The sequence below is a fragment of the Paraburkholderia solisilvae genome (assembly GCF_902859875.1).
Taxonomy (GTDB): domain Bacteria; phylum Pseudomonadota; class Gammaproteobacteria; order Burkholderiales; family Burkholderiaceae; genus Paraburkholderia; species Paraburkholderia solisilvae.
Genome location: NZ_CADIKF010000029.1, coordinates 1 through 57497 on the forward strand (window position 1 = coordinate 1; position 57497 = coordinate 57497).

At 64.6% G+C, this 57497-nt stretch carries 51 protein-coding genes and 2 pseudogenes; 23 read left to right on the forward strand and 30 right to left on the reverse strand.

The window, feature by feature from the left end:
• Both HV675_RS18295 and HV675_RS18300 read left to right on the forward strand, forming a co-directional pair.
• Window positions 1–185 (forward strand): annotated as a pseudogene (locus HV675_RS18295) (DUF1800 domain-containing protein); the annotation flags it as partial.
• Between the two features lie 5 nt (window positions 186–190).
• Window positions 191–1357: a DUF1501 domain-containing protein gene (locus HV675_RS18300; RefSeq protein ID WP_175112425.1), complete on the forward strand. Its 1167-nt coding sequence runs from the start codon at window positions 191–193 to the stop codon at window positions 1355–1357.
• A gap of 25 nt (window positions 1358–1382) precedes the next feature.
• Here HV675_RS18300 and HV675_RS18305 read toward each other — a convergent pair whose 3' ends face one another.
• Window positions 1383–1856, reverse strand: a complete 474-nt coding sequence (locus tag HV675_RS18305; RefSeq protein WP_175112350.1) for a hypothetical protein — start codon at window positions 1854–1856, stop codon at window positions 1383–1385.
• A gap of 282 nt (window positions 1857–2138) precedes the next feature.
• On the opposite strand from HV675_RS18305, the gene asnB reads away from it, so the two are divergent.
• Window positions 2139–3977 (forward strand): asparagine synthase (glutamine-hydrolyzing), encoded by a 1839-nt coding sequence (gene asnB / locus HV675_RS18310; protein ID WP_175112351.1) that lies wholly within the window; start codon window positions 2139–2141, stop codon window positions 3975–3977.
• Window positions 3978–4143: 166 nt separating this feature from the next.
• On the opposite strand, the gene HV675_RS18315 is transcribed toward asnB, so the two are convergent.
• Together HV675_RS18315 and HV675_RS18320 are read right to left on the reverse strand one after the other, a co-directional pair.
• Window positions 4144–6324: a malate synthase G gene (locus HV675_RS18315; RefSeq protein WP_175112352.1), complete on the reverse strand. Its 2181-nt coding sequence runs from the start codon at window positions 6322–6324 to the stop codon at window positions 4144–4146.
• Between the two features lie 94 nt (window positions 6325–6418).
• Window positions 6419–6823, reverse strand: coding sequence for a heme-binding protein (locus HV675_RS18320; protein ID WP_175112353.1), 405 nt, complete (start codon window positions 6821–6823; stop codon window positions 6419–6421).
• Window positions 6824–7359: 536 nt separating this feature from the next.
• On the opposite strand from HV675_RS18320, the gene aldA reads away from it, so the two are divergent.
• Together aldA and HV675_RS18330 are read left to right on the forward strand one after the other, a co-directional pair.
• Complete coding sequence (gene aldA / locus HV675_RS18325) at window positions 7360–8805, forward strand: aldehyde dehydrogenase (protein WP_175112354.1); 1446 nt, start codon at window positions 7360–7362, stop codon at window positions 8803–8805.
• 301 nt (window positions 8806–9106) lie between these two features.
• Window positions 9107–11491, forward strand: coding sequence for a phosphoketolase family protein (locus HV675_RS18330; RefSeq protein WP_175112355.1), 2385 nt, complete (start codon window positions 9107–9109; stop codon window positions 11489–11491).
• A gap of 9 nt (window positions 11492–11500) precedes the next feature.
• Here the strand turns inward: HV675_RS18330 and HV675_RS18335 are convergent, their stop codons facing one another.
• The 3 genes from HV675_RS18335 to HV675_RS18345 all read right to left on the reverse strand — a co-directional run bounded on the left by HV675_RS18335 (window position 11501) and on the right by HV675_RS18345 (window position 12923).
• On the reverse strand, window positions 11501–12049 hold the full coding sequence (locus tag HV675_RS18335) for a hypothetical protein (protein WP_175112356.1): 549 nt from the start codon (window positions 12047–12049) through the stop codon (window positions 11501–11503).
• 184 nt (window positions 12050–12233) lie between these two features.
• Window positions 12234–12620 (reverse strand): VOC family protein, encoded by a 387-nt coding sequence (locus HV675_RS18340; protein WP_175112357.1) that lies wholly within the window; start codon window positions 12618–12620, stop codon window positions 12234–12236.
• Between the two features lie 54 nt (window positions 12621–12674).
• Window positions 12675–12923, reverse strand: a complete 249-nt coding sequence (locus HV675_RS18345; protein WP_175112358.1) for a hypothetical protein — start codon at window positions 12921–12923, stop codon at window positions 12675–12677.
• Between the two features lie 352 nt (window positions 12924–13275).
• Between HV675_RS18345 and HV675_RS18350 the strand changes: the two genes are divergently transcribed.
• A complete protein-coding gene (locus HV675_RS18350) occupies window positions 13276–15039 on the forward strand; it encodes a phospholipase C (protein ID WP_175112359.1) in 1764 nt (587 codons plus the stop codon).
• Window positions 15040–15212: 173 nt separating this feature from the next.
• Here the strand turns inward: HV675_RS18350 and HV675_RS18355 are convergent, their stop codons facing one another.
• Together HV675_RS18355 and HV675_RS18360 are read right to left on the reverse strand one after the other, a co-directional pair.
• Window positions 15213–16808 carry an EAL domain-containing protein gene (locus HV675_RS18355; protein ID WP_175112360.1) on the reverse strand — a complete coding sequence of 532 codons (1596 nt, stop codon included), beginning with the start codon at window positions 16806–16808 and terminating at the stop codon, window positions 15213–15215.
• A gap of 169 nt (window positions 16809–16977) precedes the next feature.
• Window positions 16978–17883, reverse strand: a complete 906-nt coding sequence (locus HV675_RS18360; protein ID WP_175112361.1) for a LysR family transcriptional regulator — start codon at window positions 17881–17883, stop codon at window positions 16978–16980.
• A gap of 152 nt (window positions 17884–18035) precedes the next feature.
• Here HV675_RS18360 and HV675_RS18365 point away from each other — a divergent pair, with 152 nt between their 5' ends.
• The 3 genes from HV675_RS18365 to HV675_RS18375 all read left to right on the forward strand — a co-directional run bounded on the left by HV675_RS18365 (window position 18036) and on the right by HV675_RS18375 (window position 21008).
• Window positions 18036–18788, forward strand: a complete 753-nt coding sequence (locus tag HV675_RS18365; RefSeq protein WP_175112362.1) for an SDR family oxidoreductase — start codon at window positions 18036–18038, stop codon at window positions 18786–18788.
• 76 nt (window positions 18789–18864) lie between these two features.
• Window positions 18865–19764: an SDR family oxidoreductase gene (locus HV675_RS18370; protein ID WP_175112363.1), complete on the forward strand. Its 900-nt coding sequence runs from the start codon at window positions 18865–18867 to the stop codon at window positions 19762–19764.
• Between the two features lie 209 nt (window positions 19765–19973).
• Complete coding sequence (locus HV675_RS18375; RefSeq protein ID WP_175112364.1) at window positions 19974–21008, forward strand: GlxA family transcriptional regulator; 1035 nt, start codon at window positions 19974–19976, stop codon at window positions 21006–21008.
• Between the two features lie 298 nt (window positions 21009–21306).
• Here the strand turns inward: HV675_RS18375 and HV675_RS18380 are convergent, their stop codons facing one another.
• The 9 genes from HV675_RS18380 to HV675_RS18420 form a co-directional block, all read right to left on the reverse strand.
• Window positions 21307–22404 (reverse strand): GGDEF domain-containing response regulator, encoded by a 1098-nt coding sequence (locus HV675_RS18380; protein ID WP_175112365.1) that lies wholly within the window; start codon window positions 22402–22404, stop codon window positions 21307–21309.
• Between the two features lie 81 nt (window positions 22405–22485).
• The gene (gene cheB, locus HV675_RS18385; RefSeq protein WP_175112366.1) at window positions 22486–23499 is read right to left on the reverse strand and encodes a chemotaxis response regulator protein-glutamate methylesterase; all 1014 of its coding nucleotides are present in this window, start codon (window positions 23497–23499) and stop codon (window positions 22486–22488) included.
• Complete coding sequence (locus HV675_RS18390) at window positions 23496–26042, reverse strand: hybrid sensor histidine kinase/response regulator (RefSeq protein ID WP_175112367.1); 2547 nt, start codon at window positions 26040–26042, stop codon at window positions 23496–23498. The genes cheB and HV675_RS18390 overlap by 4 nt, the downstream gene beginning before the upstream one ends.
• Window positions 26039–26866 (reverse strand): chemotaxis protein CheW, encoded by an 828-nt coding sequence (locus HV675_RS18395; protein WP_175112368.1) that lies wholly within the window; start codon window positions 26864–26866, stop codon window positions 26039–26041. Before HV675_RS18395 ends, HV675_RS18390 begins: the two co-directional genes overlap by 4 nt.
• Window positions 26859–28547, reverse strand: coding sequence for a CheR family methyltransferase (locus tag HV675_RS18400; protein ID WP_175112369.1), 1689 nt, complete (start codon window positions 28545–28547; stop codon window positions 26859–26861). The genes HV675_RS18395 and HV675_RS18400 overlap by 8 nt, the downstream gene beginning before the upstream one ends.
• Window positions 28544–29056 (reverse strand): chemotaxis protein CheW, encoded by a 513-nt coding sequence (locus HV675_RS18405; RefSeq protein ID WP_175112370.1) that lies wholly within the window; start codon window positions 29054–29056, stop codon window positions 28544–28546. The genes HV675_RS18400 and HV675_RS18405 overlap by 4 nt, the downstream gene beginning before the upstream one ends.
• 31 nt (window positions 29057–29087) lie before the next feature.
• Entirely contained in the window at window positions 29088–30764 is a 1677-nt protein-coding gene (locus HV675_RS18410) for a methyl-accepting chemotaxis protein (protein WP_175112371.1), read from the reverse strand.
• A gap of 210 nt (window positions 30765–30974) precedes the next feature.
• A complete protein-coding gene (locus HV675_RS18415) occupies window positions 30975–31205 on the reverse strand; it encodes a hypothetical protein (RefSeq protein ID WP_175112372.1) in 231 nt (76 codons plus the stop codon).
• 168 nt (window positions 31206–31373) lie between these two features.
• A complete protein-coding gene (locus HV675_RS18420) occupies window positions 31374–32480 on the reverse strand; it encodes an LLM class flavin-dependent oxidoreductase (protein WP_175112373.1) in 1107 nt (368 codons plus the stop codon).
• A gap of 174 nt (window positions 32481–32654) precedes the next feature.
• On the opposite strand from HV675_RS18420, the gene HV675_RS18425 reads away from it, so the two are divergent.
• On the forward strand, window positions 32655–33683 hold the full coding sequence (locus HV675_RS18425) for an aliphatic sulfonate ABC transporter substrate-binding protein (protein ID WP_175112374.1): 1029 nt from the start codon (window positions 32655–32657) through the stop codon (window positions 33681–33683).
• 106 nt (window positions 33684–33789) lie between these two features.
• Here HV675_RS18425 and HV675_RS18430 read toward each other — a convergent pair whose 3' ends face one another.
• Window positions 33790–34377, reverse strand: a complete 588-nt coding sequence (locus HV675_RS18430) for a superoxide dismutase (protein ID WP_425496140.1) — start codon at window positions 34375–34377, stop codon at window positions 33790–33792.
• 531 nt (window positions 34378–34908) lie between these two features.
• Between HV675_RS18430 and HV675_RS18435 the strand changes: the two genes are divergently transcribed.
• The 3 genes from HV675_RS18435 (at window position 34909) to HV675_RS18445 (ending at window position 36377) form a co-directional block, all read left to right on the forward strand.
• Window positions 34909–35475, forward strand: a complete 567-nt coding sequence (locus HV675_RS18435) for a TetR/AcrR family transcriptional regulator (RefSeq protein ID WP_175112376.1) — start codon at window positions 34909–34911, stop codon at window positions 35473–35475.
• Window positions 35476–35674: 199 nt separating this feature from the next.
• Window positions 35675–36100: an organic hydroperoxide resistance protein gene (locus HV675_RS18440; protein WP_175112377.1), complete on the forward strand. Its 426-nt coding sequence runs from the start codon at window positions 35675–35677 to the stop codon at window positions 36098–36100.
• A gap of 121 nt (window positions 36101–36221) precedes the next feature.
• Window positions 36222–36377, forward strand: coding sequence for a hypothetical protein (locus HV675_RS18445; protein ID WP_175112378.1), 156 nt, complete (start codon window positions 36222–36224; stop codon window positions 36375–36377).
• An 88-nt stretch (window positions 36378–36465) separates the two neighbouring features.
• On the opposite strand, the gene HV675_RS18450 is transcribed toward HV675_RS18445, so the two are convergent.
• The 3 genes from HV675_RS18450 to HV675_RS18460 form a co-directional block, all read right to left on the reverse strand.
• The gene (locus HV675_RS18450) at window positions 36466–36663 is read right to left on the reverse strand and encodes a hypothetical protein (protein ID WP_175112379.1); all 198 of its coding nucleotides are present in this window, start codon (window positions 36661–36663) and stop codon (window positions 36466–36468) included.
• A 392-nt stretch (window positions 36664–37055) separates the two neighbouring features.
• Window positions 37056–38006, reverse strand: a complete 951-nt coding sequence (locus HV675_RS18455; protein ID WP_175112380.1) for a DMT family transporter — start codon at window positions 38004–38006, stop codon at window positions 37056–37058.
• Window positions 38007–38182: 176 nt separating this feature from the next.
• Window positions 38183–39088: a LysR family transcriptional regulator gene (locus HV675_RS18460; RefSeq protein ID WP_175112381.1), complete on the reverse strand. Its 906-nt coding sequence runs from the start codon at window positions 39086–39088 to the stop codon at window positions 38183–38185.
• Window positions 39089–39289: 201 nt separating this feature from the next.
• Between HV675_RS18460 and HV675_RS18465 the strand changes: the two genes are divergently transcribed.
• The 3 genes from HV675_RS18465 to HV675_RS18475 all read left to right on the forward strand — a co-directional run bounded on the left by HV675_RS18465 (window position 39290) and on the right by HV675_RS18475 (window position 41879).
• The gene (locus HV675_RS18465; RefSeq protein ID WP_175112382.1) at window positions 39290–40030 is read left to right on the forward strand and encodes an SDR family oxidoreductase; all 741 of its coding nucleotides are present in this window, start codon (window positions 39290–39292) and stop codon (window positions 40028–40030) included.
• Window positions 40031–40227: 197 nt separating this feature from the next.
• Window positions 40228–41316: a catalase family peroxidase gene (locus tag HV675_RS18470; protein ID WP_175112383.1), complete on the forward strand. Its 1089-nt coding sequence runs from the start codon at window positions 40228–40230 to the stop codon at window positions 41314–41316.
• Window positions 41313–41879 carry a cytochrome b gene (locus HV675_RS18475; protein WP_175112384.1) on the forward strand — a complete coding sequence of 189 codons (567 nt, stop codon included), beginning with the start codon at window positions 41313–41315 and terminating at the stop codon, window positions 41877–41879. Before HV675_RS18470 ends, HV675_RS18475 begins: the two co-directional genes overlap by 4 nt.
• A 288-nt stretch (window positions 41880–42167) precedes the next feature.
• Here HV675_RS18475 and HV675_RS18480 read toward each other — a convergent pair.
• Window positions 42168–42818, reverse strand: a pseudogene (locus tag HV675_RS18480) (sterol desaturase family protein); the annotation flags it as partial.
• A 473-nt stretch (window positions 42819–43291) separates the two neighbouring features.
• Window positions 43292–43903 (reverse strand): histidine phosphatase family protein, encoded by a 612-nt coding sequence (locus HV675_RS18485; RefSeq protein ID WP_175112385.1) that lies wholly within the window; start codon window positions 43901–43903, stop codon window positions 43292–43294.
• Between the two features lie 230 nt (window positions 43904–44133).
• Between HV675_RS18485 and HV675_RS32770 the strand changes: the two genes are divergently transcribed.
• Together HV675_RS32770 and HV675_RS18490 are read left to right on the forward strand one after the other, a co-directional pair.
• Window positions 44134–44262, forward strand: a complete 129-nt coding sequence (locus HV675_RS32770) for a hypothetical protein (protein ID WP_281364076.1) — start codon at window positions 44134–44136, stop codon at window positions 44260–44262.
• 55 nt (window positions 44263–44317) lie between these two features.
• Complete coding sequence (locus HV675_RS18490) at window positions 44318–44695, forward strand: hypothetical protein (RefSeq protein WP_246270376.1); 378 nt, start codon at window positions 44318–44320, stop codon at window positions 44693–44695.
• A gap of 62 nt (window positions 44696–44757) precedes the next feature.
• Here HV675_RS18490 and HV675_RS18495 read toward each other — a convergent pair whose 3' ends face one another.
• Together HV675_RS18495 and HV675_RS18500 are read right to left on the reverse strand one after the other, a co-directional pair.
• Entirely contained in the window at window positions 44758–45510 is a 753-nt protein-coding gene (locus HV675_RS18495) for a DUF2182 domain-containing protein (RefSeq protein WP_246270378.1), read from the reverse strand.
• Window positions 45511–45618: 108 nt separating this feature from the next.
• Entirely contained in the window at window positions 45619–46404 is a 786-nt protein-coding gene (locus tag HV675_RS18500; protein WP_175112387.1) for a DUF899 domain-containing protein, read from the reverse strand.
• A gap of 132 nt (window positions 46405–46536) precedes the next feature.
• Between HV675_RS18500 and HV675_RS18505 the strand changes: the two genes are divergently transcribed.
• Complete coding sequence (locus tag HV675_RS18505; RefSeq protein WP_175112388.1) at window positions 46537–47757, forward strand: helix-turn-helix domain-containing protein; 1221 nt, start codon at window positions 46537–46539, stop codon at window positions 47755–47757.
• An 18-nt stretch (window positions 47758–47775) separates the two neighbouring features.
• Here HV675_RS18505 and HV675_RS18510 read toward each other — a convergent pair whose 3' ends face one another.
• Together HV675_RS18510 and HV675_RS18515 are read right to left on the reverse strand one after the other, a co-directional pair.
• Window positions 47776–48150 (reverse strand): ASCH domain-containing protein, encoded by a 375-nt coding sequence (locus tag HV675_RS18510; protein ID WP_175112389.1) that lies wholly within the window; start codon window positions 48148–48150, stop codon window positions 47776–47778.
• The gene (locus HV675_RS18515) at window positions 48128–49177 is read right to left on the reverse strand and encodes a GNAT family N-acetyltransferase (protein WP_175112390.1); all 1050 of its coding nucleotides are present in this window, start codon (window positions 49175–49177) and stop codon (window positions 48128–48130) included. The genes HV675_RS18510 and HV675_RS18515 overlap by 23 nt, the downstream gene beginning before the upstream one ends.
• 157 nt (window positions 49178–49334) lie before the next feature.
• On the opposite strand from HV675_RS18515, the gene HV675_RS18520 reads away from it, so the two are divergent.
• The 3 genes from HV675_RS18520 (at window position 49335) to HV675_RS18530 (ending at window position 51664) form a co-directional block, all read left to right on the forward strand.
• A complete protein-coding gene (locus HV675_RS18520) occupies window positions 49335–49490 on the forward strand; it encodes a hypothetical protein (protein WP_175112391.1) in 156 nt (51 codons plus the stop codon).
• A gap of 67 nt (window positions 49491–49557) precedes the next feature.
• Window positions 49558–50820, forward strand: coding sequence for an MFS transporter (locus HV675_RS18525; protein ID WP_175112392.1), 1263 nt, complete (start codon window positions 49558–49560; stop codon window positions 50818–50820).
• 208 nt (window positions 50821–51028) lie between these two features.
• Entirely contained in the window at window positions 51029–51664 is a 636-nt protein-coding gene (locus HV675_RS18530; RefSeq protein ID WP_175112393.1) for an outer membrane protein assembly factor BamB family protein, read from the forward strand.
• A gap of 259 nt (window positions 51665–51923) precedes the next feature.
• Here HV675_RS18530 and HV675_RS18535 read toward each other — a convergent pair whose 3' ends face one another.
• The gene (locus HV675_RS18535) at window positions 51924–52829 is read right to left on the reverse strand and encodes a TauD/TfdA dioxygenase family protein (protein ID WP_246270379.1); all 906 of its coding nucleotides are present in this window, start codon (window positions 52827–52829) and stop codon (window positions 51924–51926) included.
• 260 nt (window positions 52830–53089) lie between these two features.
• Entirely contained in the window at window positions 53090–54847 is a 1758-nt protein-coding gene (locus HV675_RS18540; RefSeq protein ID WP_175112395.1) for a SulP family inorganic anion transporter, read from the reverse strand.
• Between the two features lie 478 nt (window positions 54848–55325).
• On the opposite strand from HV675_RS18540, the gene HV675_RS18545 reads away from it, so the two are divergent.
• A complete protein-coding gene (locus tag HV675_RS18545; RefSeq protein ID WP_175112396.1) occupies window positions 55326–56267 on the forward strand; it encodes a histone deacetylase family protein in 942 nt (313 codons plus the stop codon).
• A 331-nt stretch (window positions 56268–56598) separates the two neighbouring features.
• Here the strand turns inward: HV675_RS18545 and HV675_RS18550 are convergent, their stop codons facing one another.
• Entirely contained in the window at window positions 56599–57489 is an 891-nt protein-coding gene (locus HV675_RS18550; RefSeq protein ID WP_175112397.1) for a LysR substrate-binding domain-containing protein, read from the reverse strand.
• Window positions 57490–57497: the final 8 nt, after the last annotated feature.

Genomic DNA, 57497 nt, shown 5'->3' on the forward strand with positions numbered 1-57497 from the left:
GCCGCGTCGAGCTCGCGCAGCGGCTCGCGTCGCGCGTCGGCGACCGGCTCGACGCGCGCGCGCTCGGCGAGCAGCTGTTCGCGGGCGCGTTGAGCGCGCCGACCGCAAGCGCGGTATCGCGTGCGGAAAGCGCGTCGACCGCACTTGCGCTGTTGTTCGTGTCACCCGATTTCCAGCGGAGGTAAGCGTGGTGATTTCCCGCCGTCGTTTTATCCATGCCGCGGCCGGCGCAAGCGCGCTGCTGATCGCGCCGCTCGCCGTACCGCGCCTCGCATTCGCACGCGCCGATACCGAACGCCGCTTCGTGTTCGTGATCCAGCGCGGCGCAGCCGATGGGCTCAACATCGTGATGCCGTACGGCGACCCCGCGTATGCCCCGCTGCGCGGCTCGCTCGCGATGGACCCAGCCGGTGCGACGAAGCTCGATGGAATGTTCGCACTGCATCCGGCGCTTGTCGAAACCGCACGGATGTATGCGGCACGCGAAGCGTTGTTCGTGCATGCGGTCGCGTCGCCGTATCGCGACCGCTCGCACTTCGATGGCCAGAACGTGCTCGAAACCGGCGGCAGCGCGCCGTATCAGGTAAAGGATGGATGGCTGAACCGGCTCGCGGGCTTGCTGCCGCCGGGGCCCGATGCGATCGCCTTCGCGCCGTCGGTGCCGATGGCGCTGCGCGGCAGGACCGCGGTGACGTCGTATGCGCCTTCGGCGTTGCCGCCCGCGCAGGACGACCTGCTGATGCGCGTCACCCAGCTGTATCAGCACGACGCGCAGTTACAGCCGCTATGGGAAGCGGCAACCGCGACGCGCGCGATGGTCGGCGGCGACGCGAACACGCGCGCGCGTCAGGATGCGGGCACGCTCGGCAAATTCGCGGCCGGGCTGCTCGCGCGCGACGACGGCCCGCGCATCGCGATGATCGAAACCGCCGGCTGGGACACGCATAGCGCGCAAACGCAACGGCTGACCACGACGCTCAAGGGCCTCGACGCGCTGCTCGCGGCGCTACGCGATGGACTCGGCCCGCACTGGGCGCACACGACCGTGCTGGTGGCGACCGAGTTCGGACGAACCGCGGCCGAAAACGGCACCGGCGGCACCGATCACGGCACGGCGTCGGCCGCGATGCTGATCGGCGGTGCGGTTGCGGGCGGGCGCGTGATCGCGGACTGGCCGGGGCTGCGCCAGGCCGATCTGTACGAAGCGCGCGACCTGAAACCGACCACCGCGCTCGACGCGCTGATTGCCGGCGCCGCGGCGGAAAGCTTGCGGCTCGATCCGCAACGCACCGCTCAGGCGTTGTTCGGGCAAACGGCCACGGCGCACCGGCCGGTCGACGGGCTGATGCGCGCCTGACAAATGGGCGAGGCGGCTGACTCGTCTATTCGCCCGCCCACGACCACGTGGAAATCAGCCACGTGCCGTTGACCTTCTCGAGCGTCGCGGTAATCACCCCGCGCTCGCGCGATGCCTTGTTGTGCTGCTTGAAGTGGTAGACGGCGGGCAGCACGATATACGCGTGCGTGTCGTTCACTTCGATTTGCCGCGGCTTGAGCAGTTGCATCGAAAAGTTTGTCACGCCGGTCTGTTCGGCATCGTCCTCGTACGCTTTCGTCCACGTGCTCAGCGCGTCTTCAGCCGCGCCCGTAAACACGAACGGTGCGAGGTCGTCGACCAGCACGACCGACTGCGTGAAGTTCACCGCGAGCTTCGGCGGATCGATACTCCGGTTGGCCTCGTCGATGGTCTGCTGCATCCGGTGCAGCACGTCCGACTGGTCGGACGCGAACGCCGCCGGACTCGCCGACAGCACCAGCAAGCAGGCTCCCGCAACGACGATTCGACGCAGCATCATGATGGCGACTCCCTTTCGGTGGACGATGCCCCATCATCGCTTGCGCGCGCACTACCCCGTGGCGAAACATGCGAAACGGTGCCGCGCTGGCACGAACCGCGCGATGGTGCGAAGCCTGTCGTCCTGCCGCGCGCAAACCATCCGTCGTCGCGGAATTTGCGGGCGCGATAGACGTTATCCCCTGCTGCGGGCGGCGTACGCCGCGTCGGCGCTCACCTCGGCGCATCGCGCGATCGCTGGCTGTACGCGCGCGCTTCACGATTCGATTGCAAGGGAGAGAGTATGTGCGGTATCGCAGGATGGGTGGATTACGAACGCGATCTGAATGACCAGCGCGCGGTCATTCAGGCGATGACGGACACCATGGCGCTGCGCGGTCCCGATGCGCAGGGAATCTGGATCGACCGGCACGCCGCGTTGGGTCATCGGCGACTGTCGGTTATCGATCTCGAAGGCGGCGTTCAACCGATGTACGCCGACGCGGACGGCAAGACCCTCGCGTGTATCACTTACAGCGGCGAGGTCTACAACTTTGTCGAACTGCGCGACGCGCTGATGCAGCGCGGTCACGCATTCAGAACGAAGAGCGACACCGAAGTCGTGTTGCGTGCGTATCTCGAATGGGGCGACGCCTGCGCGGAGCGGTTCACCGGCATGTTCGCGTGCGCGATCTGGGACTTGCGCGAGCAGCAACTGGTGCTGATCCGCGACCGGCTCGGCGTCAAGCCGCTGTTCTATCAACCGTACGGCCGCGGCGTGCTGTTCGGCTCGGAGCCGAAGGCGATTCTCGCGCACCCGGAGATGCGCGCGCGAGTCGGGCTCGACGGTTTGCGGCGCGCGCTGACGTTCGCGCGGATACCCGGCGAAGCGGTCTACGACGGCATGTTCGAAGTGAAACCCGGTCATATCGTGCGCGTGTCGCGCGACGGCCTGAGCGAACGCTGCTACTGGAAACTCGAAGCGCGCGAGCACACCGATTCGCTCGATGTCACGATCGGCACCGTACGCGCGCATCTCGAGCGGATCATGCAGCAGCAAACGGTGTCCGACGTGCCGCTGTGCAGCCTGCTGTCGGGCGGTCTCGATTCGTCCGCGATCACCGCGCTGGCCGACCGCATCGTGCGACAGCGCGACGGCGTGCCGATCCGCTCGTACTCGGTCGATTTCGCCGCTCACGGCGTGCCGTTTCACGCAGACATGGCGCGCGATGCACCCGATGCGCCGTTCGTGCGCGCGTTCGTCGACCAGTTGCACACGCAACATACCGGGATCGTGCTCGATGCCGCGACGATCGGCTCCTCCGAGGTCCGGCACGCGGTGGTGAATGCGTTCGATATGGGCTGGAAGGCCGGCAGCGACCTCTGTCCGTCTCTCTATCTGCTGCTCGAAGCGGTGCGCAAGGATTCCACCGTGGCGCTGTCCGGGGAAGCGGCGGACGAGGTGTTCGGCGGTTACCGCTGGTTTCACCTGCCGAACCTTTACGATGCGCCGACACTGCCATGGAAAGCAAGCCGCCCCGATCCGGGCCGCGTGCTGTCGCCGGACCTGTTCAACGCGCTGCGCCTGCCCGAATACTGGGCGGATATGCACGCGCAACTCTGTCGCGCGGCGCCGGCGCTGCCCGGAGAAACCGGCATCGCGAAACGCAAGCGGGAGCTTTCGTATCTGGGCCTGACGAGCTGGCTGCCGATGCTGCTCGATCGCAAGGACCGCGTCAGCATGGCGCTCGGCCTCGAAGTGCGCGTGCCGTTTTGCGACCATGAACTGGTGCAGTATGTGTTCGACACGCCGTGGAGCATGAAAACCTTCGACGGACGCGAAAAGAGCCTGCTGCGCGCCGCCTGCGCGGATGTGGTGCCCGACGCGATTCTGAAACGCTCGAAGAGCGCGTATCCGGCGACGCAGGATCCGGCGTATGAACGGTTGCTGCAGCAACGAATGGCCGCGCTGCTCGAGCATCCTTCACCGCGTGTGCGGCGCATGTTCGATCAGCACGCGTTACGCGGCCTGATCGATAAACCGCTCGCGGACGTCAGCATCAACTGGGACAGGAGCGACCTCGATCACACGCTGGCGCTGATCGACTGGCTCGAGCGCTACGACGTCGAACTGGTGGCATGATGAGGATACGAAGTGAAAATTTGCAGCGAGGATGCGAAGCGAGGATGTAGGGCGGAGATGTGAGGCGCGGATGTGAAGCACGGACGTGAAGCGCGGACTTTAAGCGCGCCGCGCGCATCCGCCGGCAACCCCGGCCGATGCGCGCTTCACGCAAGGCAATGCCCGATCAGCCCTTCGCCTTCAGTTCGAGACGGAACTTGTGCAACAGCGGCTCGGTGTAACCGCTCGGCTGTTCACGCCCTTCGAACACCAGCGCGCATGCGGCCTTGAACGCGAGCGATGCGTCGTAGTCCGGCGCCATCGGCTGGTAGTGCGGATCGCCGGCGTTCTGCTGATCGACGACCTTCGCCATCCGGCGGAACGTGTCCTCGACCTGCTCGCGCGTCACGACACCGTGATGCAGCCAGTTTGCGATGTGCTGGCTCGAGATGCGCAGCGTCGCGCGGTCTTCCATCAGGCCGACGTTGTTGATGTCGGGCACCTTCGAACAGCCCACGCCCTGGTCGATCCAGCGCACCACATAGCCGAGAATGCCCTGCGCGTTGTTGTCGAGTTCCTGGCGAATCTCGTCGGCGCTCCACTTCGCTTTTTCGACCACCGGCACCGTCAGCAGGCCAGCCAGAAGTTCATCGCGCACGCTTGCGTAAGCGGTGCGCTCGAGCTGTTGCTGGACCGCCTGCACGTCGACCTGGTGATAGTGCAGCGCATGCAGCGTCGCGGCCGTCGGCGACGGCACCCACGCGGTGTTGGCGCCCGCCTTCGGATGCGCGACCTTCTGCTCGAGCATTGCGGCCATCAGGTCCGGCATCGCCCACATGCCCTTGCCGATCTGCGCACGGCCGCGCAGACCCGCCGCGAGGCCGGCCAGCACATTGCTGCGCTCATACGCGGCAATCCACGCGGTCGACTTCATATCGCCCTTGCGCAGCATCGCGCCCGCTTCCATCGACGTATGCATCTCGTCGCCGGTGCGATCGAGGAAGCCCGTGTTGATAAACGCCACGCGCGCCGACGCTTGCGCGATACACGCAAGCAAATTCACGCTGGTGCGGCGCTCTTCATCCATGATGCCCATCTTCAGCGTGTTGCGCGAGAGGCCCAGCACGTCTTCGACGCGGCCGAACAGCTCGTTGGCGAACGCGACTTCATCCGGGCCGTGCATCTTCGGCTTCACGATATAAATCGAGCCGGTGCGCGAATTCAGCTGATGCGGGCGGTCGTGCAGCGCGCACAGCGTCGTGACCATCCCGTCGAGGATGCCTTCCGGAATCTCGTTGCCGTCGCGATCGCGTACCGCCGGGTTCGTCATCAGATGGCCGACGTTGCGGATAAAAAGCAGCGAGCGGCCATGCAGCGTCAGCTTCGAGCCATCCGCGCGGCGGTACTCGCGGTCCTCGTTCAGCCGGCGCGTAAACGTCTTGCCGCCCTTGTTCACCTGTTCGGTGAGCGTGCCGTTCATCAGGCCGAGCCAGTTGCGGTAGAGCTCGACCTTGTCGTCGGCGTCGACCGCGGCGACCGAGTCTTCGCAGTCGATGATGGTCGTGACCGCCGCTTCGACGAGCACGTCCTTCACATGCGCGGCATCCGTCTTGCCGATCGAATCGGCCGCATCGATCTGCACTTCGAAGTGCAGGCCGTGGTGCTTGAGCAGCACGGCGGACGGCGCCGCGGCGTCGCCCACGAACCCGGCGAACTGCGCCGGGTCGCGCAGCGCGCTGCTACCGCTCTTCAACTTGACGACGAGCTTGCCGCCTTCAATCGCATAGCGCGTCGCATCGGCGTGCGAACCGTTCGCGAGCGGCGCGGCCTGATCGAGGAATGCGCGGGCGCGCGCGATCACGCGGGCGCCGCGCACCGGATTGAAGCCCGCGGTCTTTTCCGCGCCGTCGGTTTCGGCAATCGCATCGGTGCCGTACAGCGCGTCATACAGGCTGCCCCAGCGTGCGTTCGCCGCGTTCAGCGCATAGCGCGCATTCGACAGCGGCACGACGAGTTGCGGGCCCGCCTGCTCGGCGATTTCGGTGTCGACCTGGTCCGTGCTCGCCTGCACGCGCGACGGCGGCGACACGATATAGCCGATGTCTTCCAGAAATGCGCGGTACGCATGCGCGTCGCGCACCGGTCCCGGATGCGCGCGGTGCCACGTGTCGAGCTCGCGTTGCAGACGCTCGCGCTCGGCGAGCAGCGCGCGGTTCTTCGGCGCGAGGTCATGCACCAGCTTGTCGAAGCCGGCCCAGAACGCGGCGCTGTCGACGCCGGTGCCCGGCAGGGCTTCGGTTTCAATGAACTGGTCGAGTGTGGCGGCCACTTGCAGGCCGCCGCGCTGAATCATCTTCATCTGAGTCATTATCGGTACATCCTTCAGCTGATTCGTTGGGGCGAATGGGTTAGGCAGTAATCCACAGCATGAAACGACGGCGCGCGGGCTGGGCGCGATCCCGTCACTTCGCGACGCTTTGTGCGCCGGCGCGGGCGATTTGCGCGTCTTCCGATGCCTTGACGCCGGACACGCCGACGGCGCCGGCCACCTGACCGTCGACGACGACCGGCACCGCGCCTTCGAGCGTGCCCGCGAACGGCACGCTGAGAAACGCGGTGCGCCCGCCGTTGATCATGTCCTCGAACTGCTTCGACTCGCGGCGCCCGAGCGCGGCGGTGCGGGCCTTTTCGGTCGCGATATAGCCGCTCATCGGCGGGCAGCCGTCGAGGCGCAGGAGTGCGAGCGGATGGCCGCCGTCGTCGACGATCGAGATCGTCACCGCCCAGTTGTTCTTTTCGGCCTCGGCGCGGGCTGCGTCCAGAATGCGCGTCGTCTCAGCGACGGAAAGCGTGGGCTTGTTCAACATATGCAAGTTTCCTTTCGAATATAGGTTTGCAAGGCGCGAACCGAACGGACGGCCGCGAGCGTCCGCCCTGCCCGCACGCGCCGCGGAAGCCGGTCATCCGCGACAGGCAATGAGCGTTCCCGGCAGATCGAAGCGATGCCTGAACCTTTCATTTACGGCACACGAACGGCCCGGTATGGCCGACGGCGCCGCGCGTGGGCGGGCGCGGTCACGCCCAAAACGCGGGTTCGGGGGCGAGAGTACCATTTTGAAATAGCTTCTGTGTACCGTGCGGGCAGCCTCAGGCGGCGCAAAGCATGTGCGTCGGCGCGGTTTCGTGCATCGATTGTTGCCCGAATTGGTCGCAACAATTGCGGCGCCGCGCGGTCTATCGATCGCATTCGATGCGCTTGCATCGAATGCACGCCACGCGCATCACACATCCCGGCAGGCATGACAACGGGCTTTCATCGGCCGGCTTTCATGGCTGACGTTCCGAGCGGGCTTTGCAAGCGCCGCGCGCGAGGCGACAACCTCTTAGCCAAAGGTGACTACGCATGAGTTCGACCCAACAGTATTCGCTTTTTATCAACGGCGACTGGGTGCAGTCGAAGGGCGGCGAACGCCTGACGATTCGCAGCCCCGCCACCGGCGAAACGGTCGCCACCGTTGCCGACGCGACCGACGCCGACGTCGATCGCGCGGTCGATGCGGCGCAGGCCGCGTTTCCCGCATGGAGCCGGCGCACCGCGCTCGAGCGTGCGGATGGCCTGCTGCGCCTGAACGTGCTGCTGCAGCGCGAGCGCGAGCGCCTCGCGCGCCTGCTCACGCTGGAAGTCGGCAAGCCGATCCGCGAAGCCCGCGGCGAAATCGACTTCGCGATCGAACTGGTGCGCTTTGCCGCCGAAAACGCGCGCCGTATCGAAGGCGACATCGTGCCGGGCAGCCGCCCCGGCGAAAAAATCCTGATCGAAAAGCAGCCGCATGGCGTGATCGGCGGCATCACCGCGTGGAATTTTCCGGCCGCGCTGCTCGCGCGCAAGGTCGCGCCGGCAATCGCGGCCGGCAACACGATCGTGCTGAAACCGCATGAGCTGACGCCGGTCACGTCGCTCGAAATCGGCAAGCTGATCGCGGAAGCGGGCATTCCGGCGGGCGTCGTGAATATCGTGACTGGCGGAATCCGCACCGGCGAACGGCTCGTCACGAACCCCACCGTCAAGCTGATCACGATGACCGGCAGCACGCGGGCCGGCAAGCAGATCATGGCCGCCGCCGCACCGACGCTGAAGGAAGTCCGGCTCGAACTGGGCGGCAAGGCGCCGTTTATCGTGCTGGAAGATGCCGACCTCGAACTGGCGGCGAGCGCCGCTGTCGACGCGCGCTTTCTGAACGCGGGCCAGGTCTGCACCAGCAACGAGCGCACCTACGTGCACGAGGCCGTGTACGACCGCTTCCTCGAACTCGTCACGCAGAAGATCAAGGCGATGAAGGTCGGCGACCCGCTCGACGAGCACACCGACATGGGGCCGAAGGTCAGCAAGGTGGAAGTGGACAAGGTCGACGCGATGGTCGCGCAAGCCGTGCAGCAAGGCGCGAAAGTGCAGCTGGGCGGCGGCCGGCTCACCGGCGGCCTGTACGACCTCGGCCATTTCTATCAGCCGACGCTCCTGACCGGCATTACGCATCAGATGGATATCGTGCGCGCCGAAGTGTTCGGGCCGGTCGTGTCGGTGCTGAAGATCCGCAACTTCGACGAGGCATTGAAGTTCGCGAACGATTCCAACTACGGCCTCTCCGCGTATCTGTTTACGAAAGACCTCGGTGTGCTGATGCGCACGTCGGCCGAACTGAACTTCGGTGAGATTTATGTGAACCGTACGCTGGGCGAAGCGCCGCAGGGTTTCCATCACGGCTATGGCGACAGCGGCCTCGGCGGTGAAGACGGCAAGTATGGCCTCGAAGCGTATGTGCGCACGAAGACGATCTATCTGAATGCGTAACGTGCCGAACGTGCATGAAGGACGCGGCATGCGCGGCGTGCGTCATACGCATGCCGCGCGCCGCACGCGCCCTATCGCGTGGCCGCGCATCGTTTCGCTTCGCGCGGGCGGTCGTGCCATTTGCACAGCCTGCGCGAGATCATGAAACGGCGTGCATGGCGGTCGAAAAATCGCGATGCGCATCCTATGATAGGTAACTCGCCCAGCGTCGCGAGCCTCGCGGCGGCGCTGCCTGACGTCATCCGCGACGCATTGCCGCGCGTTCCTGCGTCGCGACACCCGCACCCGGAGGCTCTCTCCCATGGCCGACGCTCCTCTCGCACAAGCCCCGCTGCAGTCCGAACAATTGCGCAACATGGACCGGTACTGGCGGGCCTGCAACTATCTGTCCGCCGGCATGATTTACCTGCGCGAGAATCCGCTGCTGCGCAAGCCGCTTGCGGCAGAGCACATCAAACGGCGTCTGCTCGGCCACTGGGGGTCCGATCCGGGGCAAAGCTTTCTGCTCGTGCATCTGAATCGCGCGATCAAACAACGCGATCTGAACGTCATCTTTATCTCGGGCCCCGGTCACGGCGCGCCCGCGACACTCGCGCACAGTTACCTCGAAGGCCGCTACTCGGAGGTCTATCCGGACCGCAGCGAAACCGAGGAAGGGATGGCGCAGCTGTTCCGGCTATTTTCGTTTCCGGGCGGTGTCGGCTCGCATTGCACACCCGAAACGCCGGGCTCGATCCACGAAGGCGGTGAACTCGGTTACAGCCTGTCGCATGCGTACGGCGCGGCGTTCGACAATCCTGACCTGATCGTCGCCGCGATGGTCGGCGACGGCGAAGCGGAAACCGGGCCGCTTGCGACGTCGTGGCATTCGAACAAATTTCTCAATCCGGTACACGACGGCGCGGTGCTGCCGGTGCTGCATCTGAACGGCTACAAGATCGCGAATCCGACGATCCTCGCGCGCATTCCGCATGACGAACTCGAAGCGCTGATGACCGGCTATGGTCACAAGCCCTACTTCGTCGAAGGCGACGACCCGGACACGATGCATCAGAAGATGGCCGCGACGCTCGATCGCTGTCTCGACGAAATCCAGACGATCCAGCGCAACGCGCGCACGCAAGGCGTACGCCAGCGCCCGCGCTGGCCGATGATCGTGCTGCGTACGCCGAAGGGCTGGACCGGACCGCGCGAAGTCGGCGGCCATAAGGTGGAAGGATCGTGGCGCGCGCACCAGGTGCCGATCGCGGACCCGGCCACGCACCGCGAAAGCCTGCGGCTTGTCGAAGCGTGGTTGAAAAGCTATCAACCCGAGACGCTCTTCGATGCGTCCGGACGCCTCGTCGAGGAATTGCGCGCACTTTCGCCGCAAGGCACGCGCCGGATCAGCGCGAATCCGCACGCGAATGGCGGCGCGCTGTGCAAGGCGCTCGACTTGCCGAAATTCCAGGACTACGCGGTCGCGGTGAAGAAACCGGCCAGCGAATATGTGTCGCCGACCGACGTGCTCGGCAAATTCCTGCGTGATGTGATGCGCCGGAACATGACGACGTTCCGCGTATTCGGCCCCGACGAGACCGCGAGCAACAAACTCACGGCGATTTACGAAGCGTCGAAGAAGACCTGGCTTGCCGAGACCGAAGAAAGCGACGCCGACGGCGGCGAGTTGTCCATCGACGGTCGCGTGATGGAGATGTTGAGCGAGCATACGCTCGAGGGCTGGCTGGAAGGCTACACGCTGACCGGCCGCCACGGCCTCTTTGCGACTTACGAGGCGTTCGTGCATGTGATCGACTCGATGTTCAACCAGCACGCGAAGTGGCTCGAAAAAGCGAAGCGCGAGTTGCGCTGGCGGCAGCCGGTGCCGGCGTTGAACCTGCTGATCACGTCGCTCGTCTGGCGCCAGGACCATAACGGCTTTACGCACCAGGACCCGGGCTTTCTCGACGTCGTGACGAACAAGAGCCCGGACGTCGTGCGCATCTACCTGCCGCCCGATGCGAACTGCCTGCTGAGCGTCGCCGACCACTGCCTGCGTTCACGCGACTATGTGAACGTGATCGTGGCGGACAAGCAGCCGCATTTGCAGTATCTGGACATGAATGCGGCTATTGCGCACTGTACGAAAGGCATCGGCATCTGGGACTGGGCGTCGACCGATCAGCATGCCGAGCCGGACGTGGTGATCGCCTGCGCGGGCGACATCGCGACCATGGAAGCGCTCGCCGCGGTCGATATACTGAAGGGGATGTTTGACGATCTGAAGATCCGCTTCGTCAATGTGGTGGATCTGTTCAGGTTGATGCCTGACACCGAGCATCCGCATGGACTGTCCGCGCGGGACTTCGATTCGCTGTTTACGACGAACAAGCCGGTGATCTTCAATTTCCATTCGTATGCGACGCTGGTGCACAAGCTCACTTATAAGCGCACGAATCACGAGAACATTCACGTGCATGGCTATGCGGAAAAAGGCAACATCAATACGCCGCTCGAGCTTGCGATCATCAACGGCATCGACCGGTTCACGCTCGCGATCGATGCGATCGACCGGGTGCCGCGTCTGCGCGGCATGGGCGATCACGCGAAAGAGTGGCTGCGCGATCAGAAGATCGATCATCTGAATTATGCGCACACGGAGGGGATCGATCGCGAGGAGATTCGGGACTGGCATTGGCAGGGGTGACGGTGAAATTCAACGCTGCGCAGCGTCCGCCCCGAACACCTCACGGTAAAACGCGCGCCCCGCATTCAGATGCGCATCGAACGGAAAACCGCGCGACAGCATGTCGTCCATATCGGCACGGGTGATGTGCATCACGTAGCTGTGCTCAGTCGCAATGAGCCGGCAATCTCCGTTCGTCGCCTGCGCGGCGCTGAACCATTTGCCCGGGTCCGCGTGGCCGGACGGATAGATATGTCCGCCGGTCTCGACCTGCCAGCCGCCGTCGAGCAAAATCCAGAAGTCGTCCTTCGGTTTGCTCGTTGCGCAATCAACGATCACCGTGCCGCCCTGCGCTTCCCATTCGCGCGAATGCTCGATGGTCCAGCGCAATTGCGCGGTGTTCAAGCTCGTGAAAAACGGCGTCTTGCGCAACAGGTGCAGATAGGTCACCGAGGGTTTCATGGCCGGGTTCTCCGATGCGCGCGCCGCAGCCGCGCGCGATTGACCGCTGTCGCATGCGGCGGCGAGGACGAGCAGCACCAGCGACACGGTGCCTGCGAAAAAGAGGAATCGGGTCATCGGCGCCTCGACCTCGCGAGCAGGTCCGCGATGCAAGCGCGTCGAGCGGAAAGAATAGAGTTCATGAGCGCGTCCTGTGCGGCGTGACGGCTCAATCATCTTTCATTCGAGCGGAAAGATCGTTAGATGAGGCTGGGCAATTTCATTCCGGTTGCTTCAACAATCGCAACCGCGCGCAGTCGTCTCAATCAATCAGCTCAGAGAGCTCGATCAGGTTCAAATCCGGATCGCGCAGATAGACCGAGCGGATCTTCTGCGTCGCGCCAGTCCGCTCGACCGGCCCTTCGATAATCGGCCAGTCGCAAGCGGCAAGATGCGCGATCACCTGATCGAGCGGCACCGACGCGATAAAGCACAGGTCCAGCGCACCCGGCACCGGCAAATGGGCTTTCGGCTCGAATTCGTTGCCGCGCACGTGCAGGTTGATTTTCTGATTGCCGAAGCGGAACGCGACGCGGCCGTTGCCGAACGTTTCGAGTTGCATCCGCATCACGCGCGTATAGAAGTCCTGCGTCGCCTGCGCGTCGACGCACGTGATGACCAGATGGTCGAGATGATCGATCAGGCTCATCGCCGCCTCGAAAAATTGTCGTAGTGGAATGTGATCGCCGCGCTACCGCCGCGACTAAAGCTTCTCCGGCGCAAGCGCGACACGCTGGCCGTCATAAGGCTTCGATCCGCATGGTTCCACCGCGCGCAGAATGCGCAGCTTGCCCAGTTCGAACGCAAGACGTATCTGATGCTCGGATGCATCGGCTGCACCGAGACGTGTGCACACCGTCTCATGAGGCAGCGCATACGCGCGATAGCCCCAGCCGAAACCATAAACGGAAAACCACACGGCGGCGTCCTGAGACAGGAACGGTGTAGTCATGCTAAGCGGCAACTCGGTCATGATGCTCATCCACATTAAAAGCATTGCTTCGTCACGCGACATGCGCTGCCCCATTATAAGCAGCACAGCTTCGCGCGCGCGAGGCGGCTGCCGCACGCGCACTCACCGGTCCATTTGAAAGCGTCGCGCGAGATGCCGGCATGCGCCAGACGGATAAACGAAAGTTTGATTAACGATAACGTCAGTATTCCGCCTCTGTTTCTTAATCGTCAGATGTTTCAATGGCGCCGTTGACCGATATCCCGGCAACCACTCACCCCATTCTCTCAATCTGTTTTTTCCTTTCCGGCTTTCCTTCATGCAAGGCAAGCCGAAGGCGGAGCCTTTTCGTATGTTTCGTCAAGCCGTACTACCCCTTTCGCTCGCAGCGTCGTTGCTCGCGCTCGCCGCATGCGGCAGCAGCGACAACAGCAGTTCGCCGCCGGCCACGCCCGCTGTCACGCCGCAGGCATCCTTGCAGGACGCGCTGCCGACCGCGACGCCGATCAAACACCTCGTGGTGATCTTCGGCGAGAACGTGTCGTTCGATCATTACTTCGGTCACTATCCGGTCGCGGCGAACCCGTCCGGCGAGCCGATGTTCAATGCGGCGGCGAACACGCCCGCGGTCAACGGACTGACGCCGGCCTTGATCAACAACAATCCGAACGCGACGAATCCGCTCAACGCGGCGCTGACGCCGCCGGCCAACGTCGGGCCGTTCCGTCTCGATCGCGCGCAGGCCAACACCTCCGACCAGAATCACGGCTACACCGCCGAACAGCAGGCGTACGACAACGGTCTCGCCGATGCATTCCCGAAGTTCACCGGCAAGGGCACGACAAACGGCGCCGGCGCATTCGGCACCGCAGGCCAGGTGATGGGTTACTTCGACGGCAATACCGTGACCGCGATGTGGAACTACGCGCAGCACTTTGCGCTGAACGACAACGCGTACACCGATACGTATGGTCCGTCGACACCGGGCGCGATCGAGGTGATTTCCGGCCAGACCGACGGCGTCGTGCTGCCGGCGGCCGAAGCGTCGCTCATCCCGCCGACCGGCCCGCTGCCGACGGTCGCGTTGGGCACGCTCGCGCGCGACACCGAAGGCGGGCTGACGCTGATTGGCGACGGCGACCCGACCGGCGACGTTTGTTCGAGCTCGACGACGGTCGGCTTTTCCGCCACGAACAAGAACATCGGCACGCTGCTCTCCGCCGCGAACATCACATGGGGCGGCTTTATGGGCGGCTTCAATCTGCTGACGGTCAACCCGAACGGCTCGACCGGTTGCAACCGCAGCCACTTTTCGAGCGTGCTGAACTCGTCGCCCGGCGACTATACGCAACACCACAACTGGTTCCAGTACTATCCGTCGACGGCGAATCCGACGCACGCACGGCCGAGCTCGATTCAGGCGATCGGCTTCAGCACCGAAGCAGACGGTCAGACGCCGGACCCGGCGAATCACGAATACGACACCGACGATTTCTTCGCGGCGGTCGAGCAGGGCAACTTCCCTTCGGTGTCTTATCTGAAGGCGCCGGCATTCGAAGATGCCCACCCGGGCAACTCGGATCCGCTCGACGAGCAGGCATTCGTCACGCAGGTGATCAACTTCCTCCAACAGCAGCCGGACTGGAACAGCACCGCGGTGATCGTCACCTACGACGACTCGGACGGCTGGTACGACCATCGTTTCGCCACGCCGACCAGTTCATCGTTTGATTCGCTCGACGATCAGCTCAACGGTACGGGCACCTGCACCGCATCGGGCGTACCGCAGCCGGGCGGCGTGAACGGCGGCCCCGTCAACGGCCGTTGCGGTCCCGGCACGCGCATTCCGTTCCTCGTGATCTCGCCGTGGGCGAAGACCAACTTCGTCGACGACACGCCGATCAGCCAGGCGTCGGTGGTGCGCTTTATCGAAGACAACTGGTTGCAGTCACAACGGATCGGCCAGGGGTCGTTCGATGCGACGGCCGGCTCGATCATGAGCATGTTCGACTTTTCGGGCAGCACCGGCAAAGCGCCGACGCTGTTCCTCGACTCGGACACCGGAACGCCGCTCGCAGCGCCGCCGGCAAATTCGGCGAACATCACGCCGGACTGACGCGGCTGGACGGGCCTCATTGAGCAGGCTTGAATGAGCGGGCTTGATGAGCGCGCCTCAATGAGCGCGCCTCAATGAGTGGGCCTCAATGCGCCGGCCTTACCGCGCCGGCCTGAACGTAACGCAGCAACCTGTCGCGTGAGTCGCGCCGCATGCAACGGATCGTGCGCGGCTCACGCGGTGGTCGCAGGCGCACGCGGCGCATCCGCATTCGCCGCCTGCGCGCGCAGGTATTCGGCGAGCGCGCCCGCGGACAACGCCTTCGCAAACAGCCACCCTTGTCCGTATTGCACGCCGCGCTGCCGCAGATAATCGGCCTGCGATTCGTGCTCGATGCCTTCCGCGACGATCTCGACACCCAGCGCGTGCGCCATCGCGATGATGTGCGGCGCAACGATGCTCGACGCCGCATCATGGGCAATCTTGTCAATGAACGATTTATCGATTTTCAGCACGTCGACGCGGAAATTCTGCAGATAAGCAAGACTCGAATAACCGGTCCCGAAGTCGTCGATATGCACCGGGTGGCCGGCGCCGCGGAACGCGGCGATGGTCTGTCGCGTCGCCTCGGCATCGAGAAAGCTGCGCTCGGTGGCCTCGATGCACACCTGGTGCGCGCGAATGCCGCTGCCCGCGAGAGCGCCGCCGAGCACGCGCAAAAAGCGATCCGTTTGCAGATCCGCGGCGCCGACATTCAGCGACACGTGAAATGCGGAATTCGCGCGCAGCAGCGCGCCGAGGTCCTGCAGCGCCTTTTTCAGCACGAGGTCCGTCAAAGGCTGAATCAGCCCGCGCTCCTCGGCGACCGGCACGAACTGGTCCGGTGCGATCATGCGTCCGTCGAGACGCCACCTTGCGAGCGCCTCGACACCGATGCATACGCGGTCCCGCAGTCTGATCACCGGCTGGTAGTGCACATCGATCTGTCCGCGCCGGATCGCACGCTCGAGCCTCGCAGGCAGCGACCGCTCATGCGACAACAGCCTCAACGACAGCCATCCAAGCGTAGCACCGACGACAATGCCCGCCGACAGCCATCCCGCGAGCAAGGTGCTCCACTCGCCGAAGATCCGCGGCCGATGCGATTTGACGACGACACCGAGCGGTCGCGTCGAGGAGTGCGCGACCGCATAGAGCCAGTCCGTGTTGTCGACCTTGCCTGCGCGCCGCCACGCGTCGAGCATTTCGTCGGCATCCCCGCCCGACGACACGGCGAACACCTTGCCGGCGTCGACATTGACGACCGCGATCGGCCGGCCCGCCGGATCGATCACATCGACGTACGACTGCGGATCGACCGAGACATAACTTCCGTTGCGGCCGATCACGAGCGTTTCGCGCGCGACATCGAGCGGCACTTTCTGATGAAACCAGACGAGAAAACCATCCGCGCTGCGCCAGTCCGGCTCCGGCAGCGCGCGCCGTTGTATCGCGACATCTTCGAGCAGCGCCGAACACCGGTAGATGCCGCCGCCATACGCGCCCGCATCCTGCACATACCGGTAGCTGAACGCGATCCGGCGCAGCGCGTCCGCGTGCTCAGCAGAGCATTTGTCGCCCGGAATCCGTTCGATGTCCGCAACGGCGGTGAATGCCTGATAGCTGACCAGCTCCGAGCGGATGATCGCGTTGCCGGCGAATTGCTGAAGGTCGCGCTGCGCTCGCGCGAGCGCATTCTCGCGCGCGGCGTACACGCTGGTCAGCACCGGCGCGAGCGTGGCCACGCACGTCAATGCAATGTAAGCAGACGTCACGGACAGACGACTCATCGAAGCACCATCCTGTGGTTCGAAGTCTGTGAAGCGGAACTGGCTCTTGCAGGGGCCGCGCTGCCGGTAACGGCCAGTCTGTCCTTATGATGATAGGCGAGGAGCGCACGCGAAGGTTGTGCGCGATGCATGACGGGTCCTTCCGTTGAGCCCCGACAACGTGAGGCGCTCAATCGGGTAATGCGGCGTGCGTATCGTCGAAACGGCGGGCGGCCCACTCCATGAACACCCTTACCCGCGGCGACAGTTGCCGTGAGCGCTGATACACGAGCGACACCGGCACCGGCGGCGGCGCAAACGCGGGCAGGATCTGGACAAGCGCGCCGCTTGCCAGGTCTCCCTCGACATGAAAGCGCGGCACCTGCGCGATGCCGAGGCCGAGGCGAATCGCCGCGAGATAGCTCTCGGTGCCGGTCACCGAGAGCGCGGCGGCAAGCGTCACCGTCTGGGTCGACTCGCCGACCCTGAAGCTGAGCGGATTCACGTTGCCGCTCGTGATCGAGCGTATGCCGACCATCCGATGGCCGGCGAGTCCGGCAATGTCGGCGGGCGTGCCGTATTGCTGCAAATAGGCGGGCGTCGCGCAGGTCAGATGATCGAGCATTGCCAGCTGACGCCCGACCAGTTCGCTGTCACGCAGATAGCCGTAGCGCAGCACGCAGTCGACGCCTTCCTGGACAATGTCGACCCAACGGTCGCTTTCGCTCATCACCACTTCGATTTGCGGATATTGCGTGAAAAAGTCGGGCAGCCCCGGCAGCAGGAAATGCCGCGCGAGCGTGCCCTGCACTTCGATACGCAGCGTGCCGGTGGGCAGCGCGCCGCTAAAGGCGCCTTCCGCGTCCTCGATGTCGTCGAGAATCGCCAGACACCGGCGGTAATACGCTTCGCCGTCGAGCGTCGGACGCACCACGCGCGTGGTTCGCTGCAGCAGCCGCACACCGAGGCGCGTCTCCATCTGCCGGATCACCTTGGTGACCGTCGAGCGCGGCACTTCCATATCGTTGGCGGCCAGCGTGAAACTGCGGCGCTCGACGATTCGCGTGTACAGCCGCATCGCATCCAGTCGGTCCACATTCCCTCCGCATACTGTTTCCATGAAAGAAACAGTGCTGGTCATTCTAGCCCGATTATCGGCGCGGCGGGAAAGCCCATAGTTCAGTCATGCCGCAACGCGATTCGCTGAACGCGAACGGCGCCCCCAACCGGACCTATCGGAGAACCGTCATGAGCCTCACCCACGAATCCCACGAATCCAAAGTCGCTCTCGTCACCGGCGCGTCGCGCGGTATCGGCGCGGCCATCGCCAGGCAGCTCGCCCGCGACGGCTTTATGGTGTTGATCAACTATGCGAACAATGCCCGCGAGGCGGAAGCGCTCGCCGCGCAAATCGACAAGGCCGGCGGCCACGCGACCACCGTGCAGGCCGACGTCGCCGAACCGGCCGCGGTGAAGCGGATGTTCGACGCCGCCGAGGCCGCGTTCGGCGGCGTCGACGTGCTCGTCAACAATGCCGGCATCATGCGGCTCGCGAAGATGGCCGATAGCGACGATACGCTGTTCGACAGCCAGATCGCGATCAATCTGAAGGGCACCTTCAACACGCTGCGCGAAGCGGCGCGGCGCCTGCGCGACGGCGGACGCATCATCAATACATCGTCGAGCGTGGTGGGTCTTTATCAGCCGGGCTACGCAGTCTACGCGGCGACCAAAGCCGGCGTCGAAGCGATGACGCACATTCTCAGCAAGGAGATGCGCGGCCGCAACATCACGGTCAACACCGTCGCGCCCGGCCCCGTCGCCACCGATCTGTTCTTCGAAGGCAAGCCGCAGGAGGTGATCGACCACCTCACCAAACTGACGCCGCTCGAACGGTTGGGTAAGCCCGAAGATGTGGCGAACACCATTTCGTTTCTCGCGGGTCCGGCCGGCGGTTGGGTCAACGGCCAGACGCTGCGCGCCAACGGCGGCGCGATCTAAAGACACACGTTGCGGAATCCGCAGCGAAATTGCTTGTTGAAACCGATACGCGTCACCGCGCGCAAAGGAACACATCATGAACAAAGTCATCCTGATCACCGGCGCATCGAGCGGCTTCGGCCGCCTCACCGCTGAAGCGCTCGCCAAAGCCGGCCACACCGTCTATGCGTCAATGCGTAACACGACTGGCAAAAATGCACCGATCGTCACGCAAATGGCGGAATTCTCGCGAACGCATCATGCCGATTTGCGCACGATCGAACTGGATGTGCAATCGCAGAGCTCGGTGGACACGGCCGTCGAGCGGATCGTCGCGCACGCCGGCCGCATCGACGTCGTGATGCACAACGCCGGCCATATGGTGTTCGGGCCCGCCGAAGCGTTCACGCCGGAGCAATATGCGCAGCTGTATGACGTCAATGTGCTCAGCACCCAGCGCGTGAATCGCGCGGTGCTGCCGCATCTGCGCCGGCAGGGCCGCGGTCTTCTCGTGTGGGTATCGAGCAGCAGCTCGGCCGGCGGCACGCCGCCGTATCTCGCACCGTACTTTGCCGCGAAGGCCGCCATGGATGCGATTGCCGTGCAGTACGCACGCGAGCTGTCCCGCTGGGGCATCGAGACGTCGATCGTCGTGCCCGGCGCATTCACGAGCGGCACCCAGCACTTCACGCACGCCGGCACGCCTGCCGACGCGGCGCGCGCGGCCGAATACGAGAGCGGCCCTTACGCCGGTTTCGGCGCGCAGATCCAGCAGGCGTTCAGTGCGATCGTGCCGCCCGATGCGGATGCGAGTCTGGTGGCCGATGCGATCGTCGAGGTCGTCAATGCGCCATTCGGCAAACGGCCGTTTCGCGTGTACGTCGACCCAACTGAAGATGGCGCAGAAGTTGGGTTCACGGTAATCGATCGTGTGCGCACCGAGATGCTGCATCGGGTCGGCATGTCGGACCTGCTCAAGCCGCGCACGTCGACGTAAAAAACATGGCATGCGGTAGCGGTTCGTACGATACGTGCCGCTTCCGCAAGGCCATTTTTACGGTACTTTCATGACGAATCGAAGCGAAGTGCTGACGTCGATAACACGCCAGTTCAAATTAGCATATAGTCCAAACTGATTCTTCCATCACATCTGGATATCGCGTTTTGAACGCATGTCCGCACGCCATTCACTCGCTACTTCCATCGATGCGCAGCCTAGCTTTTCTCATCTTTCCGGGTGTCCAGGCCCTCGACGTTTTCGGCCCCACCGATGTCTTTTCGGAAGCAAATGTTTTCCTTCCGCCAGAATCCCACTACCAGGTCCGGCTGATTTCCACAGAGCGCGGCGCACTGCCGTGCTCGAGCGGTTTGCGCATTCACGCGGACCAGCATTTCAGCGAGGCCGATCAATATCATGATCTGCTGCTTGTGCCGGGCGGTCCGGGGCTGGTGCGCCGCCCGCTCGACGATGCGGTGCATGACTGGGTAAAACGCGCGAGCCGCGGCGCGCAACGCTTCGGGGCAATCTGCAACGGCACGTTGACGCTCGCGCGCGCGGGTCTGCTCGACGGCCGCAGCGTGACCACGCACTGGAGCAATGCAGCGGCGCTCGCTGCGCTCTGTCCGACCGCGCGTGTCGAGTCCGACCGCATCTTTCTGCAGGATGGCGATCTTTATACGTCGGCCGGCGTAACCGCCGGCATCGACCTGTCGCTGCACCTGCTCGCGCAGGATCATGGGCCGGAGATCGCGTTGCGCGTCGCAAAACGCATGGTCGTGTTTCTGCAACGCGCGGGCGGCCAGTCGCAATTCAGCCCGTATCTGACGCCGTATGCGGATGCGTCGTCGCCGATCGCCCAGGTGCAGCAGTATGTGCTCGGGCATCTGGCGGACGACCTCAGCATCACGGTGCTGGCATCGGTAGCGAAGATGAGCATGCGTCACTTCTCGCGCGTCTTTGCACGCGAGGCGCGTGCGACGCCGGCTGAGTTCGTCGAGAGCGCGCGCATCGATGCGGCGCGCGCGATGCTGGAGAACAGCTCCGCACCGTTGAAGACGATCGCGTACCGCTGCGGCCTGCGCGACGCGCATCATCTGCGTGCGGTGTTCAAGCGGCGCCTCGGCATTACGCCGCAGCAATACCGCTTGCACTTCGGTACGTCCGACACCGGGCTGGCAGCCGCGCCGGTCTTGCCGCCGCCCGTCTCGAACGACCTCGCCGCCACCGCCGGCGTCGGCTGATACGCCGACGCCCTGGCGCGATGCGCTCCGGGCGAGAAGCGTTGCGTTCACGCCGGGCGTGTGTCGAACGTGTCGATCTTGCGGCCGACGCGGCCGATGGTGCTGATGGTGCTGATGATATGAAGGCCGGCTGGCGCGCGCCGCCGGCGCGGTCGCCGGCGGCATGCGCTTATTTATTGTTTTCAGGCCATCGCGACGCCGCGCGGCAAAACGGGACGTGCGTCCATTCGTTCGTTCTCGATATGGAAACGACCCTTTCCATTACGCGATACCTGTGCAGCCGCCGTGCGCACGCAGCTCACACCTCTTCGTTCTCCGCCGCATCCGCATGCATCACGACGCAGTTGCGTCCTCTGCGCTTCGCTTCGTATAACGCACGATCCGCCGACTCGATCAGCGAAGTCATCGCCGAACCGGGCGCCGGCACCGTGGTCGCGCCGCCGATGCTGACCGTCACGTGCTGCGCGGCCGATGAATTGCGATGCGGCAACGCAAGCGCGGCGATCTCGCGACGAATCTTTTCCGCCAGCAGCTTGCCACCGCCCGCGGAGGTGCCCGGCAACGCGACCAGAAATTCCTCGCCACCGTAGCGCGCGGCGATATCGCCCGGCCGCCCAAGGCAGCCTTCGACGGTCGCCGCGATGCGCTTGAGCACTTCGTCGCCGGCCACGTGCCCGTATGTATCGTTGTACTGCTTGAAATTGTCGACGTCGATCATCAGCAGCGACATCTGCGTCTGCTCGCGCGCGCAGCGCCGCCATTCGGCCGCCAGATACTCGTCGAGATAGCGCCGGTTCGACAGGCCCGTCAGTCCGTCCGAATGCGTGAGGCGCCGCAGCTCGAGATTGGCCTCGAGCAGTTGCTGCTGCGATTGCCGCAGCGCGCGGTACGCCTCATCGCGTTGCAGCAGATTCACGAACGAGCGCGAGTGATAGCGCACGCGCGCGACCAGTTCGATGCGATCCGGCAGCTTCACCAGATAGTCGTTTGCACCGGCCGCGAATGCGGCGCTTTTGATCACCGGCTCCTCTTTCGCGGACAGCACGATGATCGGCACGTCGCGCGTCGCCGGTGTGCTGCGGTATGCCTTCACGAGCGTGAGCCCGTCGACGCCCGGCATCACGAGGTCCTGCAGAATCACCGTGGGCCGCGTGTAGATCACGGCTTTCATCGCCTCTTCGGCTTTCGCGCAATAGTGAAAGTCGATCCCGTCCTCACCGGCGAGCGCTTGCCGCACCGCTTCCGCGACGATCGCCTGGTCGTCGACCAGCAGCACCATGGCCGGCACGTCGGCGGCAGGCGGCGTATCGAGCGCGGCGCGCGCGGCCTCGAGTGCGGCGTTGGCTTCATCGGCCACGGTGCGCGGATCGTGAGCGCCGGTGTGTTCGATTTCCATATGTGTACCCATCTGCAAAATGTATCTGTGCGTGTGTGTGGTGTGGTGTTGTGCCGTAACGCGTTACGTCGTATTCGAGGGTCACCGTTTCACCAGTGCCGCGAGTTCGCCTGCCACGCGATCGAGCGCGAGGATGCGGCGTGCGGCGCCGAGCGCGGCCGCCGCTTTCGGCATCCCGTAGACCGCGCTCGTCGCCTGGTCCTGCGCGATCGTTTCATAACCTTTTGCGCGCATCGCCTTGAGCCCTGCCGCGCCGTCGCGGCCCATGCCGGTCAGCAGCACGCCGGCCGCTTCCCCGGCCCAATGCTCGACCACGCTCTGAAAAAAAACATCCACCGAAGGCCGGTACGGCGTCTGCACCGGATCGCGCGTATAGCGCAGCAAGCCGCCGCGGGTCAGGCATAGATGGTCGTTCGTCGCGGCGAGCAGCGCTTCACCGGCGCGCGGCCGGTCGCCATCGCGCGCGACCCGCACCGGCAACGGCGTCTGTCCGTCGAGCCACTCGGCCATCCCTTGTGCAAACGCCTGATCGACGTGCTGGACGATCACGATGGGCGCATCGAAGCCCGCGGGCAAGTCGCCGAGCACCACTGCGAGCGCGGCCGGCCCGCCGGCCGACGCGCCGATCGCGATGAGCCACGGCGCGTCCGCGCCGCTGGCCTCGGCCGCCTGAACCGGCGCCGCGGGCAACGGCCGGTTCGCGAGCTGATGACCGATCTGATCGAGTTTCGCGAGCAAGGTCTGTGCCGCTTCGTGCGCATCGCCGCCGCCTGCGAGCGTCGGCGTATCGACCGCGTCGAGCGCGCCCGCACCCATCGCTTCATAGACGCGCGACGCATTCGCGCCGACGCTGCTCGTCACGACGAGAATCGGGCACGGCGCGCGCGCCATGATGCGGCGCGTCGCTTCGACGCCATCGAGCTTCGGCATGATCAGGTCCATCAGCACGATGTCCGGCGGCTGTGCGATGCAAAAATCCACGGCCTGCTCGCCATCGGCCGCGACCCACAGCACGCGATGCTCGGTACGGCGCGCAATGGCACGGCGCAATGATTCGACGGCTAACGGCAGATCGTTCGCAATCCCGATGTTCATTCTTGCGCCTCGCCGATCAGGTCGCGCACTGCGTCGAGCAGCGCTTCGTCGTGGAAACTGCCTTTCGCGAGATAGTAGTCGGCGCCCGCGTCGAGCCCGCGGCGGCGATCTTCATCGCGATCCTTGTACGACACGATCATGACCGGCACCGACTTCACCTGCGGATCGTGGCGGATCATCGTGACGAGTTCGATGCCGTCCATGCGCGGCATATCGATGTCGGTCACCACCAGGTCGAAGCGCGCGCTTCTGAGCGCATTCCAGCCGTCCATCCCGTCGACCGCGACGGTCACCGCATAGCCGCGTTTCTCGAGCAGCTTGCGCTCGAGTTCGCGCACGGTCAGCGAATCTTCGACGATCAGCACGTGCTTGCGCGGCACCGCCGCCGCACCGGACGACGCGCGCACGCGCGCGAGCTGCCCGTCGCGCACCAGTTTGTCGACCGAATGCAGCAGGTCTTCGACGTCGACGATCAGCACCGCTTCGCCGTTATCCATCAGCGCGGCGGCGGCAATATCCTTGATCTTGCCAAGACGCGCGTCGAGCGGCTGCACGACCAGCATGCGTTCGCCGACGAAGCGCTCGACCGCGATGCCATACATGCCGCGCTCGTCGCCGAGCACCACCACCGCCACATGTGCGTCCGGCTCGCCGGCCGCCTCGACGCCGAGCAGTTGATGCGCGGAGACGAGTCCGACCCGTTTGCCTTCGAACGAAAAATGCTGCTGACCTTCTAGCGTGTCGATATCGACGCGCGCGAGCGCGAGCGTGCGGCGCACATGCGCGAGCGGAAACGCATAGGCTTCGCCGCCCACTTCGACGAGCAGACTGCGAATCACCGACAGCGTCAGCGGCAGCTGCAGCACGAAGCGCATGCCGCCGCCCGGCTCATTGACGATCCGCACCGTGCCGCGCACCGCTTTCACCATGTCGTGCACCGCATCGAGCCCGACGCCGCGCCCCGAGACGTCGGTGACCTGCGCGCGCATCGAAAAACCGGGCAGCAGCAGGAAATCGAGCAACTCGTGCTCGGAAAGACGTGCGACGGTCGCCTCATCGGCGAGGCGGCGGCGCACCACCGCACTGCGCAAGCTGTCGAGATCGATGCCCCGCCCGTCGTCGCTGACGCTGATCAGCAGCTTGCCCGCGCTGTGCCGCGCTTCGAGCGTAAGGCTCGCTTCGGGCGGCTTGCCCTGCGCGGCGCGTTCGTCCGGCGTTTCGATGCCGTGATCGAGCGCGTTGCGCAGCAGATGCCCAAGCGGCGCATCGAGCATGTCGAGAATGTCGCGATCGACCTGCGTGCCTTCGCCCACGATCGAAAACCGCACCTGTTTGCCGAGTGAGCGCGCAAGGTCGCGCACGATGCGCGGATACACATGAGTCGCGTCGCCGAACGCGCGCATCCGGCATTGCAACGCTTCGTCGTAAAGCTGCTGTGCCAGGTTCGTGCTGCGCCGGTCGAAGCGGTCGAGCTCGTCGATCTGCGTCGAGAGTTGTTGCTGCATCGCGCCGAACGCATCGCGGATGCTGTCGAGCGCGGCGCTGGCGCGCGCATCGAGTTTCACGTCGGACGTCTGCACCAGTGCTTCGTAGACCGTATCGAGCGCGCGGGCGGCTTCGCGCTGCGTGCGCTTCACGCGCAGCATCGATTCGGAAAACGGCTTCAGCCAGCGCGACTCGACAAGCGACTCGCCGGACAGGCTCAATAACCGGTCGAGATTGTCGGCCCGCACCCGCAGGATGCGCTCGGGGTCGCGCTGGGCCGGGATGCCGGCGCGCGAGGAAGAAGTGGTGGAAGCTGCCGAAGCGGCGGCCAGTGGCGCCGGCGCGGATGATGCCGGATGCGCGTGAGCTTGCGGTGAGGCAGCCTGTCCTGTTGACGGCGTCGCGCCTGGCGTGAGCGACTCAGCCGACCGAAGTGGCCCGAGCGGACCGAGTTGTTCGAACGGCTCCAGAGGTTCGAATGTCTGAAGCGGCGCAACGGGCTCGCCGGCCGATGCTGTTGTCGTTCGCGTTTGCGCGTCCGCCTGCGCTTGCGCATTCAGCATCGCGATCGCGGCATTGAGCGCGTCATCCGGTGAACCGGCCGCATGCGCCCGCAGTTCGCCGCTCGCATCCGGTTCGCGAAAAGCCGCCGGCGAACCCGACGCTCCGACGAAGCCGGACAACTGCGCAACGCACGCGTCAATCTCCGCGCGGCTCGCGCGCACCGCGGGCTGGTCGTCGGCGACGCGCAGCAACAGATCGGCGCCGCGCAGCAATGCATCGATATGCGCCGCCGACAGCGCGAGCGTGCCGCGCTGCGCGGCGACAAAGCACTCCTCCAGCGCGTTCGCGAGATCGACGCCGTCCTGCAGGCCGATGATGCGCGCCGCGCCTTTCAGCGAATGCGCGGCGCGCATGCACGCCTCCAGCGCGGAAAGATCGGTGGATGCGCGTTCGAGCGCAAGCAAGCCATCGGAGAGCACACGCGTCTGCACATGCGCTTCTTCGTTGAAGAGCTCGAGCAGCGACAGCCGGCTCAGATCGTCGTCGGTGCTCATTGCAGGCTCTGCGTCAGCGAGGCGAATACGCGGGCGGCATCGAGCACGCCGACCGTGCGGTCGCGCCACGCGAGCACGCCCGCCGCGTGCATTGCGCTCGCGCGCGCGAGCGTATCCGGCACCGGTTTCAGCGCGTCGTCCATATAGCGCACGACGCCGTGCACTTCGTCGACCGGCAACGCGACCGGCTCGCATTGGTGCGCGGCAACGAGCATGCGCGCGTACGCGCCGCTGCGCAGCCCCGTGTTCGTGCCTGGGTGGACGCCGGCATGCGTCGCAGGCAACGCCGCGCCAGGCTCGAGCCGCAGCAACTCGCCGAGCGACACGGCGACGGTCAATGCGCCTCGCACATTGACGAGCCCGAGCACGACGCGGTTGCGCCGATGCGGCAGCGCGTGGATCGGGCGCAAGTCTTCGATCTGCCGCAACGCGGCGGTCGGCAACGCGAGCCATTCGTCTGCGATGCGAAATACGACCACTGAATGTGCTTCGGATGCCTGACGGGTATCGAGCGAAGCGGCGCCGTTTGCGTGGCCGCTGGCGTTTGCCGGGACCGCGCGCGCATAGGCGGCCGCGCCATCCGGTCTGTCATCCGCGCGCCCTGCAAGCGCGTCGCGCGAGGTGCCGCCGGCGGCGGCGTCAGCGGCATCCGCAAGCGGCCGGTCGAGCAGGCGCGCCGCCGCGCGTTCGAACACCGGGCAATTCAGGCAGCGCGTCCACTCGGCAAGCGCCGGACACGACTGATCGCCGCGTGTGCCGATGCGGTTCCAGCAGTCGTCGATCGACATGCCGGAATCCGCAAGATCGCTGGTCCGTTCAGTCATGCAAGCCTCGCGTGCGGCCAATACGGTGTTCCGGTGTGTCGCGCAGCTCGCGTGCGGCGCGTTCCGCGCGGCGCGTCAGCCGTTCGGCGCCGGCCGCATCGCCGGTCATCTGCAGCAGCGCTGCGAGATGGGTGAGCGCCTCATAGTGATCGGGCTCGAGATAGAGCGCCTTGCGGTAATAGTCGCCGGCGTCGGCGCCGCGGCCGCGCGCGTCCATGATCAGACCGAGCAGATGGAACACCGCCGCTTGCGGGCCGTGCACGACCACGCATTGATTCGCGACGCGCTCGGCCTGATCGAGCCGACCCGCGTCGGCAAGACGGGACGCTTCGGCGAGCAGCGTCGCGAGCTTCGCGTGCGCATCGGCCGACGCCGCGGCGTGACCGGCCTGCGTGTCCGATGCGGCGGCACGCGACGCTTGCGGCGGCGACTGCGATGCTGTCGAAAACGGCATCGTGTGTGCGCGCACAGCGCCTGGCGCCGCGACACCGGACGCCGATGCCGATGCCAGCGTCGAAGCCGGTAACGCATGCGAACCCGGCGATGCACGATGCGCGAGCGCATCCACCGGCGCTGCAACCCGTGGCTGCCGCCCGGGCGGAACCGGCCTGACCGGCCGTACCGGCGCGATCGGCTCGATGGGTCCGATGGGTCCGATGGGTCCGATGGGTCCGATGGGGCCGATGGGTCCAATGGTTCCGATCGTTCCGACCCGCGGCATGGGCAGCGCGCCCGCGATGGCGGACGCAATCTGCGCATGCTGTGGCCGCGATGCATCGTCGTGCGTCGAGCGCCGGAATGCGAACGCGAGCGGAATGCGCGCCGGACTGAACGCATGCCGCATCATCAGACCGGTCTCCGCCGGTCCGACGAACAGCATCCCGTCAGGCGCGAGCCGCGCATCGAGCAGGCGGATCGCGCGATCCTGCGCGTCGCGGTCGAAGTAGATCAGCACGTTGCGGCAGAAGATAAAGTCGAAGCACGGATCCGCCGGGCGCGGTGCATCGAACAGATTCGCCTGAACGAAGCGGACCGTATTGCGGACGCGCTCGCTCAACGTAAAACGGGCATCGGCAATGGGTGGCGACAGCGCATCTGAAGCAGCCGCGCCTGAACCCAGCGTGCCTGAGCGAGGCGCACCCGAGCCGGCCGCGCCTGAACCGGCCGCACTGAAATGCCGTTCGCGAAACTCGAGCGCCCGGCCGCGAAACGAATTGCGCCCATACACGCCGCGCCGCGCGACCTCGAGCGCGCGCTCGCTGATATCGACTGCGTCGATCGCGAAACGCTCCGGGCCGATCCCCGCATCGAGCAGCGCCATCGCGATCGAATACGGTTCCTCGCCGGACGAGCACGGCGCGCTCAGCACCCGCAACACGTGCTGCGGGTTGCGCACGAGCCGCTCGTTCGCGAGCCGCGCAAGCGCGACAAACGCGTCGCGGTCGCGAAAGAACCAGGTCTCCGGCACCACGATCAGTTCGATCAGCGCCTGCCGTTCGTCACGCGATGCATTCAGCCATTGCCAATACGCGTCGAGGTCGAGGTCGCCGTCGCGCGTCGCACGCATGCGCGCCCACACCGCGCGCTCGAATGCGTGCACGCCGAGCGTCGGCGCACTGATGCCGGTCTCGCGCAGGAGCCAGCTTTCGAAGCGAGCGTCGATGCGAGGTTCCGCGTTCATGAGGTCGAGGCCTGTGCGTGCGAATGCGCGAGTTGCGCTGCGGATGAAAACAACAGCGCCTTCACGTCGTCGGTGAGCATATGCCGGACCTGCACCCACTGCACGAGCCCGTGGCCGTCATTGGCGAGCGGGCCGAGCCAGCGCGCATGAGGCGTGTCGACACCGGTCTGCGCGAACTGCTCGCGCGCGATCCGGCGCGTCTGCGTCGCGCCCTCGACAATCAGACCGAGCAGATGCGGCGCTTCCAGCGCCGCGCCGGCCACCGTGTCGCTGGCCCGATACTCGACCACGACGAGGCGCGTCGACAGCAAGCGCCGCGCCGCGCGCCCGAGCGCGAGGCGCGGCACGTCGATGACCGGCAGCGGCTCGCCGTGCCGCTCGGCTACGCCGGCCACCCACGCGGGTGCGCCCGGAATCGGCCGGGTCGGCGCGAGCGCGAGCACTTCGACGATCTGCGCCGCGTCGATCGCGTATCGTTCGCCATCGAGGTCGAACAGAAGAAAAAGCATCGCCGTCGAACCTGTCGTGATTCGCCTCGCGTCACGCCTCGATCTTGAAGCGCGACACGCCCGTGCGCAGCTGGTTGGCCACCAGCGTCAGATCGTCGATGGCCTGCGACGACTGACGCAGCGATTCCGCCGTCTGCTGCGCGGCCTCTGACAACTGCGACAGCGCCTGCGTGATCTGCTCGGCGCCGCTCGCCTGCGTATGCATCCCTTCATTGACCATCTGGAAACGCGGTGCGAGCGCCTGCACTTCCTGAATGATCTGCGAAAGCTGCGTGCCGACCTGCTGCACGTCGTGCATGCCGCGCCGCACTTCCTCGGAGAACTTCTCCATGCCCATCACGCCCGCGGACACGGCCGACTGGATCTCCTTCACAGTCTGTTCGATGTCGTAGGTCGCCACCGCGGTCTGGTCCGCGAGGCGCCGGATTTCGGTCGCAACGACGCCGAAGCCGCGGCCGTATTCACCCGCCTTTTCCGCTTCGATCGCCGCATTCAGCGACAGCAGGTTAGTCTGGTCCGCGACCTTTGTGATGGTCGCCACCACCTGGTTGATGTTGACCGCCTTCTCGTTGAGAATCGCGAGCTTCGCGTTGACCGAGCCGGCCGCCTCCATCACGCTGCGCATCGTGTCTTCCATGCGCGCGAGGCCGTTCTGGCTCGTGCCCGCGAGCGTGGCCGACTGTTCCGCGACGCGCGACACTTCATTCATGGTCTGCAGCAGGTCGCGCGAGGTCGCGCCGATCTCACGTGAAGTCGCGCCGATTTCGGTTGTCGTGGCCGCCGTTTCGGCGGCGGTCGCCTGCTGCTCTTTCGACGTCGCCGCGATCTCGGCAACCGAGGTCGTCACCTGCAGCGACGATTTCTGCGCCTGTGCGACGAGGCTCGTCAGTTCCTCGGCCATCCGGTTGAAACCCTTCTCGAGCGTGCCGAACTCGTCCTGACGGCGCAGCGCGAGCCGCTGCGCAAGATTGCCGGTGCGCATCACGTCGAGCACCTCGACGACCTGCGCCATCGGCACGGTCACCGCCTTATAAAGGGCATAGCCGGTGCCGAGCGCGACCAGCAGCATGACACCCAGCGCAACCGCGAGCGTGATCTCGGTTTCGTGCGCCGACTGGCGGATCAGATGCGCCCAATCGTCGGCCTGCGATTTGTCTTCTTCGACCATCGCATTGGCCGCGCGCGTCACCTTGTCCCACGCGGTGCTCATGCCGAGCGACGCCCCCTGCGCATCGAGCCGCGAGGTCTGCGCGATGCGCAACACCTCGTTGAACTGCGGCAGCGCCTCCGCATACGCGGCGCGAAATGCATCGAAACGCGCGGCGTCTTCCTGGCCATCGACGGTTTGCGGATATTGCGCGACGAGCCTGTCGATCATCTTCAGCAAGTCGCCGACCTTGTCGAGATCGTTGCGGGTGGACAGCGCATCGCCGTCGACGAACAGCGCGCGCTGCAGCGTCGTCAGACTTTCGCTCGACGTCGCGCGAATCGACGTGGACAGGAAAATGCCGAGCACCGATTGCTTTTCGAGTTTGTCCGCTTCGTCATTGATCGCGCGCAGCCGGGTATAGGAAATCGCCGCGGTAATCAGCATTAGCAGAAAAATGGCGCCGAAGCCGAGCAGGATGCGATTTCCCAGCGAAAAACGGTTCAACGACGCCGTGCCCGCCAGAGAGGCATTGCCGCTGCGTGAAGTCGCAATACTCATGGTCGCGTGTGCGAAAGGAAAGTGGACCGGCGCCTCGGTCGGCGCGCAGGCGGCGCGCGCGATAGCGGCGGATATGACGCGCAACAGTACCAGCATTGACACAGGATTGTCAGCAAACCTGCGGCGGGTGTTGCGCCGGACGCAGCGACCACCCGCCGCCGGTTCGGAATCGTTTCTTTCCGTGTTAAGACCCGCCCCTTTTCATCGCAATTACTGCAGCCGTTCTTTTGAAATGGAATAAGGGTTTTCGATCATAAACGCGATCGGGATGCGAAGCGCCGACACGTTATGCGATTTCGATAGCGGGTAAAAAAGCTGAAGCGCCGGTTTAACATTTCGAACGCGATCCATTCGATACGGTTTCAACCAGCGGCCGGCCGGCGAAGCGAGCAGGCGCAAGCTGCGCCGCGCCTGCCGCGTGATGTCGAAGCGTGACGACACGCGTTTGTCGGAATTCGCTGAATAAGTAATTTTTGCGGATTGTTCGACGCGGCTAGCCGATTTTCGTTATTCGCGAATGAAAGCCGGTGCGCTTTCATCCACCTGTTTTTGCCATGTCGATGCGCAGCATGCAAACGAATGGCCGGCAAAGCACCGGTCATCGCGCGCTCAATCGAGCACCGCGCGCTCGAGCGTGGCGCCGGGTTCACGCGGTTCCTCATCGAGCAGCGCGCGCACGCGCGGCATGACCTCGTCGGCAAACGCCTGCATCGATGCCTCGAACGGCTGGAACTGCAGCATAAAGAGTTCGATACCGGCACGATGAAAGGCGGCGATACGCCGCGCGACCGTATCGTAGCTTCCGACCAGCCCCGCCGCGGTGCCGCCGTTCGAGCCGACGCGCGGCGTGCGTGCGAAGGTTTGGAACATCACCGCACGCGGATCGATATTCGCTTTCTGCTGCTCGCGCAATGGCGCATCCTTCGCGGCGAGCGCGAACAGATGTTCGAGATGCCGCTGTGCGGCCGCGTCGGTCCCGGCGGCAATCACGAACGCGGACAGCCCGAAGCGCAGCGGCGCCCGGCCCAGCGGACGCGGCCGTGCGGCGACGTCGGCAACCAGCCGCGCGACGTCGTCGAGCGGTTGGCCGTTGATAAACCACACGTCGCCGTGCTCGGCGACCAGCGCGCGCGCCGGTTCCGACTCGCCGCCCACATAGACGGCTGGCCGGCTGCGAAACGGATCGGCGGGCCGTAGCTGGTAATCGTCGATATGGAAGTGCTGCCCATGAAAACGGGTGCGCTCGCCGCGCAGCAATGCGTCGACCACGCTGATCCATTCGCGGCCGTACGCATAGCGCGCATCGTGCTCGGCAAAGCCGATTCCGGCGCGCTCCAGTTCCGCCCGGTTCCATGCGTTGACGAGGTTGATCGCAAAGCGGCCGCCGCTGATGTGCTCGATCTGCTGCGCCATCTTCGCGAGCACGACCGGGTGATACAGATACGGCTTGATGGCCGCGATGATCTCGATGCGTTGCGTGAGCGCCGCGAGCGCCGCCGACGCGCTCCACGCTTCGAGCTGATCGAGGTTCTCGTCGTGCGGATTCATCGTGTGTTGCGCGACGAGCACCGAGTCGTAACCGAGCCGCTCCGCTTCGAGCACCAGCGCGCGATTGCGCGCCCACGACGCGTCGTACGGTTCATCAGGATCCTGCAACGCGGCGCGGCTGCCGTGCACCAGCGCCCAGACGCCAAAGCGAATGTGAGAAGAAGACATCGGTGCGCCCTCCTGCGCGGCGTCGACGATAGAAGCAGCGATGATGCCGCAGCGACGGCGCGCGTACACGCGGCGCCGATCTAATTTGTCGCGATATCGATCGATGCAATCCAGCTTTGGCGAGCATCGATGCGCCGCTATAGTCCGTAGCTCGATCGCTGCGGGAGAGGGTTGATGAACACGACATCTGTTTTGCTTGATCGCTTGCGTCGCCGGCTGCCGCAACGCGTATTCAGCCGCGATATTGCGCGGTGTGCGGCGCTCGGCACGCTGCTGGCAATCTGCGCGCTGTGCACGCAACCCGCCGTTGCGCGTGAGACGGTGTCGATCAGCTATCAGCGTTCGTCGACGCTGCTGATTCTCCTCAAGCGAACCGGCGAACTGGAGAAGCGTCTCGATGCGCTCGGCTATGACGTGAGCTGGCACGAGTTCTCGAACGGGCTGCTCGAATCGCTGAACGCGGGCAGCGTCGACCTGCATGCGGACGTCGCCGACGCGTTCGCGCTATTCACGCAGGCGGCGCACGCGCCGCTCACCTACTATGCGGAAGAAACCTCGGCGCCTTCCGCGCAGGCGATTATCGTGCCGCCCAATTCGCCGATTCGCACGGTGGCCGATCTGAAAGGCAAACGCGTCGCGGTGTCGAAGGGGTCCGGCTGCAACTTTCTGTTGCTCGCCGCGCTGAAGCAGGCCGGTTTGACGATCGACGATATTCAGGCGCGTTATCTCGAACCGTCCGATGCGCTCGCCGCATTTCGCGGCGGCAATATCGACGCGTGGGTGATCTGGGATCCGTTTCTCGCGGCCGAGCAGCGCGACGCGCACGTGCGGGTGATCGCCGACGGCAGCGGCGGCCTCGCGCAGTACAACCGCTTCTATACGGCGACGACCGCGTTCGCGGACAAGCATCCGGATGTGCTGCGTGTCGTGTTCGACGAACTGAATCGCACCGGGCAGTGGGTGAAGTCGCATCCGCAGGAAGCGGCGCAGATACTGAGTCCGTTGTGGGGCAATCTGCCGCCGCAGACGGTCGAACTGGCGAACACGCGCCGCAGCTACGACATCGTACCGGTGCGCAGCGACCGGCTCGGTGACCAGCAGCGGATCGCGGACACGTACTACGCGGCGCGCATGATTCCGCAAACGCTGAAGGCCACTGACATCCGCATCTGGACGCCGCCGCCCGCGCCGTCGCAGCCGTGAACGCATGTGGTCGCGACGTAACCGTGGCGCGAGCGCGCCCATTGTTCGGCAGCGCTTCGCGCGCCATGCATGCAATGGGCTCGCAGGACGTTGAGCGTTTGCCGATTTACAGCTTTTCGTAATTGGCTGCCGCGAAGTTCCAGTTGATCAGCTTCGCAGTCAGTTCTTTCAGATAGTCGGGCCGGCGATTCTGGTAATCCAGATAATACGCATGCTCCCACACGTCGACGGTCAGCAGCGGCGCCTTGCCGGATGTAAACGGCACATTCGCATTGCTCGTCTTGACGACCGACAGCTTGCCGTCTTCGACGACGAGCCAGGCCCAGCCGCTGCCGAACTGCGAGGTGCCCACCTTCACGAGCTGCTCATGCAGTGCGTCGAGCGAACCGAAGTCGCGCGTAATCGCCGCGTGCAGTTTGGCGCCCGGCTGCGTCGGCGTCGGGCTCATCGAGTTCCAGTAGAAGTTGTGATTCCACGCCTGGCCCGCATTGTTGAAGATGTTCTCCGACGATGCATCGCCATAGGTCTTCACGATAATCATCTCGAGCGATTGATCCGCGTACGGCGTACCGCGCACGAGCTTCGCCAGATTCTCGAAATACGCGCGATGGTGCTTGTTATAGTGAAAGTCGATCGTGCGCGCGGAAATCACCGGCTCGAGCGCATTCTGCGCGAACGGCAGCGGCGGCAGCACCTGCGGCGAAGCGCCGAGATAAGCGGGCACCGCGTCCGAACCGGCGGCATACGCGGCTTCAGTCGGCAGCATGCCGGCGGTCGCGCCGGCGAGACTCGCCACCACCGCACTGGCGGCACCTTTCGTTGTTCTTGCAATAAAATCGCGTCGTTGAATGGAGGTGGCGGTCATCAGTTAGCCTTAAGAAAGTAAGGGAGTGGAAGCACGTCTTTCACCCAGCCCTTGCCGCTTCGAACCCCGTCCTGCTTTCGATCGAAGAATGACAACAGCCGCTCTTTAAAACGATCGACGCTATCGCGTTATTCCCTAACGCAATACCAATACCGATCGGCATGCTTCTTTACACTTTTAAGGCAGTGATGTGAAACGCGCTGGCCATCAGGCATCCTTGAAGATCGTTTGGGTCGATGTTGCTTCGGAAGTGCGGTGCTCAGGTCGACTCATCGCACCGCGAGACCACGTCTGCAAGAAAAGAGGCGTCCTTGAAGAAACCGCTTGACTATCTATCTATGAGTAGATAAAGTACGGCTCATGGAAACGACAACGACCGTCCGCGAGCAGATACTCGATCACGCCATCACGCTGATGATGCTGCATGGCTACAACGGGTTCAGCTATCGCGACCTGTCCGAACTGGTCGGCGTCAAGACCTCGAGCATCCATTACTACTTCCCGTCAAAGGAAGACCTGGCGCTCGAAGCGGTCAACGAATACAGCAGTCAGATCTTCGGGCTGCTGAGTTCGGTAGACGCATCGTTGCCGGCGGACACGAAGCTCGCGCGCTATACGAAACTGTTCGGCCGCACGCTGGGCGACGGCGATCAGATCTGTCTGTGCGGCATGCTCGCCGCCGACATCGGGTCGCTGCCCGACCCGGTCCGCGCAGCGGTGCAGGCGTTTTTCAAAGCCAACGAAAGCTGGCTCGCGAAAGTGCTCGCTCAGGGCGTGAAAGAACGCACGCTGGTTGCGAATGGCAAACCGGAAAGCGCGGCGCGCGCACTGTTCGCCGCTTATCAGGGCAGCGTGCTCGCGGCCCGGTTGTTTCAGACAAAGTCGCGGCTTGAAGAAATCGAAGCGATGTGGAAAGTTTCAAAGTAGTGTGGAAGTGATGCAGTTGCAGGTCGGGCGGTTCGCCGCTCTTTCATGGCCGGTTATCTATCTTCTAGTAGATTGGTAGCCGGACGAAGCGAAGCTTTAAGCTGTAACGGGTACTGGCCGGTCGTCGGATTGCACGAAGCAGCCCACCGACCAACCCGCAAGCAGGTCCATTCAACCCAATGCCATCAGGAGTCTTATCATGTCGATCGAAAAAGTGCTGTACCGTGCTCACGCTCATGCAACCGGCGGCCGCGACGGCCGTGCGACCGTGCAAAACAGCACACTCGATTTCAAGCTGGTCACGCCGCGTGAACTCGGCGGCGCGGGCGGCGACGGCGCGAATCCGGAGCAGCTGTTCGCGGCGGGTTACAGCGCGTGCTTTCTCGGCGCGATGAAGTTCGTCGCCGCGCGCGACAAGATCGCGATGCCGGCGGACGCATCGATCGATTCCAGCGTCGGCATCGGTCAGATTCCGAGCGGCTTCGGCATCGAAGTGGAACTGAAGATTTCGCTGCCCGGCCTGGATCGCGCCGCTGCGCAAGCGCTGGTCGACAAGGCGCACATCGTGTGTCCGTATTCGAATGCGACGCGCGGCAATATCGACGTCACGCTGACGCTGGTTTAAGCGCGCAGTGTTCTAAGGTCTCTGAAGGTAAGCGCCCGGCGCGACGATGCTGCATTCGTCGCGCCGGGCGGATATCACGCACGCCGAATCGGCCTCGCTATTGCACGACGGAGTCAGCATCATGAGAAAGACCTTGAGCGCGTCGCTGCTGGTCGGCGGTGCGAGCCTTGCCGCAATTGCGCTGGTCGCCGCGACGGCCGTGCTGTCCGCACCGGCATTCGCCAACGAAATGAGTGCGGCGCCGCATCCGTTTACCACCACCGCCTCTCGAATCTGATCGTCTAAAAGCATGCGTGGTTGCCAGTCAGCGTCTAGTCGACGCAGCGCGCGCGTGCTCAGCCGGCAAGGATGCCATATGGATTTATTCAGCCCGCGTCCGGGCTGGCGCCGATGCGCAGCCGGTTGATCTGAACGGCGATATGCTCGAGACGCGTAAGATGCATCGGCACGGAAGCGCGCGCTTTCAGCGCTTCGACTCGACGCTCCCAGTATTTGATATCGACGCGGTCCGCAACGGTGAGCATGCGGACGATCTGTTCCAGGTGAGCGATTTCGCGTTCCATGATCTGATCCATTGGATTCATTGTTGTGCTCCCGCGAGTGGTTCGCCGATCCTTCTGGCTCAAATCAACTTCGCAGGTTAACAACCGGGGTCTTAAGACAAGCTTAAGCAGCGGTTCGTCTTAGCGTTATTCGATGCGTGCGCAACGAGATTGCGCCGGGTGGCTCGACAGCCGGTTTGCTGCACGCGCAGGACGCCGGGACGTCGGTTGCGTCGCGTATTTCCCCTCTACGTCGTTGCCGCCCGTATGGCGGCGCGGTCCTCGATCGTTCGTCGTGCAGATGTTGTGCAACGATGTCCAGATTGCGAACTGCAAAACGTCTGATGACGCGATGGTTGGCCGGTTTGCAGTGCGTGTCAAGCTGAAGCCACCACGCATAACGTCCGTATGCTTCATGGCGTGCCCGCGTTGCGTGCCTCCCGCGTGAACACCTGGCGCAACCAGCCCTGCCCGTTGACGACCAGCAGCCCTGCCAGCACCAGCGCCGAGCCCGCGAGAAACGCGATCGAGACGCGCTCATGCAGCAGCAGGATGCCGAGCGCGACGCCGAATAGCGGCGTCATGAACGACAGCACGCCGAGGCGCGCGGCAAAGTAATGGCGCATCAACCAGAACCACACGAGATAGCTGACGAACGAAATAACCACGCCCTGAAATGCGAGGCTCGCCCATGCAAGCGCGGTGCCATGAAAATGCGTGTCGCCGGTTGCAAACGCGAACGGCAGCAGCGCGACAAACGCCCCGGCAAGCTGATAGAACAGCGTTTGCGCGGCCGGCGCTTCGCTCAGGCGGCTCACGCGGACCGCGACCGTCGTCAGCCCCCACGCGGCGCCCGCGCACACCCCCATGAAATCGCCGAGCAGCCAGTCGGGCGACGCGGGGCTCGCATCGCCGCCTCCGCCCCCGATAGCCGGTACGAGGAACGTCACCGCGATGCCGGCGAACGCGAGGCCGATGCCGAGCCATTGCAGCAGCGACAGGCGCTCATCCGGCAGCCGCAGATGCAGCCCGACCGCGGCGAACATCGGCGCCGTATAGAGAAACACCGCCATATGCGATGCGCTGGTGCGACGCACGCCTTCCGCGATAAACAGAAATTCCGCCGCGAACAACAGGCCGACCACGAGACCCGAGCGCAGTGCGACACCGGCAAGCCATCGCTCGCGCACGATCAGCCGGCTGAAGCACCACACCAGCAGCGCCGCGATGCCGGAGCGCAGCGCGACCTGCAGCATCGGCGATACATCCGTTACCGCCGCCTTGATCGCCACCTGTTGCAAGCCCCACGCGAGGCACAGCACGATCATCAGCGTCGCGGCCAGTCCATCGATGGGCTTTCTCATCCTCGCCTTACCTGTCTATTCATGGTGATTGCATGGTTGCGGCACGCCGGCGCCGCACGGGCCGCCTGCTTCCGTCAAGCAGAGCCGAAGCATAAAGCTTACGCGGGAGCAACGCGACACGTGGTGCGATATCGATTGTTGAACACCCGCGTCAAGCTTGTGCGGCAGTCTTCCGCTCAACGCGCACCGAACTTCTGCTCGTACAGTTCGCACAGCCAGTCGACGAACACGCGCACGCGCGGCGACAACTGGCGACGGTACGGATACAGCGCGGACACCACCATCGCGGGGCTCGTCCATCGCGCGAGCACTTCGACAAGGCGCCCGTCGCGCAACTCGTCCTCGACGTGAAAGCGCGGCACCTGAATCAAACCGCAACCGCGCAACGCGCACACGACGTTGTTCTCCGCGTCGTTCACCGCCATCCAGCCGCCGACCGCGTAGGTGCGCAGCGCGCCATCGACGCTCAACTCGAATGGATAGTCTGCTGAGCCGCCGCTCGTGAAAAAGCGCACCGCCTGATGCCCGCCGAGTTCTTCAGGATGCCGCGGCGTGCCATGGCGCGCCAGATAGTCGGGGCTCGCGCACACCACCTGCGGCATCGATGCGAGGCGCCGCGCGACAAGGCTCGAATCGCGTGGATTCCCTGCGCGGATCACACAGTCGACCCCTTCGCGCACGAGATCGACCAGCCGGTCGCCGCTGCTCACCACCAGATCGACATTCGGATAGCGGCTGCGAAACTCGTCGATTCGCGTGAGCACGATGCGCGTGGCATGCGTGCCGTGCATGTCGACCCGCAGCACGCCGCGCGGATTCGACGCGACGTGCCGCAGCGACGCCTCCGCATCGTCCAGTTCGCTCAACACCTGCACGCAGCGCTCATAAAACGCCTGGCCGTCCAGCGTCGGCCGAACCTGCCGCGTCGTGCGCTCGAGCAGCCGCGTGCCGAGGCGCGCTTCGAGCTCCTTGATCGCGTACGTGGCCGTCGCGCGAGGCACGTCGAGCATATCCGCAGCCCGGCTGAAGCTTTGCACTTCGACGATCCGGGTGAACAGTTGCAGCGCATCGAGTCGGTCCATAGCCGTCTTTATTCATACGAGTTGAATGAATGGGCGTCACTTCACCGTATTTATCACATTTCCTGAATTCAGACGGGTCATCGATCATCAATTATTGCTTCCCATTGAATTAAGTTCCCAAACCGACGCCCTTTATCGCCACTGCTTAAACGACAACAATTCGCTTCAACACACTTCGTCATCGTTAAAAGGAGCGGACACGTGAGCAACAACACGCAGAAGAGCGCCATCATCACCGGCGGCTCGCGCGGCATCGGCCAGGCCGTTGCGATGCGCCTCGCGGCAGACGGTTTTGCCGTCGCGGTCAACTATGCGGGCAACGCGGCAAGGGCACGCGAAACGGTCAGCGCGATCGAGGCGGTCGGCGGCACGGCAATCGCGGTAAGGGGCGACGTCGGCGAGTCGCAGGATGTCGCACGCCTCTTTGCGGAGACGATCCGCGCGTTCGGCGGGATCGACGTGGTGGTCAATAGCGCGGGCATCATGCCGATGGCAAGAATCGATGTAAGCCAACTCGACACGTTCGACACAATCATCGCGACGAATCTGCGCGGCGCGTTCAACGTGATGGCGCAGGCGGCGGCCCGGCTGGACACCGGCGGCCGGATTATCGTGCTGTCCTCGAGCGTGATCGCGAAGTCGTTTCCCGGCTACGGGCCGTATATCGCCAGCAAGGCCGCCGTCGAAGGGCTCGTGCCGGTGCTGGCGAACGAACTGCGCGGGCGCGGCATCACCGTGAATGCGGTCGCACCCGGACCGGTCGGCACGGAGCTGTTCCTCGACGGCAAGTCGGACGAACAGATCGCCTGGCTTGCGAAGCTCGCGCCGCTCGAACGGATCGGCAAGCCCGATGAAATCGCGTCGGCGGTGTCGTTCCTCGCCGGTCCCGACGGCGCATGGGTGAATGCGCAGACCGTCCGCGTGAACGGCGGTTACGCCTGATGGGCGCCTGCCGCGTACGCCCGCATCCCCCGGCGCGCCGCGACGCCGCACAAAAATAAAATTGGCCGTGCTAACTCGACCATGCTAAAAATTTCAAAGCAGCATACTTGCACGTGATCCGGCGCGGCTTCACCCATTGCATGCCACGCGCCGGCGCGCCTGCCTTCCCCCACAACCCGCACTACGGAGGTCGCCCCATGACGTCTCCCGGTCCGTCGCGCAACCCGTTGCCCGCGTTCGTCGCGATCGCGCTCGTCGTTATCGTGCTGTTGCTGCTGTTCGCGTGGACCGGCGGCTGGCTCACGCCGAACCGCGTCGGCGGCTCGACCCTCGTCAACATCCTTCAATACAACGCCGGCACGATTCACCCCGGCTTCCGGCGTGCCCATTCGAAGGGCATTTGCGTAAGCGGTCACTTCGAGTCGAACGGCGCGGGCGCCGCCTTGTCGCGCGCCGCGCTGTTTGCGCCGGGCTCCGCGACGGTGATCGGCCGTTTCAACACCGGCAGCTCGATGCCCGATAGCAACGATGCCGAGCAGATCTTCCATGGGCTCGGCATGCGTTTTCAGCTATCCGACGGCGAGGAGTGGCGCATGGCGCTCGACCAGACGCCGGTCTTTGTCGTATCGAACCCGAAGGATTTCATTGCGCTGCAGATTGCGACAAAGCCCGACCCGTCGACTCACCAACCCGATCCGGAAAAGATCAAGACCTTTCTGTCGACGCATCCGGAAACGCAGCGCTTCTTCGACTACATGGGCAAGACGCCGATGCCGTCGAGCTTCGCGAACGGCACGTACTACAGCATCAATGCATTCCGCTTCACCGATGCGACCGGCACGATGCGTTATGTGCGCTGGCAGTTCGAGCCCGAGCAGCCGTTTATGGCGCTCGACAAGAGCAAGGTCGCCGCGCTGGGGCCGAACTTCCTGTTCAACGACTTGCTGCAGCGCGTTCACAATGGGCCCGTGAAGTGGCACATGATCCTCGTGCCGGCGAATCCGGGCGACCAGACCGACAACGCGACCGTCGCGTGGGGCCCTGATCATCAGCGCATCGACGCCGGCACACTGGTGTTCGACCAGATCGCGACCGAAGAGGACGGTCACTGCCGCGACTACAACTACGACCCGCTGATTCTGCCCAAGGGCGTGGCCCGCTCCGAAGACCCGCTGCTGCCCGCGCGCTCCGCCGCGTACTCGGTGTCGTTCCAGCGGCGCGCGGCCGAAGGCCCGCGCCCCGATGCGATCACGCTCGAACTCCAGAACAAGGGAGAGGCCAAATGAATGCCCCGAAGAATGTTCCGCAAGCGCAGTCGCCGCTTTACTTCGTGTTGCCCGCACGCATCCTGCACTGGCTGATGGCGCTGCTGATACTCGCGATGCTGTATATCGGCGCCGGCATGGTGTCGACGGTCAGCGTGCGGTATCCCGAACTGCTCGCGTGGCACCGGCCGCTCGGCATTGCGATCCTGATCCTCGCGCTGATCCGCCTCGCGGTGCGGCTCACGCATCGCCCGCCGCCGCTGCCCGCCGACCTGCCGGGCATCCAGGCCGTCGCGGCGAAGGCGTCACATTACGTGCTCTATGCGTTGATGATCGCCATGCCGCTGATCGGCTGGGCGATGCAGTCCGCGGGAGGCTATCCGGTCATCATGTGGAAGGGCTTTGAGCTGCCGCCGATCCTGCCGCACGATATCGTCGTCTATGGTCAGTTGCGGCGTGTGCATGGCCTGCTCGGCTATGCGTTCTTCCTGCTGATTCTCGGCCATCTCGCCGCCGCGCTGATGCATGCGTGGGTGCGTCGCGACGGGGTGTTTCAGAGCATGTCCGGCGGCAGCCAGCCATAAGATTTCGGTTGCCCGCACGAGCGCCCGTGCGCGGGCCTGCACGGCCGCCTGTTCGGCCGCGCGGCGGCGCATGTCTTCGGTGGTTTCGCCTTTGCCGTCGGGCAGCCAGCCCGGCGGGCAGAAGATGTGGCTGAGCGCGACGCGCACGTTCTTTGCCGACACGACGTCGCGCACGAGCGTCGCCCAGTGCTCGAATTCGACGACGAACGGATTGCGCGTACGGGTCGGCGTGACGAGGCCGTAACGGCACGGCAGATCCTTGCGCTCGGCCACGTAGGTGCCGAAGATCCGGTCGAATACGATCAGCACGCCGCCATAGTTCGCATCGAGATACTCGAGATTCGACGCATGGTGCACGCGGTGGGCGGACGGCGTGTTGATCACATATTCGAGCCAGCCGAGCTTCGGCGTCCAGGTGTTGTGAATCCAGAACTGATACCAGAGGTTGATCGACAGCGTCAGCATCGCGATCTCGGGACGCACGCCGAGCCAGACGAGCGGCAGAAAGAACAGGCCCATGCCGGAGAATTTCGTGGTCCAGCCGAGCCGGTACGCGGTCGCGAGCGTCAACTGGTTCGGCGAGTGGTGCACCGCGTGCGTCGCCCACATCAGCCGCATGCGATGCGCGGTGCGGTGATACCAGTAGTAGCAGAACTCCTGCGCGAGAAAGACCGTGAAAAACATCGGCACCGCGGGCATCGCGACCGTGTGAATGCGGTGATGCCACGCGAACGCGAGCAGCGGCGCCGCCAGCGACAGCGGCACCAGATCGATCAGCTTGCGGCCGACCATGTCGATCAGCGAGAGCCGCATTTCATTCCAGTCGAACGGTTCGCCGCCGCGATGGCGGCTTCGCCAGTTCAGCACGAATGCTTCGATCAGAGAAATGCCGACGAAGGCCAGCGACACGATGTAGGTGAGCGTCAGGGAGTGTGCCATGATGAAAGAGAGATCGACAGGTTCAGGGCCGGGGTCTGGCGCGTCGGCTGGCTGAATCGTTGCGTGCACACCGTCGCGTCCCACGCAGGCACTCTAGAAAGCGGCGCGGTTAAAAGCCATCGACAAACTATGTCGCGATGTTTCACCGCCGCGGGCGCGTGCGCGGGCGCGGCTATGCGGGCGCGCGGCAGCGCGCCGTGACATACGGCGACATATTTTTCATGAGAAGGCGTGAGCCGGGCGAGCCGTCGAATCCGCGTGCGCACACCAAGGGGTCGCGCTATGGCGGTCGCTTGGCTGCGGAGCGGATGCGACAGCTGCCAGCGCATTGGCTAGTCAAGACAGCGTCACACTCGCCACGCACATCGCGCTCGCGCCGCACGCACCGAGCGCGGCAGCGTGGCCTGATGAATGGCAGCGCGAAAAAACCGAAGCAGCGAAGCAGGAAAACGAAAGAAAACGCCTGCGCCGTGTCAACCGTGAGTGGACGGCAGCGTGTTCCACCTTCGAATCGCGCGCGTGTCGCGCTCGAAGCCGAGAATGCTGACGGACGCGGTATCGAGATACAGATGCGCGCCGAACGTAACCGCATTCGCTATCCAGCATCCGGCAAGCGAGCGCAAGAAATGCGAATGCGAAAAGAGCGCAATGCGTCCCGGCATCGCCAGCAGGCGCTCGATCAGTGCGGACGCGCGCGCCTGCACCTGGGCAGCGCTCTCGCCTTGCGGAATCGGCGAATGCCACACCGCCCAATCGGGCACGCTCTCGTGAATCTCCGGGGTGGTGCGACCTTCGTAGATGCCGTAATCCCACTCGCGCAATTCGGGCTCCACTTCGACGCGTTCGCCGAGGCCTGCCAGCCGGCATGTATCGAGCGCCCGCATGCGCGGGCTCGACAGCACCGCATCGAAGTGCACGTCGCGCAGCAACGGCAGCAGTGCGCGCGCCTGTTCGCATCCATGTTCGGTGAGCGGGATATCGGTGCGTCCGGTGTGTTTGCCGTTGAGGCTCCACTCCGTTTCGCCATGACGGATCAGCCAGATTTCGCGGTGGCCGGCTGTGTCGTGCTGGAGAGCGGTGTTCATCGTCTGACTCCGTGCTGGATATCTGCTTGCGATACTGGCCTGATGCCTGTCCGACATCTGCCCGACATCCGCCGGGCATCGTTCGGCGCCGCATCGCGGCGCTGCGCGGCGCGCGCCGCGCGAACGCGCAAGCGCGCGGACCTCGATTCTATGACAGCGGCACATTCAACGCCGCCGCACCGGGGAATGCCTGATGCAGATTGGCACAAACCGTCGCGCGCGGACCCTCTATGCTGGCGAAATTGCCCACGGGCAGCTATACCGTTTACGCGCGGTACAAGACGGAAGAACAGCATCAGGCCGTTACCGTGTCCGGCAGCGGGCATCAGCGCCTGTCGTTCCGTTTCGGCATCCAGTGATGCCATGCACGTTGCATCGCACCGGGAGAACATCATGCGGCCACATTCAATCCGAATGACTATCGCGATCGTCGCTTGCGGCGTGCTGGGCGCGTGCGCGTCGCCACAGGAACGCGCGAGCGAAAAAGACGACATGCTGGCAGCCGCGGGCTTCACGATCCTTCCGGCCAATACGCCCGAGCGCAGGCTCCAGCTGCAGACGCTGCCGCCCAATCGCGTCGTGCAGAAGATGCAAGGTTCGCGCGTGGTCTTTCTTTATGCGGACCCTTATGCGTGCGGCTGCCTTTATATCGGCGACCAGAACGCGTGGGATACCTACCGGCGCCAGCAGTTCCAGGCCAACCTCGCGCGCGAGCAGCAGATGACCGCGCAGATGAATGAGGAAGCCGCGTGGGATTGGGGTCCATGGGGGCCGGGGTGGTGGCGGTATTGAAGCGACGTGCCGCATCCGAGCGGTTCATTTACCGGGTTTGATCGGGTGATTCTATCGGCACATTACGTGCCGGTAGCAGCAACGCGCACGAACATCAGCAAGCCGACCATGACGATCACCGCGCCGATAACGCGCGCAACAGATTCGCCTTGCGGCGCGAGACGCTCGGCGGTAGTCGCCACGGTCACGGCTGCCATTGCGCGCAGATCGATCATGCCGGCAGCGAGCAGCACGATCATCAGACCCGCACAGCAGCCCGCACAATGCAGCCCGTGGCGCACACCGGTCCGCCAGGCGGCGCCGATCTCCGGCGGCAATGCCTGGGCACAAGCGAATGCGGGCCGGCAGCTAGCGAGCAGATGCGCCTTCCACGCGCTGAACTGCAGCATGCCGGCCATCAGCAGGACGGCGCCGAGCGCAAGCGGACCGGTGCGCGCAAGCGCGGGCCATTGCCATGCGAGCGCGGCGAGCGCCGCACCCGGCGGAAACACGGCCGCGCCGAGCGCGGCCCAAACCACGAAGTAACCGATGCCGACCGCCGCGGTCAATCGTGCCGCGCGCGCATGCGCGTGGCCCAAACGGCCGACCGCCTCGTGATAACGCCATAGCACCGGCGCAAGCGATGGCAGCATCATCGCGACCATCATCACGATCCACATGCCGACGAACGACATCGCGGCGCGCGGCCACGATTGCCCGCACATCCGCGACCATGCGATCGACATCGACCAGCCGCCGGGCATCGGCATCTCGCCCGCCGTCGACATCGACACACAGCCGATCACCGTCAGCACAGCGCTCGCGATGAACAGCAACGCGCAGACGCCGACGAACGCGCGCCGCGACGCTCGCCGTGGTGTACCACGCGCTGCAAGCGCTACGGCCGATGGCCGGGCAATGGTTGTGCGGACAACGTTCACGGTTCACCCCGCTGCTTTGGCGTTGCGGTCGCGGTCGTACTCGTCATGCCGGCGCCACCAGACCCCCGTTTCGTTGCGCCCCTTCGGCGCGCGGTCGAGCCACTGATACATGCCCCACACGCTGTCGACGCCGCGCGCATACGTCGAATACGCGTGGTAGACGACGCCGTCTTCGAGCACGAAGGTGCTGAGTCCCGGTCTGTCTTGCGCATAGGTCGCCGCATCCGTGCCGCAGCGCGCGGCGAACTCGGCAACCGGCGCCGGCGGCGGTGTCATATCCATCGCGTGGCCGCCACGCTCGTAGTTGTATTCGACCGCACCGCTCTTCTGCTGCTCGGCGGTAAACGACACGTTGAAATCGAAGTTGAAGTCGCTGTCGAGCGACGACGCCCACGGAAACGTCCAGCCCATGCGCTGCCTGTACGCATGCAGCTTCGCAAGCGGCGCGCGCGACACGGCCATCAGCATCACGTCGTGGTGCGCCAGATGCACCGCGATGCCGTCGAATCCGTCGGCAATCGCCGAGCACGACGGGCAGCCGGCCTTGTAGTCCGGCCCGAACATGAAGTGATAGACGATCAGTTGCGAGCGCCCTCTGAAAAGATCGGGCAGCGTCGCACTGCCTTGATCGGTGTCGAACCGGTAGGTCTGGTCGACACGCACCCACGGCAGCGCCTGACGCTGCTGCGCGAGTTCGTCGCCACGCCGGGTATAGGCCTTTTCCGCTTCAAGCAGTTCGAGCCGCGCAGCGAGCCATTGCTCGCGGGTTGCGGTTGGATGTGTCGTCATCTTTCGTCCCTCCTTTAGGTATCCTGTGACGGATGTCGGATTGCCGAAGCAGCACAATGCCGCAGTCGTGAAGCCAGATTAGCTGGCCTGATCGCAACCAGGGGAGTGACAAGTGTGTCGGGATTCGTCTGAATGGATTCGTTGATCACCTCGGCCGCGCGCGCCCTTGCAGCCGGCGATCCGCTCGGCGCACTCAATCGCGTGGCGTTGCGCGACGACGCGCCCGCGCTCGCACTGCGCGGCATTGCGATGGCGCAGCTTGGCGAGCTGGCTCGCGCGAAGGCGCTGGTGCGCAGCGCGGCGCGAGCGTTCGGCGCGAAAGAGGCGGTCGCGCGAGCGCGCTGCGTGGTCGCCGAAGCGGAAATCGCACTCGCATCGCGCGATCTCGGCTGGCCCGCGAAAGCGCTCGACGCGGCGCGGGCGACGCTCGAGGCGCACGGCGACCGCGTGAACGCCGCGCATGCGCGCTACCTCGCGGTGCGGCGGCTGCTGCTGATCGGGCGCCTCGACGATGCTGAGGCTTTGCTTGCCGGACTCGAGCCCACGCCGCTGCCGCCCGCGTTGAGCGCGGCGCACGAACTGGTGGTGGCGGGTATCGCGATGCGCCGCTTGCGCAGCGGCCCGGCACGCGCGGCGCTCGCCCGCGCGGCGCATGCGGCGCGCGTGGCCGGCATTGCGGCGCTAAGCGCGGAGGTGGAAAGCGCATCGCGGGTGCTGGATGCGCCCGCCGCCCGTAGCATTACGGGCGGCAACGAAAAGGCGTTGCTGCTCGACGAGGTGGAAGCGCTGCTGAAGTCGGACGCGCTCGTGATCGATGCGTGCCGTTATGCCGTGCGCGATGCGGATACGGTGGTGCCGCTCGCGCGGCGGCCGGTGCTGTTCACGCTGGCGCGCGCACTCGCCGAAGCGTGGCCCGGCGATGTGCCGCGCGACACGCTGATCGCGCGCGCGTTCCGTACGAAGCACGCGGACGACACGCATCGCGCGCGATTGCGCGTCGAGCTCGGGCGCTTGCGCGCGATATTGCGCCCGCTCGCCGGCGTGCACGCGACCGCACGCGGCTTCGCGCTGGCGCCGCGCAGGCCGCGCGAAGTGGTGGTGCTTGCGCAGCCGGTCGAAGGCGAGCACGCGGCGATGCTCGCATTTCTGTCGGATGGCGAAGCGTGGTCGAGCTCGGCGCTCGCGCTTGCGCTGGGCGCAAGCCAGCGGACCGTGCAGCGCGCACTCGAATCGCTCGCGCGCGGCGGCAAGGTGCAGTCGTTCGGACGCGGCCGCGCGCAGCGCTGGATGACGCCGGCCGTGCCGGGGTTTTCGGCGGTGTTGCTGCTGGCTGGGGCGTTGCCGGATGCGTAGCACCTGGAGGAAACGCGTCTACGACACATAGCAGAAGGATTGGGGCGCGACGCCGCTTTCCAGCACGGACGGCAACTCAAGCGGCTTCTCGTAGCGCCGCGCATCCTTCACCTTGATCGCGTGCGCGACCTCACGCCCGGCGAAATACTCGTTGAAGAACCGCTTCGTAATGCCGGAAAACCCCTTGGTACGAGACCACAGTTTGCGAGGCGATTCGGAGATGAATCCGTCAATATCGAACTCGCCGACAACCTTTCCCACCGGCTTCGTGGCATAGATCAGGGCGGTCTTTACGCCTGACGCCTTCGGAAGCGCCTTTCTGAATTCGAAATGCTTTTCTCCGAGAAGGATCTTCTCGGCAAATTCGGGCTTAATGGATAACAAGACTTTCATGCACACCCCCTTGTCTAATGATGTTGAGAAACTGCGCATGGGTAAGGGGCAGAAAGCCCCAATACGCGCTTGCGTCCAGTCCGGCATTTTCAATCATCGCGCCACGCGTGATTCGCTTCTTCAACGCGATGTTGTATGTAAAACGGATCACATAAGGATAACGCCGGGTCGCCCAGAAGCGGCTTAACTCGTCTTCCGTGAAGACGCTGTACGGTCTGCAATAGACTAGAAACGCATCGCGGGATGGAAAAGAGTGGATCGAACGAAATTCTTCGACGACGCAAACCGACGTCGCAACGGAGCGATGATGAGCGGCCCCCAGCCCGTCGGAGGTTCGGTAAATTAACAGCACGTCGCCGAGCCTGAGCGCGTCCACGCCCCTCATTGCAGTGAGATACACCTTATGGATGCTATTGGTATGCGAAACGTCCTGCACGATGTCCGCAGTTTCCGTCTTGAGAATCGAGTCCGGTAGCAAGCGCGTATGCCATTCAGGCTTTAGCGAAAGCAGATACGCTCGTTGACCGGCAAGCCTCACGACCGGGTACCGCGCGACGACATCGTCATGAACGTCGCAGAGCCGTTTGACGAACACCGATTCAATGCCATTGACAGATGTCTTGGACGCGCGCCGGATGAAGCCGTAGCGCTCTAACAGCGCGATCAACGCGGCATGCTCGTCGAAGACCGTCACATAGATCTCCTGGACACCTTCGTAGGTCGCATGATCGAAAATCTTCTTGATAAACCGTTCACCGAGTTTCGTACCATGCGCGTTGATCTTGAGCGTTCCGATTTTTAAGCGTTTGGCAGCTGGCAACACTGGATCGACATCGGAAACGGCGCCTTCCTCAATCTTTATGTACAGAAAGCCATCGATAGCACCATTCTGGTTTGTGAAAACGTAAGCAGTATCTTGATTTTTTCTGACAAACCATTCCGAGAACTCGGAATAGCTAGCTTTAAGCGAGTCAAAGAACGGATCGTTCAGGTCGATATCTCGAAAGTATTTACGCTCAAGCAGCATTTTCCCCCCTATTTTTAGTGTGGAATCCTCATATCTATGATGTGATAAAGCGGAGGATATTGGAAGGCGCGGGCACAGTGAAATCGATCAGACGTTGGGCCCCGCCTTCGAGTCAGACCATGCGGTCGTGGCAACGATATCGGACCGCAGCCGAGCGGTGGCCGACCTGAGTGATGCCTATCAGCATCAATTCATCACAAATCAGAATGCATCGAATCTCATCAATTCATTTTTTATGATGCGGGTTGACGCCTATCCTGTGTGGGTCGCCAGCGCGCATCGCGTCACGGGTCGCGCCGCCAGCATTCAGTGAAATGACGTGATGTCATCGACGTCCTCCCGCGTGCGGCGCGGCATGGACTGACCAACACGAGGGTCCCATGGCACTTTCCGCCGACGCACTCGAACCGGCGCACGCACCGCAATCCGAACCCGCCAGCTACGTGCTGCGCAACCAGTCGTACTGGCAACGCAATCTCGCCGTCTGCGTATTCGGCTCGTTCACCACGCTCGTCAGCCTGAGCATGCTGCTGCCGTTCCTGCCGTTGTACGTTGCGCAACTCGGCGTGAAGTCGCCGGCCGACGTCGTGCAATGGTCCGGCGTCTCGTTCGGCGCGACCTTCTTCGGCACCGCGATCACCGCGCCGATCTGGGGGCGTCTTGCCGATCGCTACGGCCGCAAACCGATGCTCGTGCGCGCGGCGCTCGGCATGGCGGTCGTGATGTCGCTGATCGGCATCGCGCACAGCGTCACCGAGCTCGTCGCGCTGCGCCTCGTGGCCGGCCTGGTCGGCGGGTACGCGTCGGCTTCCATCGTGATGATCGGCACGCAAGCGCCGCGCGAGCGCGCCGGATGGGCGCTCGGCGTGCTCTCCACCGGCGCGCTGTCAGGCAATCTGATCGGGCCGCTGGTCGGCGGCTTCCTGCCGGATCTGGTCGGCATTCGCGGCACGTTCTTCGTCGGCGGCGCAATGATCGCCGTCGCGGCCGCCGCGACCATCCTCTTCGTGCGCGAAGATTTCGACCGCCACGCCGATACGAAGCCCCGCAGCGACGCGACCGGCGAGCGCAGCCCGAACGCGCATCGCGCGGTCATCGCGTCGCTGCTCGTCACCGCGATGACGGTGCTGTTCGCCAATATGTCGATCGAGCCGATCATCACCGTGTACGTCGCCCAGCTCGGCGTGCCGCACGCACACCTCGCGCGCATGGCCGGCATCATCATGGCGGCATCCGCGTTCGGCAGCATGCTGACCGCGCCGCGCCTGGGTGCGCTCGCCGATCGCATCGGCAGCTGGAACGTGATCATCGGCTGCCTCGTGGTGACCGGCCTGCTGATGCTGCCGCAAGCGTTCGTCACGCACTGGTGGCAGTTGGCGCTGCTGCGCGGCCTGATGGGCATGACGATCGCGGGCCTGTTGCCGTCGATCGCGAAGATGGTGCGTCACCTCGTCGACGAAAGCCACTCGGGCAAGACGCTCGGCTATCTGCAATCGGCGCAATTCTCCGGACAGGTGATCGGCCCACTCGTCGGCGGCCAGATCGGCGCGCATGCGGGCCTGCATCAGGTGTTCTTCGTGACCGGCACGCTGCTCGTGTTGTGCGCGGCGTTGAACTACTGGATGCGTGCGCGTAGTGCTTAGTGCGTAACGCGTTGGGCGTTGGGCGCAGTGCATCGGGCGTCACGCCTCACGCATCAGGCCGGCGTGCCGATTCACGATTCGCGACGGTCTTGTTACTCCCCGGCGTCGCGGTCGAGCGGATAGGATGCCTGCATCGACACACCATCTGGACTCGCTGCACAATGCCAGCCAGGCGCTAAAGCGTTCACCAGACCCCACGGGAGACATCATGAAACGATCCGCCGCCGAAGTGCTTCACGAGTATGGCCCGTTCCCCGGCGTCGACAAGATAGGCGGCGTCACCTATGACGGTCAGCGCGTATGGATTGCGGCCGGCGCGACACTCAAGGCATTCGATCCGTCGACCGGCAACACGCTGCGCTCGATCGACGTCGCAGCCGACGCGGGCACCGCGTTCGACGGCCGGCACCTGTTTCAGATTGCCGATAGCCGCATCCAGAAGATCGACCCGGACACCGGCCGCGTGCTCGCGACCATTCCCGCGCCGGGCAATGGCGGCGATTCCGGCCTCACATGGGCCGAGGGCACGTTATGGGTCGGTGTGTACCGCGAACGCAAGATCCATCAGATCGATCCGCAGACCGGCGCGATTCTGCGCACGATCGAATCGAATCGCTTCGTCACCGGCGTCACGTGGGTCGACTCGGAACTCTGGCATGCGACGTGGGAAAACGACGCAAGCGAGTTGCGGCATGTGGATACGCAAACGGGAGAGGTGCTCGAAAAGCTCGATATGCCGTCGGGTATCGGCGTATCGGGACTCGAGTCGAACGGGGCCGACGTGTTCTATTGCGGCGGCGGCACGAGCGGCAAGGTGCGCGCAGTGCGCAAACCGAAGAAATAACGTTATACGAATCGCTTGGTTTGAGTGCGCCGGAGGAGCCGATAGAATGGTCTCGTCTCCTCTGTGAATCCAACGCTGCGTAAGTCACGGTCAGCGGTTCGACACTGACCGCGGTTTGTGCAGCGAGTCGACCGAAGTGGGCGCTTTAGCGCTTGCTTTGGCCAGTCTTTGGACATGGGTTTAGGTCCCGGTATCGATCGATGCCGGGACTTTTTTCTTTTTTGCCACACATGTCAACGAAGCGACGCCGCGCTACCGCTCAGAACGGCGCATCGCCTTCAATCGTCGTGCGGTACAGCTTGCGCCGCAGATGATCGGGCGTGCCCGCCGCGAGATGCATCAGCGAGCGGTTGTCCCAGAACACCATGTCGTGGTCGCGCCATTGATGCCGGTACACGTATTCGGCACGCACGCTGTGCGCGAACAGTTCGTCGAGCAGCACGCGGCTTTCGTCTTCCGGCAGACCGACGATGCGCGTCGTGAAATGCTCGCTGACGAACAGCGCCTTGCGGCCGGTTTCCGGATGCGTGCGCACCACCGGGTGCACCACCGGCTTCACTTCGGCGATCTGCTCCGGCGTCAGGTTCGGGCGCCACGGACTGCGCGCCTGCAATTCCGCATAGCGCGCGAGATACGTATGCTCGGCGCGCAGACCTTGAATCGCGTTGCGCAGCGCATCGGGCAGCGCGTCATACGCGGCGTGCATGTTCGCGAACAGCGTATCGCCGCCTTCGGCCGGCAGTTCCTGCGCGTGCAGCAGCGAGCCGAGGCTCGGCTTTTCCTTGTACGACAGATCCGAATGCCAGAAGTGGCCCGCGTCGCCGAGGCCGATCGGCTTGCCGTTCTCGACGATGTTCGAGACGATCAGCATCTCCGGGTGCGCGGGCAGCGCAAACTGATGCAGCACGTGTTTCTGCAGCGGGCCGAAACGGCGACTGAATGCGACGTGCTGCTCCGGCGTGATGCGCTGGTCGCGGAACACCACGACGTGGTAATCGAGGTGCGCGCGGTGGATACGCGCGAAGTCATGGTCGGCGAGCGGTTTCGATAGATCGAGACCGATCACTTCGGCGCCGAGCGGCGCGTCGAACGCGACGATGTCGAAATCCTGCTGAAGCCGGGCCGATGGATTCGCGGACTGCTCGGCGAGCGCGGGCGTGGACACGAACAACACTCCATCGAAAGAAAACGACCAATCTACGGCCGCATGTTGCTGCGCGTCAACGATGCAAATAGGATACGTTTATTCCGGAATGGCATAAGGGCCTGGCGTAGCGCAGCGGCGCGGCCGCGCGGCGGGCTCTCAGGTGTCCCGTCGGTCGTCCCTCAAGTCACGCGTTTGAGTCGCGTCCTCAGTTGGCCCCTCAGTTGGCCCCTCAGTTGCCCCCCCCAGTTGACCCCTCAGTCGCCCCATCCGTCGCGCCCTCACTCGTCCCAGTCGCGCCACTCGACGTCGTGCTGCTCGAGATACGCGTCGACCGCCACGCCGAGCGTCGGAAACGTGCGTTCAGCGATCAGCCCCGCGGACATGCCGTAGCGGACCAGCAGATCCTTCACCGGCCCCTTCAGCTCCGCGAAGTAGATCCCGATATTCTTGTCCTTCAGTTCGTCACGCAGTTCGCGCAAAATGCCGGCCGCGGTCACGTCGACATCGGTGATCGGCTCGGCCGCGACGACGAGCCAGTTGGTCGGCGTATCCGCTGCCGCGATCGCCCGCCAGACGCGATCGCGAAAGATCTCCGCATTCGCGAAAAATAGCGGCGCGTCCCAGCGAAACAGCACGAGCCCCGGAATGCGGCGCGCATCCGGATGGCGCGACACGTCGTGATAGCCCTTGCGTCCTTCGACGCGGCCGAGCACCGCATCGTACGGCCGCCACGCGCGCCACACGAAAGCGAGCAGCGCAAGACCGATCGCGATGAAAATGCCTTGAATCACGCCGACCAGCGCGACACCGGCAAAACAGGCGATCGACTGCAAAAACTCGCTGGGCCGCAAGCGCAGCAGCGCGGCCACCGCGCGCAGTTCGAACAGCCCGATCGCCGCCGCGATCACCACCGCGGCGAGCGCGGCCGTCGGCAAGGTGCGCAGCAACGCCGGCGCGAACATCAGCAACGCGGCAACACAGAGTGCGGCAATCACGCCGGTCAACTGCGAGCGCGCGCCCGACGATTCGGCGACTGCCGTGCGCGACGAACTGCTCGTCACCGGAAACCCCTGAAACAGGCCGGCCACGATATTGGCGGCGCCGAGCGCCACCAGTTCCTGATCGCGATCGACCTGTTGCCGGGTGCGGCCGGCAAATACGCGCGACAGCACGCTGATGTCTGCCAGCGAAATCAGCGCGACCGCGATCGCACCGGGCAGCAGATCGATCACCTGCTGCAGCGACACCCATGGCACCGCCACGTGCGGCAAGCCGCGCGGCAGACTGCCGACGATCGGCACCTGCGCGGTTCGATCGAGCGCGAACACCGCGACGGCCACCGCGGCGCCGGCGACCGCGACCAGGATGCCGGGAATGCGCGGCGCCCAACGCTTGCAGCCGAAGATCACTGCGAGGCTCGCCACACCGAGCACGCACGCGACCCAGTTGATCTTGCCGTCCAGCACGCCGCGCACGAACCCGGCGGCCTCCGCGGGCAGACTGCTGCCATCGACACCGAAACCCAGCAGCTTCGGCGCCTGGCCGATCACAACGGTCAGCGCGACGCCGTTCAGATAGCCATCGCGAATCGGCTTCGATAAAAGGTCGGTCACGAAGCCGAGGCGAAACAGGCCGACCAGCACGCACAGGATGCCCGACAGCACGGCCAGCATGCTGGCCGCGACGATCAGCCGCTCAGGCTGCGTGCCGGCGATCGGCAGGATGATCGACGCGATCAGCGCGCCGAGCGCGGAATCGGGACCGAGCACGAGAAACCGGCTCGGCCCGAACAGCGCATAGGCGAAGGTGCAGGCGATGGTCGCATAGAGCCCGAAAATCGGCGGCAGGTGCGCCGCTTCCGCGTAACCCATGCCGGCCGGCACGAGCACCGACGTCAGCACGATGCCGGACACGATATCGCTGCGCAGCCAGTCGCGCCGGTACGCGCGCACTGTCGCAAGGCCCGGCAGCCGCTGCAGCCAGCGCTGATGCCGGAGCATGCGCGCCGCGGTTGCGCCGTTCGAGCTCGAACTCATTCGACTTCTCCCGCGCAAGGGCCCGGCGCGCCGCGCGCGAGGCCAGATCGGCAAACGTTCGCACAATGAGGCATGCGGTTGAACCGGCTGACGCGGTAAGCTGCGGTTCAATCAGGTCTATCAAAGAACGTCTAGAACAAAGTGACCGAAAGGTCAAAATGAATCGTCGGCGCCGCAATGTTCGCAAAGCGCTGCGTTGATCGGATCAGTCCGGATCGGATCGTTTCGTTTCGTTTCGTTTCGGCACGCGCCGCAGCGGTCGCCCAATGTAACGAGTTGAGCAGGTTCATAAACGAAAGGCTATAGCGTGCCAAAGTTTGTTTGATTATTCGCGACGCCGCGCGCCGCCCTACACTCGTCGGATTGACGCGAGGCGGGGTTCGGTCGCGACGCGTGGCGCCGCGAACCGGCCTCGCCTTCCCCGCAACCTCCCGATGCACAGGAGATGAGATGCCGGCCCGCCCGGTCATCAGCCCCCATGTCCCCGACCCTTGTCTATACCCACGACGCCTGTCTGAACCATCAACCCGGCCCGGGCCATCCCGAGTCGCCCGAACGGCTGAAGACCGTGTTGCGCACGTTGCGCGCGCCGGAATTCGCGGCGCTCGAATGGCGCGACGCGCCGCTCGGCACGCTCGAACAGGTCGAACTCGTCCATAGCCGCGACTTTATCGACGAAGTCGCGGAGATCGCGCCGAAGCAGGGCTACATGCCGCTCGATGCGGGCGACACGGTGATGTCGCCGGGTTCATGGGAAGCCGTGATGCGCTGTGTCGGCGCGGCCTGCGCGGGCGTCGATGCGGTGCTCAACGGCGATGCGCGCAATGTGTTCTGCGCGACGCGCCCGTGCGGACACCATGCCGAACCGTCGCGCGCAATGGGCTTTTGCATCTTCAATCAGGCAGCGATCGCGGCGGCATACGCGTACGAGGTGCACAAGCTCGAACGTGTCGCCGTGGTCGACTTCGACGTGCATCACGGCAACGGCACGCAAGCCGCGTTCTTCCACCGGCCCGAGCTCTTCTATGCATCGAGCCATCAGTCGCCGCTCTATCCGGGCACCGGCGCCGCATCCGAAACCGGCGTCGCGCACAACATCGTCAATGTGCCGCTGCCTACGGGCTGCGATTCCGCGCTGTTCCGCTTGCGCATCTCGGCTGAGATGCTGCCTGCCGTGCGCGACTTCAATCCGGAGCTGATCATCATCTCGGCCGGGTTCGATGCACACCGGCTCGATCCGCTTGCCGGGCTCGGTCTCGATGACGACGACTTCCATTGGGTCACACGCGAGCTCGTGAAGATCGCCGATGAGACCTGCGGCGGCCACGTCGTGTCGATTCTCGAAGGCGGCTACAGCATGGAAGGTCTCGCGAACGGCACGCGCGCGCATGTGCGGGCGCTGATGGGCGCGCGAGACTGAACTGAAAGCGCTGCTGGTAGACAGCTGCCTGCCGCGCCGTCGGCGCGGCAGGCGTGAAAAACGCCGCTTGACGCGGCGAATTCATGCTTGTCGAAGGCTCGCTACACCGCCGCCGCGGTCTGCTCGCGCGGCCACCGATGCGCAGGGTCGCGATGCGAGCGCTCATGCCAGAGCATCATCGACATCTAACGGCGGCACGCATCACATTCCCGCGCTCACATTGCGTGAGGAGATCGCGCCGCAGAAAACCGGCTTTGCCGCGCACATCGCCGAACCCGTGGACTAAATCGGGCGCCGCGGCGCACGCATCACGCGCCTGGCCGGCGTTGACCTAGCCGGCGTTGATCTCGTCGAGCACCGTCTCGAGCACGATCTCCGTCAGGCGGCGCACGACGGGCCGCGGGGCCGTTTCGGTTCGATGCAGCGACAATGGAACCGGCGGCAGCACGGGCAGCCCCGTCGCAAGCGGATCGAGCACGGTAAGCGTGCGCGGCATCGCGATCGTCGTGCGTACGGTGATGCCGAAGCCCGCTTCGGCCGCGGCCCACAGCCCGGACAGACTCGGGCTCGTGAACGCGAGCCGCCACGGAATGCTCGCCTCGTCGAGCGCGGCGATGCCGGCGGCCCTGAACGAGCACGGCGGCTCGAACGCGACGAGCGGCAACGGTTCCGCGCCGAGGCCGCGGATATTGCCCGAATCCGGCCGGCCGACCCATGAGATCGACAGGTTCGCGACCCACTCGGCGTGCGGCGTGCCGGGGTTGTTGCCCCACGCGAGCGCAACATCGAGATCGCCTTTGAGCGTCTTTTCGATCAGCCGTGCGCTGCCGTCGACTTGCACTTCGACGCGCACTTTCGGATGCGCCCTCGCAAAACGCCCGAGCACCTGCGGCAAAAACGTATCGGCAAAGTCCTGCGGCAGACCGAGCCGGACCCATCCTTCGAGATCCGCGCCGCGAATCGTCTCCACCGCTTCGTCGTTCAGTTCGAGCAGACGCTTCGCATAGCTGAGCAGCGATTCGCCTGCGGTGGTGAGCGCGAGACCCCGTCCCGACTTCTGCACGAGCGGCGTGCCGATCTGCTCTTCCAGCTTGTGCAATTGCGCGCTGATGGCCGATTGCGAACGGCCGAGCCGGTCCGCCGCGCGCGCGAAGCTGCCGAGTTCGAAGCCCAACACGAAGGTGCGCAGCACATCCATATCGAGGTTGGTGCGAGCCGCCATAGTTCGAT

Bases quoted from the DNA above. Each gene is read 5' to 3' on its own strand.
- HV675_RS18475 (WP_175112384.1), top strand. From the start codon at position 41,313: ATGAATGCCCCGAAGAATGTTCCGCAAGCGCAGTCGCCGCTTTACTTC.
- HV675_RS18460 (WP_175112381.1), bottom strand. From the start codon at position 39,088: ATGGACCGACTCGATGCGCTGCAACTGTTCACCCGGATCGTCGAAGTG.
- HV675_RS18335 (WP_175112356.1), bottom strand. From the start codon at position 12,049: ATGACCCGATTCCTCTTTTTCGCAGGCACCGTGTCGCTGGTGCTGCTC.
- HV675_RS18410 (WP_175112371.1), bottom strand. From the start codon at position 30,764: ATGAGTATTGCGACTTCACGCAGCGGCAATGCCTCTCTGGCGGGCACG.
- HV675_RS18355 (WP_175112360.1), bottom strand. From the start codon at position 16,808: ATGAGTCGTCTGTCCGTGACGTCTGCTTACATTGCATTGACGTGCGTG.
- HV675_RS18330 (WP_175112355.1), top strand. From the start codon at position 9,107: ATGGCCGACGCTCCTCTCGCACAAGCCCCGCTGCAGTCCGAACAATTG.
- HV675_RS18550 (WP_175112397.1), bottom strand. From the start codon at position 57,489: ATGGCGGCTCGCACCAACCTCGATATGGATGTGCTGCGCACCTTCGTG.
- HV675_RS18390 (WP_175112367.1), bottom strand. From the start codon at position 26,042: ATGAGCACCGACGACGATCTGAGCCGGCTGTCGCTGCTCGAGCTCTTC.
- HV675_RS18350 (WP_175112359.1), top strand. From the start codon at position 13,276: ATGTTTCGTCAAGCCGTACTACCCCTTTCGCTCGCAGCGTCGTTGCTC.
- HV675_RS18365 (WP_175112362.1), top strand. From the start codon at position 18,036: ATGAGCCTCACCCACGAATCCCACGAATCCAAAGTCGCTCTCGTCACC.
- cheB (WP_175112366.1), bottom strand. From the start codon at position 23,499: ATGAACATCGGGATTGCGAACGATCTGCCGTTAGCCGTCGAATCATTG.
- HV675_RS18395 (WP_175112368.1), bottom strand. From the start codon at position 26,866: ATGACTGAACGGACCAGCGATCTTGCGGATTCCGGCATGTCGATCGAC.
- HV675_RS18345 (WP_175112358.1), bottom strand. From the start codon at position 12,923: ATGACTACACCGTTCCTGTCTCAGGACGCCGCCGTGTGGTTTTCCGTT.
- HV675_RS18340 (WP_175112357.1), bottom strand. From the start codon at position 12,620: ATGAGCCTGATCGATCATCTCGACCATCTGGTCATCACGTGCGTCGAC.
- HV675_RS18445 (WP_175112378.1), top strand. From the start codon at position 36,222: ATGAGAAAGACCTTGAGCGCGTCGCTGCTGGTCGGCGGTGCGAGCCTT.
- HV675_RS18500 (WP_175112387.1), bottom strand. From the start codon at position 46,404: ATGACGACACATCCAACCGCAACCCGCGAGCAATGGCTCGCTGCGCGG.
- HV675_RS18305 (WP_175112350.1), bottom strand. From the start codon at position 1,856: ATGATGCTGCGTCGAATCGTCGTTGCGGGAGCCTGCTTGCTGGTGCTG.
- HV675_RS18400 (WP_175112369.1), bottom strand. From the start codon at position 28,547: ATGAACGCGGAACCTCGCATCGACGCTCGCTTCGAAAGCTGGCTCCTG.
- HV675_RS18505 (WP_175112388.1), top strand. From the start codon at position 46,537: ATGGATTCGTTGATCACCTCGGCCGCGCGCGCCCTTGCAGCCGGCGAT.
- HV675_RS18485 (WP_175112385.1), bottom strand. From the start codon at position 43,903: ATGAACACCGCTCTCCAGCACGACACAGCCGGCCACCGCGAAATCTGG.
- HV675_RS18405 (WP_175112370.1), bottom strand. From the start codon at position 29,056: ATGCTTTTTCTTCTGTTCGACCTCGATGGCGAACGATACGCGATCGAC.
- HV675_RS18425 (WP_175112374.1), top strand. From the start codon at position 32,655: ATGAACACGACATCTGTTTTGCTTGATCGCTTGCGTCGCCGGCTGCCG.
- HV675_RS18370 (WP_175112363.1), top strand. From the start codon at position 18,865: ATGAACAAAGTCATCCTGATCACCGGCGCATCGAGCGGCTTCGGCCGC.
- HV675_RS18320 (WP_175112353.1), bottom strand. From the start codon at position 6,823: ATGTTGAACAAGCCCACGCTTTCCGTCGCTGAGACGACGCGCATTCTG.
- HV675_RS18515 (WP_175112390.1), bottom strand. From the start codon at position 49,177: ATGCTGCTTGAGCGTAAATACTTTCGAGATATCGACCTGAACGATCCG.
- HV675_RS18450 (WP_175112379.1), bottom strand. From the start codon at position 36,663: ATGGAACGCGAAATCGCTCACCTGGAACAGATCGTCCGCATGCTCACC.
- HV675_RS18525 (WP_175112392.1), top strand. From the start codon at position 49,558: ATGGCACTTTCCGCCGACGCACTCGAACCGGCGCACGCACCGCAATCC.
- HV675_RS18545 (WP_175112396.1), top strand. From the start codon at position 55,326: ATGTCCCCGACCCTTGTCTATACCCACGACGCCTGTCTGAACCATCAA.
- HV675_RS18455 (WP_175112380.1), bottom strand. From the start codon at position 38,006: ATGAGAAAGCCCATCGATGGACTGGCCGCGACGCTGATGATCGTGCTG.
- HV675_RS18540 (WP_175112395.1), bottom strand. From the start codon at position 54,847: ATGAGTTCGAGCTCGAACGGCGCAACCGCGGCGCGCATGCTCCGGCAT.
- HV675_RS18380 (WP_175112365.1), bottom strand. From the start codon at position 22,404: ATGGAAATCGAACACACCGGCGCTCACGATCCGCGCACCGTGGCCGAT.
- asnB (WP_175112351.1), top strand. From the start codon at position 2,139: ATGTGCGGTATCGCAGGATGGGTGGATTACGAACGCGATCTGAATGAC.
- HV675_RS18420 (WP_175112373.1), bottom strand. From the start codon at position 32,480: ATGTCTTCTTCTCACATTCGCTTTGGCGTCTGGGCGCTGGTGCACGGC.
- HV675_RS18375 (WP_175112364.1), top strand. From the start codon at position 19,974: ATGCGCAGCCTAGCTTTTCTCATCTTTCCGGGTGTCCAGGCCCTCGAC.
- HV675_RS18435 (WP_175112376.1), top strand. From the start codon at position 34,909: ATGGAAACGACAACGACCGTCCGCGAGCAGATACTCGATCACGCCATC.
- HV675_RS18530 (WP_175112393.1), top strand. From the start codon at position 51,029: ATGAAACGATCCGCCGCCGAAGTGCTTCACGAGTATGGCCCGTTCCCC.
- HV675_RS18315 (WP_175112352.1), bottom strand. From the start codon at position 6,324: ATGACTCAGATGAAGATGATTCAGCGCGGCGGCCTGCAAGTGGCCGCC.
- HV675_RS18470 (WP_175112383.1), top strand. From the start codon at position 40,228: ATGACGTCTCCCGGTCCGTCGCGCAACCCGTTGCCCGCGTTCGTCGCG.
- HV675_RS18490 (WP_246270376.1), top strand. From the start codon at position 44,318: ATGACTATCGCGATCGTCGCTTGCGGCGTGCTGGGCGCGTGCGCGTCG.
- HV675_RS18510 (WP_175112389.1), bottom strand. From the start codon at position 48,150: ATGAAAGTCTTGTTATCCATTAAGCCCGAATTTGCCGAGAAGATCCTT.
- HV675_RS18440 (WP_175112377.1), top strand. From the start codon at position 35,675: ATGTCGATCGAAAAAGTGCTGTACCGTGCTCACGCTCATGCAACCGGC.
- aldA (WP_175112354.1), top strand. From the start codon at position 7,360: ATGAGTTCGACCCAACAGTATTCGCTTTTTATCAACGGCGACTGGGTG.
- HV675_RS32770 (WP_281364076.1), top strand. From the start codon at position 44,134: ATGCTGGCGAAATTGCCCACGGGCAGCTATACCGTTTACGCGCGGTAC.